The organism is Arthrobacter pasteuri (assembly GCF_054510955.1).
Window position 1 is genome coordinate 1,083,506 of sequence record NZ_JBTNDO010000001.1, and the last position, 56,961, is coordinate 1,140,466.

The following is a 56,961-nucleotide window of genomic DNA, read 5'->3' on the forward strand; positions in this document are numbered from 1 at the left end:
CGAGTTCATCGTGGCCTGCGACTTCGTCGGAGCCTGGGGCCAGCCCGAGCTCTGGGACCTGGCCGCCGTGCGGGAAGTCGTCACAGCGTCGTAGAACCAGAAGGAGGTGCCATGGGCAGGAAGCCGACCGGTTCCCGCAGCACCCCTGCCCTGGCCGCGCTCACCGCGGCCGGCGTCGCCTTCACGGCCCGCCCCTACCAGCACGACGACGGCGTGTCCTCCTACGGGCTGGAAGCCGCCTCTGCACTGGGTGTCGACCCGGGCCGGGTCTTCAAGACGCTGATGACGAGCGTCGACGGGGCCCTCGTGGCCGCCGTCGTCCCCGTCAGCGGGTCGCTCGACCTCAAGGCCCTCGCCTCCGCGCTCGGCAGGCGGAAGGCCGTGATGGCCGACCCGGCCCTCGCCCAGCGTCGGACCGGATACGTCCTCGGCGGGATCTCCCCTCTCGGACAGCGGCAGCCATCACCCGTCGTCATCGACGCGTCCGTCCTCGACCATCCCACGGTCTTCGTGTCCGGGGGCCAGCGGGGGCTGGACATCGAGCTGTCACCCGCAGACCTCATCGCCGCTGCGCACGCGCTCACAGCACCCATCGCCGGGACCTGATCCCCGAGGAAGCGCTCGCCCGACGACACCGGCCGGGCCGGACCGAGGCGCGCCCCCGCCCGGATACCGGTCTCGGGACGACGCCTCACCGGACCCTGACTCGGGCCCGCCTAAGCGCTGATCCGGACGGCCCCACCCGACACCGTCATGCCCCCGGTCGGAGGAATATCGACTGTGATGACGGACGGGCGCCGGACGTCGGAACCCTGGTGCACGGTGAGCGTCGCCGGCGGTGCGACGTCTCCCCGTGCGCGGAGGTAGGCGCCGAGTGAGGCGGCGGCCGAACCCGTGGCAGGATCCTCCCGGACGCCGCCGGGCGGGAACGGGTTCCGGGCCTCGAAGACGTCCGGGCCGAGCCGGTGCACGACGGCGACCGTCGCACCCCACCCCTGCGCCATCATCAGTCCCTTGAGGCCGTCGTAGTCGTAGTCGAGCCGGCGCAGGACGGTGGCGTCGCGGACCGGCACGATCGGGTGGGTGTTGCCGGCGAAGGACAGCTGGAGGGGCAGGTCGGCCGACAAGTCCTCCACGGTGAGGCGGAGGTGCTGCAGGAGCTCGTCCCGGACGTCGTCGTCGATCCCCTCCACGCGCGGCTCCACGGTCACGAGGGAGGCGACGAAGCGACCACCCACCCGCGTGGTCCTCAGGTCGAGCGGGCCCACCGGCGTCGACAGGAGAATGTCCCCGGGCCCTCGCGGTCGGCGAGCGCGACCCCGGTCGCGATCGTCGCATGGCCGCAGATCGGGACCTCGGCCTCGGGGGCGAAGTAGCGGACCGTGGCCCTGCCCGGCGAGCGACGCGAGAGAAAAGCGCTCTCCGCATAGCCGAGCTCGGCCGCGATCCCCTGCATCTGACCGGCCGAGAGGCCATCGGCGTCGAGCACCACTCCGGCGGGATTGCCGCCGTCGGGCCGGTCGGTAAAGGCTGCGTAGCGGAGGATCTCCATGAAGCGATGCTAGCGCCCGCCGGCCGGCGTCCTCAGCTCTCGACCGCCGTGGGATCACCGGCGGAGGTGTTGGTCTTCCGGTTGATGAGCCACGTGATGAGCCAGAGGACGACGCCGATCGCCATCAGGCTGCCGGCGATCTGGTACTGGACGACGTCGCGACCCACCCACGGGCCGGCGAGGAACGCGCACAGGAGTGCCGCCACGAGGGGAAGCGGGCCGGGGGACGTGAAGAACACCTTGCGGTTGACGTCCCTCTTGCGACGCAGCACCACGCAGGCCACATTGACCACGGTGAAGACGCACAGGAGCAGGAAGGCCGTGGTGCCGGAGAGGTTGGCGACGATGTTGCTGTCGGGATCGCTGGTCACGTACAGGATCAGGCCCAGGGCGAGGATGGTCGAGAACGCGATACCGGCCCAGGGAGTACGGCGGCCCGGCAGCACCTTGGCGAGCGGGCGGGGCAGGACGTCCTGGCGCGCCATGCCGTAGATCAGGCGGCTGGCCATCAGCATGTTGATCAGGGCGGTGTTGGCGACGGCGAAGACGGCGAGGAAGGGGAAGATCCTGTCGATCGGGAAATCGGGCGACCCCTTGTGCACGACCTCGAGCAAGGCGGCGCCCTCGGCCTCCCGGATGCCCTCCAGTTCGGTGGGGCTCAGCACCGTGACGACGGAGACCGCGACCAGCATGTAGAGGATGACGGCGATCCCGAGCCCGGTCAGCATGGTGCGGGGGAAGATGCGCTCGGGGTTCTGGACCTCCTCGACCATGTTCACCGAGTCCTCGAAGCCGACCATCGCGAAGAAGGCGATGGAGGTCGCGGCGGTCACCGCGAGGAACATGCCCTTGTCCTGGTAGTCGGTGAACACGAAGATCTCGCCCACGTTGCCGGTGCCCTGCGCCATGGCGAGGAAGCCGACGCCGATCACGATGCACAGCGCCGTCATCTCGACGATCGTCAGCACCACGTTGAACTTGACGCTCTCGCCCACGCCGCGCAGGTTGATGACGGCGAGCAGCAGCATGAAGCCCAGGGCGACGGCGGTGATCACGCCCTGGCCGGGCATGCCCATCCAGCCGTTGACCTCGAGGCCGCCGAAGAAGTTCTGCGCCAGCACGTTCGCCGAGGTGGCGGCGCTGGTGATGCCCGAGCAGACGACGGCGAACGCCACCAGGAACGTGACGAAGTGGATGCCGAAGGCCTTGTGGGTGTAGAGGGCGGCACCGGCCGCCTGCGGATACTGCGTGACGAGCTCCAGGTAGGAGAACGCGGTCATCGTGGCGACGATGAAGGCGAGCAGGAAGGGCAGCCAGACCAGACCTCCGACGGTACCCGCCATGGTTCCGGTGACGGCGTAGACACCCGCTCCGAGGATGTCGCCGACGATGAACAGGAGGAGCAGTTTCGGCCCGAGGACCCGTTTCAGCTCCGGCTCCCCCCGTGCCGTGGTCGCGTCGGACACGTGCTCGGCAGAAGTACTCATGCTCGGCCTTCCCTCGGTTTTCCACCTCACTCTGGTACTGATCAGCCTCCTTAGCAAGGGGTGCGCCGGAGAGTGCCCTACCTGCCGATGATTTTCGGCGCTAGCATCCGTCCAAGAAGTACCAGGGGCCCATCGGGGCCGTTCCAGAACAGGAGTACCGCCATGGCTACCAGCGTCTTCATCAACCTTCCCGTCAGCGACCTCGCCCGGTCCAAGGACTTCTACACCAGCTTCGGCTGGACCCTCGACCCGAACTTCTCGAACGACGACGCCGGGGCCATCGTGATCAGCGACACCATCTACGTGATGATCCTGACGCACAGCCACTGGGCGCAGTTCACGGACAAGCCGGTCGCCGATGCCACGGCCACCTCCGCCGTCATCAACGCCATCAGCGTCGAGGAGCCCGCGCAGATCGACTCCCTCGTCGATCAGGCCATCGCCGCAGGGGCGGTCGAGGGCAAGGCACAGGACCTCGGCTTCATGCGCTCCCGCTCCTTCGCCGACCCGGACGGCCACAGCTGGGAGATCATGTGGATGGATCCCATCGCACAGACCGGAGACTGGGACGCCGTCCAGGCCAAGTACGGGGAACAGCAGCCTGCATGAAGTCCGATCCCCTGCCACTGAGGCCCGGGCGATCGATCCGCACGCCACGTGCGTCCGCGCCCGCCACGAGCACGGACGCGCTGTGGAGGCTGGTCCATGCGGAGCGTGCTGCCCTCGCCCGGGACCTTGCAACCCTCTCGCCGGCGGAATGGCGACACTCCACCCTGTGCGAGGGGTGGACGGTCGAGGAGGTGACGGCTCATCTTTCGGCCGGAGCGTCGATCGGGAGGTTGCAGTGGATCCGAAGCATGCTCCTCGCCGGCTTCCGCCCCTCCCTGCACAACCAGCGGAGGATGGTCGAGCACCGCGGAGCGTCCCCGGACGAGACGCTCGATCGGTTCCGGGCGGCGGTCGGCCTGTCCACGGCGCCGTCATCGGACCTGCCGGCCTACCTCGGCGAGGTGGTGGTGCACGCCCAGGACATCCGGCAGCCACTCGGCATCGCGACGCGGCCACGTATCGACGCCCTGCTGCCGGTGGCCCGCTTCTTCGTCGCCAGGAATTTCACGGTAGCGAGCCGCCGCAACGCGTCCGGACTGCGGCTGGAGGCGGACGATGCTCCGTTCGCCGTCGGCGACGGGCCGGACGTGCGCGGGAGCCTGCTCGCCCTCGTGATGTGCCTTGCCGGGCGTCCTGCCTATCTCGATGAACTCGAAGGGCCGGGAGTGCCGGTGCTGCAGGGGCGGATCGCCGGCGGGGACTGAGCCCGTCCTGTGGCCGTCGGCCGTACCTTCGTGCACGTGTTCAGCCGCCGAAAGCGCGTGTCGTCCTGCGACACGCCGGTTATCAGGGGCAGTGGCGCCGGAAACCCGTGCACGACGGCGCAGACACCACGCCCGGGGTCGCTGCGGCAGGAAGCACGGGTGCTGCAGGAACTGCCGCTGATCAGCGCCCGACACGCACCAGGAGCCGGTTCCACGGGGTAACCGGCTCCTGTTCTGTGCTTGTCCTAGTTCAGGGTGACGTAGTCATCGAGCCAGTCCTGCACGACGGGGATGTCCACGCGCTGGTACCCGCCGAGGTACCGGCAATTCCCGGTGTACGTGTAGCTCGTGACGGCCACGAGGTAGTCGTTCAGGAACACCGGGCCGCCCGAGTCACCAAAGCAGGTTCCGCCGCCGCCCCTGGTGTCGTTGGGGTTCCCCTGCAGCTGCAGGATCTGCGGCGTCAGCTTCTGGCCCGGCGACGAGGTGGTGCGGCGGATGAGCGGGTAGGACATGGGCTGGGGCTTCTGCGGCCCGGACTCCGGCTTGCGGACCTCCGTGCCATATCCGACGAGCTCGAAGATGGTGCTGTTGAGTGCGGGCGACCTGAACTGGTCGAGGTAGTCGAGCGGCGCAATGGTCGCCGGCTCGATGCCCGTGACCGGCTCGTCCAGGACGATGATGCCGACGTCGTTCCAGTTGGCGAGGTCCGTGAAGTCCGAGTACTGGTCGTGGGTGTAGGCGGTGCCGGACAGGTAGCCGGCGGCCGTGATTTCCTCGTCCGTGTAGCCGACGGAGGGATCTGCGGCGACCGGGAGCGGCGACGGTGGCGCCTCGGCCACCACGGAGTCGAATGTGACCGCCGTGCTGCCCAGGGTCCCTTCGGTGCAGTGCGCGGCGGTGATCAGGACCGTCGGCTCGATCAGGGTGGCGGAGCAGCGGAACCTGCCGGCGGCGTCGTAGAAGACGATCAGCCCGACATTGGGGTGTTCCTCGCCGTCCGGCTCGCCTCCGGTGATGGCGGAGGCGGGGGATGCTCCGACGGCGGTGAGGGCGATGGCCATCGATGCCAGCAGGGCGGAACTGCGGAGAAAACGTCTCATCATTGCGACCTTTCCAGGGGTGTGGTGGGTCGAGAGTACAGCCACAACTTCACCAGGGCCACGATTCCGCCTGAACCCGGTAAGGGCAATCTCCACGAACCGCCGCGCACCGATGGACTGGAATAGGCTTGCGGGATGGATTCCGCGCACGCCCTGTCCGAAAACCGCATTCGGGCGGAGCTCCGGTCCGCTCGCCGGGCGGCGACGCCGGACGCCGAGTGGGAGTCCTTCGAGGCGCGCTTCGACGCCGAGTTCCCCCGACTGCAGTCGCTCTTCCACCGCATCTACGGTCCCGACGCGGACACGGAACTGCTGCAGGTGGTGCTCGACGCCGCCGCGTCCTGGCAGGACCGTCCCGCGGACCTGAAGGCTCTCGACGCATCCCGGGCGATGGCCCCCGACTGGTTCTCCTCGAACCGGATGCTCGGCGGCGTCTGCTACGTGGACCTGTACGCGGGGAACCTGGCAGGACTGCGGGATCGCATCCCCTACTTCCGCGACCTCGGCCTGACGTACCTGCACCTAATGCCCCTGTTCCTGGCACCGGAGGAGAACTCCGACGGCGGGTACGCCGTCTCGAGCTACCGCGACGTCGACCCCTCACTCGGCACCATGGACGAACTCGCGGACCTCGCCCGGGAGCTGCGCGGCAACGGCATCGCCCTCGTGGTCGACTTCATCTTCAACCACACCTCGAACGAGCACGACTGGGCCCGCAAAGCCGTCGCCGGTGACCCCGAGTACCGGGACTTTTACTGGATCTACCCCGACCGGGACATGCCCGACGCCTACGAGCGGACCGTCCGGGAGATCTTCCCCGACGACCACCCGGGCTCGTTCGTGCAGCTCGAGGACGGGCGGTGGATCTGGGCGACCTTCCACTCGTTCCAGTGGGACCTCAACTACCGGAACCCGGCCGTGTTCCGGGCCATGGCCGGGGAGATGCTGTACCTCGCGAACCAGGGCGTCGACGTCGTGCGGATGGACGCCGTCGCCTTCATCTGGAAGCAGCTGGGCACCACCTGCGAGAGCCTGCCCGAAGCGCACCTGCTGCTGCAGGCCTTCAACGCCGTGTGCCGGCTCGCGGCTCCGTCGCTGCTGTTCAAGTCCGAGGCGATCGTGCACCCGGACGAAGTGGTGCAGTACATCGACCCGGGCGAGTGCCAGCTGAGCTACAACCCGCTGCAGATGGCGCTGATCTGGAATTCGCTCGCCACGCGGGAGGTGTCCCTGCTCGCCCAGGCCCTCGAACGCCGGCACGACATCCCCGACGGCACCGCCTGGGTCAACTACGTGCGCAGCCACGACGACATCGGCTGGACGTTCTCCGACGAGGACGCCGCCGAACTCGGCATCAACGGGCACGACCACCGCCGCTTCCTCAACGCCTTCTTCGTCGACCGGTTCCCCGACAGCTTCGCCCGCGGCGTCCCCTTCCAGGACAACCCCCGCACCGGTGACTGCCGCATCTCCGGCACCACGGCGTCCCTCGCCGGACTGGAGGCGGGCGACGGCGCCGCCGTCGCCCGGATCCTGCTCGCCCACTCGATCATCCTCAGCACCGGCGGTATCCCCCTGCTCTACCTCGGCGACGAGGTGGGCCAGCTCAACGACTACGGTTACCTCGACGATCCGGCCAAGGCCGAGGACAGCCGGTGGGTCGGCCGGCCCAGCTACCCCGCAGACCGCTACGCCACCCGGCAGGACACCGCGACGGACGCCGGAGCCATCTTCACGCGGCTCCGCCACCTCATCGACGTCCGGAAGAACACGCCGGAACTCGCCGGCGGACGGCTCGTGCCGTTCACCACGCACAACGCCCACGTCCTCGGCTACCAGCGCCCCGGCCTGCTCGACGCGCTTCAGGAACCAGAGTCGACCGTCGTCGTCTTGGCGAACTTCGCGGAGACCCCGCAGCACATCAGCGCCGAGACACTCTCCGGCCTGCCGGAGACGGCCCTGGAACTGCTCACCGGCGAGCCCACGCACCTGCGCACGGGCCTGACCCTCGAGCCGCACGGCGTGCGGTGGTTGAGGGCCTGAGGGCCGTCCGATACAGCCCGGGGCAGCCCGTGCGCTACGCCTGCCGGCGCGAGAACTCCCCGGCAGCCCGGACCTGCTCCGGTGTGGGCCGGACCCCGGTGTAGAGCACGAACTGCTCCTCCGCCTGCAGCGCGACCACCTCGGCACCTGTGATGACCGGCTTGCCCGCCTTCCGGGCGGCGAGGATCAGCGGCGTCTCGGACGGGGAGGCGACGACGTCGAACACCACCCGGGCGGCGTCGACGGCGGACTGCGGGAACGCGAGGGCATCCGCGTCCGCTCCTGCCATGCCAAGAGGGGTGACGTTGAGGATCAGGTCCGCCGTCGACTCCCCCACCTCCCGCTGCCAGTCGAAGCCGTAGAGCTCGGCGAGCGCCCGGCCGGTCCGCTCGTTGCGGGCCACGACCGTCACCCGGTTGAAGCCGGAGTCGCGCAGTGCAGCGACGACGGCCTTGGCCATGCCTCCGGATCCCTGCACGAGGACCGAGTGCGTCGTCGGCACGGCGTGCTCGCGCAGGAGCCGCTCCACCGCGAGGTAGTCCGTGTTGTAGGCGGTGAGGACGCCGTCATCGTTCACGATCGTGTTGACGGAGTCGATGGCCTTCGCCGAAGGGTCCAGGGCGTCCACGAGCTCGATGACGTCCTCCTTGAACGGCATCGAGACGGCGCAGCCCCGGATCCCGAGCCCGCGCAGGCCGGCGATGGCGGCCGGCAGGTCCGTGGTGGTGAACGCCTTGTAGATGTAGTTCAGCCCCAGCTCCTCGTAGAGGTAGTTGTGGAAGCGCGTCCCGATGTTGCTGGGCCGCGCGGCCAGGGAGATGCAGAGGGTCATGTCTTTGTTCAGGATGGGCACCCGCCCATTCTTCCAGCCGGACGGTCCAGCGGGCCACCACGCCCGCCCTGCACCCGCCCGCCAGGTACTAGCATTGGAACGAGTCTCTTCCGCGACGGCGCGATGCCGAGGCGCCCCCATCCCGCACCGTTCCAGGAGCAAGCCCTTGAAGATCGACTTTGCGCAGTCAGCCCAATCAACGCTCGGCGTCGAGTGGGAACTGGCCCTCGTGGACCGCTACAACGGCGAACTCGCCTCCGTGGCCGACGAGGTCCTGCGGGGCGTCAGTGCGAACCACCCGGAACTGCAGGACGACGACGAGCACCCGCACATCAAGCAGGAACTCCTGCTCAACACCGTCGAGCTCGTGACGGGGATCTGCACCACCGTCGAGGAAGCCAAGGAAGACCTGTCGCGCTCCCTCGCCGCCGTCCGCGAAGTCACCGACCCGATGGGCGTGGAGCTCTTCTGCGCCGGCTCACACCCCTTCAGTGCCCCCCGCGCGCAGCAGGTCACGGACAAGGAGCGGTACGCGAAGCTCATCGACCGCACGCAGTGGTGGGGCCGCCAGATGGTCATCTACGGGGTGCACGTGCACGTGGGACTCGATTCCCGCGACAAGGCACTGCCCGTGGTGGACGGCCTCACCAACTACTTCCCGCATTTCCAGGCGCTCTCGGCGTCGTCGCCGTTCTGGGGCGGCGAGGACACGGGCTACGCGTCGCAGCGCGCACTGATGTTCCAGCAGCTGCCCACGGCCGGCCTGCCGTTCCACTTCGACGACTGGAGCGGCTACGAGTCCTACGTCCAGGACATGTTCACCACGGGAGTGATCGACGCCGTCAGCGAGATCCGGTGGGACATCCGCCCGGTCGGCAATCTCGGCACCGTCGAGATGCGGGTGTGCGACGGACTCTCCACCCTCCGGGACGTCGGCGCCGTCGCGGCCCTGACCCAGTGCCTCGTCCACGAGTTCTCGGAGACCCTGGACGCCGGAGGCAGCATCCCGACCATGCAGCCGTGGCACATCCAGGAGAACAAGTGGAGGGCTGCCCGCTACGGGCTCGACGCCATCATCATCCTGGACGCCGAGGGCAACGAGAAGCTCGTCACCGAGCACCTCGTCGAGGTCCTCGACCGGCTCGAACCGATCGCCGCGAAGCTCGGCTGTAGCAGCGAGCTCGCGGACGTGGAGGGCATCCTGCAGCGCGGCGCCGGGTACCAGCGCCAGCGGCGCGTCGCGGAGGAGAACGACGGCGACCTCCGTGCCGTCGTGCTCGACATGGTGCAGCAGCTGCGCGAATAGGCGCCGGGGCGGGTCGGGGCGGGCCCGGTTCGCGCCCGGCCGCGCGATGACGCCCGGTCGGCGTACGGGTCAGCGTGACGGGGTCAGCGTGACCGGGTCAGCGTGACGGGGTCAGCGTGACCGGGCCGGCGTGACCGGGTCAGCGTGAGCCGCCGGTGAAGCGGTCGTCCGTCGTCGGGTTATCGGCCGGTGCGTCCTCGAGACCGAGGTTCGCGGCGAGTGTCTTCGGGGACGGATTGTCTGCCGGGACGACCTGGTTGGAGATGAGGTCGACCTCGTCCGCAGCGGTCAGCGGCCCGTCCTGGATCTGGCCGACGTCGGTCGGATCGATCCCCTCCGTGCTGCCGAGATCCTTCAGGTGATGTTCTTCAGTCGGCTGGTCCATGCTCCGAGCGTAGGCGCCGCCGCTCCTCCCCCGCAGCGGAGGCGCCGGCACTGCAGCCTGTTGCGGCTCCCGTCCGCGCGGTGTACCGCAGGAGTCCCGACGGCGGGACGTCCTTGGAGCCGGTGCTCAGCGGTTCGCCAGTACCAGCGCGTACCCGAAGGGCTCCAGCGTGACGTCGCCGACCACGGAATCCGCGATCAGGTCCCGCCCCTGCACGTCGACGCGGACGGACTCGGCACCGTGGTTGATGACGGCAAGCAGCCGTCCGCGCCGGATGGCTTCGACCATCGGCGGGAGTCCCTCGAGCACCGGCCGCACGTCCGCCGCCGCGAACAGGTGCCCGAGCACCTGCCGGGCACCGTCGCCGTCGGGGACGGTGGCGAGGTAGTAGGCGGCGCCTCTCCCGGAGCGGCGCGAGGTGAGCGCGGGCTTGCCGTGCTGTCGGCCTCCGTCGAACACCGCCAGGACCTCGGCGTCGACGGCGTGTGCCTCTTCGGCGAGCAGGGACCCCGCGAAGGCGAACCCGTCACCCGCTACCCGGGCGTGCTGCTGGCCCGGACCCGGCGAGCCCGGCGCGACCAGGGCACCGAAGTCCTCGACGACGATCCCCAGCAGGTCCCGCACCTGCGTGCCGAAGCCGCCGGGACGGAAGCTGTCGTTCCCGTCCACGACGTCGCTGAAGGCGGTGGCGAGCAGGTGCCCGCCCCCCTCGACGAACGCCGTGAGGTTCCCCGCTGCCGCCTCGGTGAGCAGGTAGAGGTGCGGGGCGACGACGACGTCGTACCGGGTTAGGTCGGCGGTGGGTGGCAGGATGTCCAGCTGGACATGGAGACGGTGTGCGGCGTCGTACCAGCCTCGCACCAGGGACAGGTAGTCGAGCGAGGTGGGGTGATCGGGGTTCTCGATGGCCCACCAGTTCTCCCAGTCGAGCAGGAGGGCTACCCTGGCGGAGCCGTCGTCGGCCGCGAGGTCCGGCAGGCGGCCGAGCTCGGCGCCGAGTGCCACCACCTCACGCCATGTGCGTGTCTGCGTCCCGGCGTGGGGCAGCATCCCGGAGTGGAACTTCTCGGCCCCCGCCCGGGACTGCCGCCATTGGAAGAACAGGACGCCGTCGGCTCCGCGCGCCACGGCCTGCATGCTCTGCGCCGCGAGCTGCCCGGGCGCCTTCGGGGCGTTGGAGGGGCGCCAGTTGACCGCGTTGGAGGCCTGCTCCATGAGCAGCCAGGGCGTCCCCGGCTTGAGGGACCGCATCAGGTCGCCGTGGAAGGCTCCTTCACGGAACCCCTCCGGATCATTGGGGTCCGGGTAGAGGTCGTCGCTGATGACATCCAGTTCCGGCGCCCATTGGGCGTAGTTCACGGGCTTGAACGCTCCCATGAAGTTCGTGGTGATCGGCTGCGTGGCGCCGGCCGCGCGGATGATGTCCCGCTCCATCCGGTAGCACTCGAGGAGCATGTCGGAGGTGAACCGGCGGTAGTCGAGCAGCTGCCCGGGGTTGTGGCTGTAGGGGGCGTGCCGGGGCGGGAAGACCTCGGCGAAGGATCCGTACCGCTGGGACCAGAACATGGTGCCCCACGCCTCGTTGAGCGCGTCGACCGAGCCGTACCGCTTCTCCAGCCAGCCGCGGAAGGCATCCCGGGCGGCATCCGAATAGTCCACGTTCAGGTGGCAGCCGTACTCGTTGTTCACATGCCAGAGGACGACGGCGGGGTGGTCGGCGTAGCGCTCGGCGATCCTCGTGACGAGGTCGGCGGCGAGTCTGCGGTAGGCGGGCGAGGACGGCGCGTAGTGCTGGCGGCTGCCGTGCCAGTAGGGCGTCCCGTTCTCGTCCGCGGCCAGCATCTCCGGGTAGGCGACGGTCGCCCATGGCGGGGGTGACGCCGTCGCGGTCGCCAGGTCCGCCGCGATCCCGCCGTCGTGCAGGAGGCCGATGATGCGGTCCAGCCAGTCGAAGTCGAACTCGTGCTCCGAGGGCTGGATGCGCGCCCAGGAGAAGATGCCGATGCTCACCATCGTGACGCCGGCCTCCTGCATGCGTGCTATGTCCTCGGGCCAGACCTCTTCGGGCCATTGCTCGGGATTGTAGTCGCCGCCGTAGTGCACTCGGACTCCAGGGGTTGTCGGTTCTTGGGACAGGGTTTCAGGTGCGGCGTTTCAGGTGCGGCGTTTCAGGTGCGGCGCTCGCGCACCGAGGTCGCCAGTGCCGCGAACACCAGGCACCCGACGGCCGGGACCACGAGTGGCGGCAGCTGCCAGGAGGCGATCGCCGCGAGGGCGACCGCCGCGACGAGCCAGAGGACCCCGGCCGGATCGCGGCGGACGTCGCGGACCCATTCCAGCCCGGCGGCCCGCCAGGACCCCGCGGCATGCCAGCGCGCCGTCGTTCCGGCGAGGCTCACCAGCACGGACGCGAGCAGGGCGACACCCAGCCCGAGGACGGCCTGCCAGCCCGGCAGGAGCCGGGAACCGGCGACGACGATGTCCAGCAGGAGGAGGGACACGGCGACGGCGACACCCAGTCCCACGAGCCACCCGGTCCTCAGAGCCGCCGTGAAGTCCGCGGCGAACTGCCGGAGCGGAGAGTCCTCGGCCCGCAGGAAGCGGTGGAGGTGGGCGGATCCTGCCGCGAACGCCGCGGGGATCGTGACGATCCCGAGACCGGCGATGCAGCACAGCACCCCCACCCAGAGGACCTCGCCGAAGAGGGCGAACTTCGCGGTCGCCCCGGGCCAGCGCAGGCTGCTGCCATCGGCGGCGGCTTCGCGCCCCCGAACCGCCTCGCGCTGGCGCCGGCTCATCCCTTGAGGCCCTGCGTTGCGACGCCGTCGACGAGGAAGCGCTGGAAGAGGATGAAGAACAGCATGACGGGCAGGAGGGCGAGCACGGAGATCGCGATCGTCGCACCGTAGTCCGAGGTGCTCGTCTGGTCGTTGAAGATGCGCAGCGCGAGCGGCAACGGGTACTTCTCCGGCGAGTTCAGGTACAGCAGCGGGCCCAGGAAATCGTTCCAGCTCCAGATGAAGGCGAAGATCGACGACGTGATGAGTGCGGGCTTGATCAGCGGCAGCGTGATGGAGAAGAAGATCCGGCCGTGGCCGCAGCCGTCGATCCGGGCGGCCTCGTCCAGCTCGCGCGGCAGGTTGCGGATGAACTGCACCATGAGGAACACGAAGAATGCTTCCGTGGCGAGGAACTTGCCGGCCAGCAGCGGCCAGAAGGTGTCGATCAGCCCCAGGTTCCGGAAGATGATGTACTGCGGGATGATCAGCACGTGGAACGGCAGGAGCAGGGTGCCGATCATGGCGGCGAACAGGATCTTGCTGCCGCGGAAATTGATCCGTGAGAAGGCGTACGCGGCCATCGACGACGAGATGACCGTGCCGATGACCGCGCCGACACCGAGCAGCAGGGAGTTGAGGAAGAACTTCCAGGTCGGGATGCCGGCGATGCCCTGCATCACCTTGACGAAGTTGTCGAAGGTGGGGTTCTCGGGGAAGAAGCCCTGGTTGCTGCCGAACTCGGAGTTGGGCTTCAGCGAGGCCGAGACCATCCACAGCAGCGGGTACAGCACGATCGCGGTCAGGGCGACGATGCTGATGATCCAGATGGCGGTCGGGATGTGGCGCCGCAAGGGGCGGCGCCGGGGCGCGTTCAGCGAGGGACCGTCGGGGTTCACGGGTACCGGAACGGCAGGGTTCGATTCGATGGTGGTCACTTGGAGTCTCCTGCGTAGTGGACCCAGCTCCTGGAGGTGCGGAACAGGATGAAGGCGAGGACGCCGACGGCGAGCAGCAGGACCCAGGCCATGGCGGACGCGTAGCCCATCTGGTTGTTGGCGAAGGCCCGTGTGTAGAGGTAGACCGTGTAGAAGTTCGTCGCACCGCCGGGGCCACCGGTTCCTGAACCGATGATGTACGCCGAGGCGAACACCTGGAAGGCATTGATCATCTCGAGCAGCAGGTTGAAGAAGATCACCGGCGAGAGCATCGGCACGGTCACGCTGAGGAACTTGCGCCAGGCGCGGGCACCGTCCACCGACGCCGCCTCGTACAGTTCCGCGGGGACCCCTTTGAGCCCGGCCAGGAAGATGACCATGGGGGCGCCGAACTGCCAGATGGCGAGGAGGATCATCATCGGCATGATGAGCGACGGGTTGCCGATCCACCCTCCGAGGTTGATACCGAAGAGGTTGAGCGTGCCGTCGACGGGCCCGTCGGTGGAGAACATGGCCCGCCACACGATGGCGATGCTGACGCTTGCCCCGATGAGGCTGGGGGCGTAGAACGCCGAGCGGAAGAAGCCGGTGCCGCGCGCCTTGTAGTTCAGGAGCATCGCCACACCGAGCGCTGCCGCGAGCTTGATGGGCGTGCCGACGAGGACGTAGATCAGGGTGATCCTCACCGAGCTCCAGAACTTCTCGTCCCCGGCCATGCGGGTGAGGTTCTCGAGCCCGGTCCACTCGGGAGCGGTGAAGAGGTTGTAGTCGGTGAACGCGAGGTAGAGCGACGCCACCATGGGGCCGAGGGTGAGGCCGATGAAGCCGAGCAGCCACGGGGAGAGGAAGACGTAACCCGCCACGGTGTCGCGGCTGCGGGAACGGCGGGGCCGGGGCGTGCCCGTCCGGCGGCGGGCCGCCGGACGGGCACCGGATTCGGCGGTGCGGGCTGTTGCCGGCGCGTGCGCCGAGTCCGTTGTCATGATGGAACTCCTCTGCCTAGCTACCGAGAGTGACGGAGGCTTCGTCGAAGAACTGCTTCGCCGCATCCTCCGGGGTCACGGCACCCAGGCCGATGGACTTGCCGAGGTCCCAGAAGGTCTGCTCGATGGCGCCGAAGCCGGCGACGGGTGCAGCCGGAGCGTCACCCATGCGGTCGGAGATGGAATCGAGGTAGTCCTTGACGGCCTTGTCCGGTCCTTCGAGGTTCGCACCCTCGAGCTGCGTCTCCGAGGCGGGGATGCCCAGTGTCGCACCGAAGGTCTCGCCGACCTCGGGGCTGTTGATGAGGAAGTCGACGAAGGCCGCCGCTGCCTCGGGGTGCTCGGTCGAGGAGGATGCAGCCTGCATCAGACCTACCTTGCGGTAGAGGTCCTTCTCATCCGGGTTGTCGGTGGGAGGGGCGACGATGGTGATCTCCTCGGCACCGGAGTCACCCAGGTAGCCGCCGAGGAAGTTGCTCCAGCTCATCTCGCTGGTGGTCAGGTTCCCACCGAAGCCGGAGACCGGGTTGATCTCCTCGAGCTTGCTCTGCGGAACCGTGACCTTGTCGCGGTTCGCCTGGCCCTCGGTCCAGTGCGCGGCGAGCTCCTCCTGCGTGAAGTTGAGCTCCCCTTGCTCGGTGAACAGCTCGCGGCCGTCCTGGCGCAGCTTCAGCTCGAGGTCCTGGATGCGCTGCGTGGTGTCGGTTCCTCCGTACACCTTGCCGCCCGTGGCCTCGGTCACGGATGCCATGTACGCGTCGTAGTCGTCCCAGCTCGTGCCGCCCTCGTAGGGTTCGACGCCGGCCTCGGCGAGCAGCGCCGGGTTCTGGAACACGGACCACGCGCTGTATCCGGTGGGGATGGCGAACGTGCCGTCCTCGAGCTTGCCGGTGGACAGCAGGCTCTCGTCGATGGCGTCGGTGGTGATGCCGTTGCCGAAGTAGTCCTCGAGGTTCAGCAGCAGGCCGTTGTCGCCGTACTGGCGGAGGTAGGTGTAGTCGAACTGCATGACGTCCGGCAGCCCACCGCCTGCAGCCTCGGTCTGGCGCTTCTCCCAGTACGAGGGGTAGTCGGTGAACGTGTCGTTGATCGTGATGTTCGGGAACTTCTCCTCGAACGCCGCGATGGCCTTGTCGTAGCGGGCGGCGCGATCGTCGTTGCCCCAGAACGTGTAGTTGAGGGTGATCTCTTCCTCGGTGTCCAGCGCTGCGGGTTCGCCACCGCCGCCGCCGCAACCGGTCAGGGCCAGGCCGGTGACGGCCAAGGCTGCAACGCCTGTCAGGGTGCGCCGTGAGAGTGTGCGGAACATCTTTGTCCTCCTGGAAAACTTCTTCGTCAGCCATCGTGGGACGCCTTGGGAAAGCGTTATCCCACAGCGTAGGTTGAATCGTATCAATGGTCAACAGCGTGATCCCGGCGACCTTGTCCGCGCTCTATCTTCGCCTATCGAAGCCGTGAAAGGATGCACCCCATGCCCCACTTCGATCTCCCCCTGTCCGAGCTGCGCAGCTACCTGCCCGAACGCGACGAACCCGCCGACTACGACGCCTTCTGGGACAAGACCCTCGCCGAGCAGCGCGGCCACGCCGCACCCCCGACCTTCGAGGAGGTCGACGCAGGGTACACGCAGCTGGTCACGGAGGACGTGACGTTCGCGGGCTACGACGGCCAGCCCGTGAAGGGCTGGCTGCTCACGCCCCGCCACCTTCCCGGCCCCCTGCCGACCGTCGTCACGTTCATCGGCTACGGCGGCGGGCGCGGCCTGCTCGGCGAGTGGACGGGCCTGCCCAGTGCCGGCTTCGCGCACTTCGTGATGGACCTCCGCGGACAGGGCTCGGGACACCGGACGGGCGACACGGCCGACGGGCCCCTGGCGGGTCCGCATCTGGGCGGCTTCATGACGCTCGGCGTCGAGCACCCCGAGACCTACTACTACCGCCGGCTCTTCGTCGATGCCGTCCACGCCGTCGAAGCCGCCCAGTCGCACCCCGCCGTCGATGCGTCCCGCGTGGTGATCTCCGGAGGCAGCCAGGGCGGTGGAATTACCCTCGCTGCGGCAGCCCTCACGCAGCGCGTGAACGACACCCCGCCCGTCGGCGCCATCGTGGACGTCCCGTTCCTCTCGCACATGCGGCGCGCCACCGAGATCGTCGACACCGCTCCCTACTCCGAGATCGCGAAGTACCTCGGGACGCGGCGGCACGACGTCGACCGTGTCTTCCGCACCCTCAGCTACTTCGACGGCGTCAACTTCGCGACGCGCAGCACCATTCCCGCGATGTTCTCGGTGGGTCTGCTCGACGACGTCTGCCCGCCGTCGTGCGTGTTCGCCGCGCACAACCACTACGCCGGGCCCAAACGCATGAAGGTGTACCCGTACAACGGGCACGAGCAGGGAGGCGCCTTCCAGGACGTCGAGCACCTCGCGTTCGTGCGGGAGCTCACCGGCTCCTGAGGCAGCGGCGACGTGCGACGCGGGCACCCGGCTGCGGGTCGGCGCAAGGGGCCGGTCCGGGTCAGCGCCCCTGGACGGCGCGGTCCTGGAACCAGCCAATCAGCTCGCGCAGGGCGGCGACGGACTCCTGCGGGTCGTTCCCGCCCTCGATGTCGGAGAAGGTCCTGCGGTACCCGGGGATGTCATCCACAGGCACCCCGGAGGCCGGCTCGTACGCCATGGTCCAGTCCGGGAACTGCCGTTCGTCGATGGTCTCCTGGAGAAGGATGTGGACGTCCAGGTGGCGTGGGTCGGCGGCGATGATGGACATGCGCTCACGCAGGACGTCGGCGGGGCCCTCGATGACCTGGAGGAATCGTCCGCTGCGGTAGAGCAGCATCCCCGTCAGGTGAGCACGGGCGTTGCTCTCCCGGCTGAGGGCCAGCAGGGCGTTGAGCTCCTCGTCCCTGAACGGGTGCGCCGAGGTGCTCGAGTAGACGATCGACAGCAGGTCGTTGGGGGTTCGGCTCACACGCTCCAATCTACCGGCCACGGGCGGGCCGAGCCCAGCGGCACGTCCTGGGCAGGCGGAGGCCTGCGGCACTCCGGACCGGCGCCGGAACTCCTCGATCGCGGGCGCCTTCCGCTCCCGGCCGACGCCGGCGATGCAGCGCGTACAAGCGCTGGAAACGGGTCCGGCAGGACCGCATGGTCGTACCGCACGCGATCCTGCCGGAGTCTCTGGCCGACGCCGCTACTGGAGCGTCGAGAGGATCACCGAACCCTGGTATCCGAGTTCGGTGCGGGCCTCCTCGGAGACCGTGCCGGGCCTGGTCCGCTGCAGCTGGTCGAGGAATGTCCCGAGGGCCCTGGCCGCGTTGCCCGCCTGGTCCCGTTCGACGGCGCGCTGTGCCTGATCCAGGGACGCTCGCAGCTGCTGCGCCGCAGATCCGGAGACGTCACCCGTCGAGATGAGCTGCTCGAACTGCCGCTGCAGGGCCGGAAGTGCGCCGGGCAGGAAGGCGTCGGGCACCGGCACGGCTGTGAGATCCGTGTCCGAGGCGAGGTAGAAGCTCGTGTATGCCGGCTGGTTGTAGGCCGTGTTCTGGCGGGCGATCTCGGCACGGTACTGGGGATCGTGCATCAGGGTGTACAGCTTCCGGTCCGTGACCTCGGTGCTCGTGAAGATCCGGATGGCGGAGCTGTCCGTGGTCCGCACCAGCAGCTCCTCGCGCCAGTCGCCGGTCACGTCGGCCACGAGCGAGGGGTTGCCCTTGGTGCCGTTGTTCGTGCGTGTACCGGTCGCCGTCAGCAGGCGTCCGCGTCTGGCGTCGTCGATGGTGGGAGTCTGGTCGCCGGCGCCGTTGACGAGTTGCGTGGTGCCGTCGGCAGCCCAGCGAATGCTCATGTTGGTTCCCGGGCCATTGCCGGGCAGGAGTTGGCCGGACGCCGAGCGCAGGCCCACGGCCCAGTTCTCGATGCCTCGCACCGAGGGATCGATGTCGCCGATCATGCCGCGCCCGGTGTCCTTGCCGGTGTAGCCGCCGAACAGGACCTCACCGTCGGACGCGTTCCGCATCGCCCAGCCGTAGGGTGCGCCCGTCGCTCCCTCATGGACGGAGAAGATCTCCTGGCCGGGGCGGTCCGGATCGATGTCCGTCACATGCATGGCGTCTCCGTGCCCCAGCTTCGCCTCCGTGCCGGGAGCGGCGCCGGCGGCGGGAAGCGTGTCGAAGGAGCTGTAGAGCAGAGAGCCGTCGTCATCGATGGTGGCGCTGCCGTAGACGATCTCCTGCCGTCCGTCGCCGTCGACGTCGGCTGCGCTCAGGGAGTGGAAGCCCTGGCCGGCCAGGGTGCCGAACTCCTCGCTGCTGCCCGTTCCGCTGTGCGGACCGTCGTTGAAGGGATTGGACATGGGCACGTGGCCGGAGTCCACCTGCCAGTCCTGCGTCAACCGCTCGCCGTCCCAGCTGTAGGCGACGATGTCAGCGCGCGTGTAGTAGCCGCGGGCGAAGACGGCGGAGGGATGCTCGCCGTCGAGGTAGGCGACGCCGGCGAGGAAGCGGTCCACCCGGTTGCCCGGCTCGATGCGCGCCATGGCGTAGTCGCCCCACAGCAGGCCGTCGTCCCCGCGGCCGGGCTCGTAGGGAACGGTCTCGAGCTCGGCACCGGTGGCACCCTCGAACACGCTCAGGTACTCGGGGCCGTCGACGATGAATCCCTCGAAGGCGCGGAGGGTGTTCCTCGCACTCCGGGACGGTGCATAGACGTCCATGAAATAGTCCGCCATCGCGCGGGCGTCGGCGTCGGACAGCGGGTAGTCGTACCGCTGCGCGATACCGAAGGCATCCTCCAGCGTCGCCGGCCAGTTCCCGGCGACGACCTCGGGGTGGTCCTGCCAGCCCTTGAACATCGTGACGACGTGGTCGTAGTAGCCCGCGGCACTCAGCCGGTAGTCGTCCCCCTGGGTGACTCCTGCGGCCAGGTCCGCCTCCGGCAGCGTCACGTAGCTCTCGGAGGTGACCTCGCCCGTGGGCCCGTAGGTGGTGGTCTTCGTGCCGGGGGCGGTCTTGAGCATCATCTCAGATCGGCCGTCGCCGTCGAAGTCCGACACCATGAACTGCGTGTAGTGGGCTCCGGAGCGGATATTGACGCCGAGGTCGACCCGGCTCAGCAGCCTCCCGTCGGCCGTGTAGGTGTCAATGTAGGTGTTGCCCGTGTATCCCACCTGGGATACGTCCTTCGCATTGGAGGGGTACCACTTGACGAAGTACTCGTACGAGCCGTCCCCGTCCACGTCCCCGACACTCATGTCGTTCGCCGAGTAGGTGTACGCCTCACCGGTCGGCGTCACGCCGTCGGCCGGCTTCGACAGTGCGAGGTCGGTGTAGGCCTGCGTCCAGGGGGTGACCTCGGCACTTGCCTCGACCTCCACGCCGTCAACGACGGCGCCGATGCTGTATCGCGCGCTCGCGGCGGCACCTGCATCGGTCACGGCCGTGTCGAGGTAGTTGGTGCTGTCCGTGACCGTGGCGATGGCCTCGCCGTTCCGGTACACCGTGAAGTCCGTCCCCGTGAGGCCGTCCGCCGTCGCGCCCGTCGCCTCCGTCGCCTTGAGCCGCCAGGAGAGGAAGACACCCTCAGGGGTGGCGGCGCCGACGAGTCCCCGGTCCAGGTACTCGAGCTGCACTCCCCCGATCGGAGCCGCGTTGCCGGGGCCGGGCCCCTGTGCCAGAGCGGGGACCGAGAGCCCACTGGGGGTGAGGAGAGTCCCTGTGGCGAGCGCCAGGCACGCCAAGACCGGTGTTTTCTTTGCCGAACTCATCATTGAATCCCTTGTTTGGAAAACGCTTTCCTCGTCACGCTACGATCAGGCTGCTGATTTCGTCAAGGGAGGGCGAAGAAAAAGGGAGCAGCCGCAGCTGCTCCCTTTCCCTGTGCTCGTGCTCGTGCTTGTGCGATCAGCCGCGCTCCGCGTGGTGGCCGGGCGCATGCTGTGCGATCAGGTCGCGGACCGGACCGTACAGCGGGTGTTCCGCGGGCAGGCCCGTGATCGACGTCGTCGCCTCGCCGGGCTCCTGGGTGGCCAGGATCTCGGCGAGGGCGGCGACCTCGGGATCGTCGGGAGCCGAGAAGGACAGCGCGGCCCGCATCGCCTCGAGCAGTGCCGCGGGGTGCACGCCGGTCTCGGCCAGCTCGGCGGCAGGCCCGACGAAACGCTCCTTGCGGCTCAGCTTCCGTAGCGGCGCCCTGCCGACGCGCACCACCGTGTCCGGAAGGTGCTGGTTCATGAAGCGCCGCAGGATCTTCTGCACATAGGCTTCCTGCTCCGCTTCGTCGAACCCGTGCTTGGCGACGAGCAACTGCTTCGTCTCGTCGAGCACGGCCCGCACCTTCGCGGCGATGGCGTCGTCCGCCATGGCGTCCGCGATCTTCTCGACCCCGGCCGCATAGCCGAAATAGGCTGCCGATGCATGGCCGGTGTTCACCGTGAACAGCTTCCGTTCGATGTACGGCTCGAGGTCGTCGACGTAAGTCGCCCCGGGAATCTCGGGCGCGTTCCCGTTGAAGGGGGTGCGGTCGATGACCCACTCGAAGAAGGTCTCCACGGTGACGTCGAGGCCCTGGCCCGCCGCCTGGTTGGGGACGATGCGGTCCACGGCGGTGTTGGCGAAGATGGCCCTGGAGGCGAGGTCCAGAGCGGCGCCGTCGTACGTCTGCTCGACTTCGCGGCGCAGGATGTCCGTCGCGTTGATGGCGTTCTCGCATGCCATCACCTGCAGTGGCGGCAGGTCCTCGCTCCGGCGGGCGATCGCTTGGGCGATCACCGGCGCGAGGAACTTCAGGACGTTCGGGCCCACCGCCGTGGTGACTATGTCGGCCGTCGCGATCTCACCGACGACGTCGTCCTCCTGGGACCGCGAGTTCAGGGCACGGTAGTTGTCGACCGTCTTGACCGCCGGGTCCTCGCCGACCTCGTGGACGTCGTAGCTCGGCGTCGAGGCGAGCTGGTCGATCAGGGCGTCCGCGACGTCGGCGAAGACCACCTCGTACCCGGCTTCGTGGAGCAGGAGACCCACGAAGCCGCGCCCGATGTTGCCGGCACCGAAATGTACTGCCTTCACTAGGCATTGACCTTTCCGAAGAGGGCGAGGACCTCGTCCACCGTCGTGGCCTCGTCGAGCTTGGCCACCTGCTCCTTGTCCGAGAAGACGCGGGCGATCGCGGACAGGATGGACAGGTGCTCGTTGTTGACGCCTGCGACGCCGACCACGAACTTCACCTGCTTGCCGTTCCAGTCGATGCCCTCTGGGTAGCGGACGATCGACACGGCGGAGCGGCGGATCAGGTCCTTGGCCGCGTTGGTGCCGTGCGGGATCGCGAGGAAGTTGCCCATGTAGGTGGGGACGGACTTCTCGCGCTCGTGCATCGCCGCGACGTAGCTGGAATCCACGGCACCCCGGTCGACCAGCAGGCGGCCGGCCTCGTTGATGGCGTCCTCCTGCGTCGTCGCCCGGCCGCGCAGGACCACGCTCTCCTCGGCGAGGACGTCATGGGAGGCGGTTCCGGCATCGGCGTCGGCTGCTACGCCGGCGGGCATCGGGGCCTTCGGGTCGACCCCGCCTTCGGCGGCAGCACTGGCACGCACCAGCTCGACGATCTCGTCGTAGCGGGGGCTGTTCATGAAGTTGTCGACGGAGACGTGCGTCGCGCTCCGCGTCAGGGGCTCGGCGCGGGCGGCGAGGTCCTGGTGCGTCACGACGACGTCGTAGTCGTCCTTCAGGCTGGCGATGGCCAGGTTCGAGACCTTGACGTCGGGGAAGCCGGCCGCCTTGATCTTGTTGCGCAGCACCGATGCGCCCATCGCCGAGGAGCCCATGCCGGCGTCGCAGGCGAACACGATGTTGCGGATGGGCCCGTCCGTGCCTGCCGAGGAGCGGAAGTTGCCGGCGACGGAGCTCTTCTTGCCCTTGAGGCCTTCCATCTTCGTGGCGGCGGCAGCAATGTCGCCGTCGTCCTGGTTCTTGCCGGTCTTGAGGATGACCGAGGCGACGAGGAAGGACACCGCCGTGGCGAGCAGGACGGCGAGGGCTACGCCGACGTAGCTTTCACGGGACGTCTGGGCGAGGACGGCGATGATGGATCCGGGGGCGGCAGGCGCCACCAGGCCGGAGTTCGTGATGCTCAGGGTCGCGATACCCGTCATGCCGCCGGCGATCGCTGCCACGATCAGCAGCGGGCGCATCAGCACGTACGGGAAGTAGATCTCGTGGATACCGCCCACGAAGTGGATGATGGCAGCACCGGACGCGGAGGCCTTTGCTGCGCCGCGACCGAAGAACATGTAGGCGAGCAGGATGCCGAGACCCGGACCCGGGTTGGCTTCGAGCAGGAACAGGATGGACTTGCCCTGCTCCAGCGACTGCTGGACGCCCAGTGGGGTGAGCACGCCGTGGTTGATGGCGTTGTTGAGGAACAGTACCTTCGCAGGCTCGATGAAGATGCTGGTGAGCGGCAGCAGACCGTTGTCGACCAGGAACTGGACGACGTTGCCCGCGCCGGTGCTGAAGGCCTGGACCAGCGGCGAGATGCCGTAGAACCCGAGGAGCGCCAGGAGGGCACCCCAGATGCCCGCGGAGAAGTTGTTGACGAGCATCTCGAAGCCGGGACGGATCTTGCCGTCCCACAGGGCGTCGATCTTCTTCATGGTCCAGCCACCCAGCGGGCCCATGATCATGGCTCCGATGAACATCGGGATGCCGGCGCCGACGATCACGCCCATGGTGGCGATCGAACCCACGACGCCGCCGCGCACGTCGTAGACCATCCGGCCGCCGGTGTAGGCGATCAGGAGGGGCAGCAGGTAGGTGATCATCGGTCCTACGAGCCCGACGTTCGCCACGCCGTCGGTCTCGCCGTATCCGCCCAGTTGCGGAACGGGCAGCCAGCCCTTCTCGATGAAGAGGGCCGTGACGATACCCCAGGCGATGAACGCACCGATGTTGGGCATGATCATCCCGGACAGGAACGTCCCGAATTTCTGCACGCGGACCCGGGCGCTGGTGCCGGACCTCGCTTCTAGTTGTGTTGCCACTTTTTTCCTTACCGTTGTCCCCGCAGCTCTGCGGGGAGGGATGGATTGTGAGGGAGAAGCGTCAGCTTGCCGACCGGCTGGAGATGCGCTGGAGCCATTCGAGGAAGAGCTTCAGTTCCGAACTGGAGAGCTGATCGGGGTGCGAGGCCTGCAGCGCGGCGTTGAGCGCTATGGCCGCCACGACCACCGAGGGCGTTCCCTCCGTGTCCGTGGTGGGATCGGCCTCGGAATCCGTGGCCACGGCCGAGATCACCGCCTCCCGGGTCATGGCGGACAACTCGAAGTTGCGCTTCGCCGCCGGTTCCGCGATCAGCATGAGCGTGACGCCGATGTTGGCGGCGAGCATGCTGCGCGCGGCTTCGTGCGGCGACACCACGAGACGGGCTGCGGCGGCCGCCCGCCCCAGCACCTCCTCGAGGAATGCCTCCGCGCTGGCCACCATCGATGGCCGGCGCTCGGGCTGGATGTTGCCGAACATCACCAGGTAGAGGTGCGGGTGGTCGAGGCCGAACTGCACATGGTTGTCCCAGTGCATCCGGAGGTCCTCGATGGGTTGTCCCGACGTCGGAAGGCCTCTCTCGGCGTCGAGGTACTCGGAGAAACCCTCGGCGACGACGGCGTCGAACAGGCCCTCCTTGTCACCGAAGTGGTGGTACAGGGTCGGAGCGGTGACCCGGGCGGCCTGGGTGATCTGGCGGGTCGATACGGGCTCCCCGTTGGACTCGGCGAGCAGTGCCGCGGCGGCCCTGAGGAGCCGAACCTTAGGCGCTGGTTCGCCTACTTTTTTCATGCCTGCTACCGTAGCACCTATAGCAGTGTTATATGAACTGGGTCACAGAAGTTTTTGCTTCAGGCGGCACAATGGTGCTAGACCGAGACCACACGGCAAGGAAACGAGGACGTTCAATGGAGAATTTCGCAGGGGTCGGAGTGAGCCCCGGACGCGTGATCGGCCCTATCCGCCATATGCCGAGATCGGTCAGCGAACCTCCCCCGGGTGAACGCCACGCCTTCGATACTCCTGAGGAGGCCGTCGCCGCCCTGAAGGCCGCCTCGAAGGCCGTCCAGGAGGAGCTCAAGCGCAGGGCGGGAATCGCCAAGGGTGACGCGCAGGCCGTCCTGCAGGCGACATCACTGATGGCGGCGGACCCCATGCTGCTGAAGTCCGCGACCAAGCTCATCAACAACGGCACCTCCCCCGCCCGCGCGGTCTGGGAGGCGGGCGCGTCCGTCGCCGAGATGCTCCACAACCTGGGCGGCTACATGGCGGAGCGCACCGCCGACGTCCTCGATGTGCGGTCCCGGATCGTCGCCGAACTCCGGGGGCTGCCCGCGCCGGGCATCCCGTCGTCGGACACGCCCTTCATCCTCGTCGCCGAGGACCTCGCCCCTGCCGACACGGCCACCCTGGACCCCACGCAGGTCCTCGCGCTCGTCACCTCTGGCGGCGGTCCGCAGTCGCACACGGCCATCATCGCCCGCTCACTCGGACTCCCCGCCGTCGTGGCCGCGTCCGGCGTCGACGACATCGCCGACGGCACGGTCGTCTTCGTGGATGGAACGGCCGGCACCCTCTCACTGGACCCCGGGGCGGAGGAGGAAGCTGCAGCCGAGGCCTACCGGACCGCCGCCGCGGCCCTCACGGTCTTCGACGGCGTCGGCGTGACCGCCGACGGGCACGAGGTTCCCCTGCTGGCCAACGTGGGTGGAGCGAAGGACGCCGTGAAGGCTGCCGAGGCGAAGGCGCAGGGTGTGGGCCTGCTCCGTACCGAGTTCTGCTTCCTCGAGCGGGACACGGAGCCGACGGCGGAGGAGCAGATCGAGGCGTACAAGGGCGTCTTCGACGCCTTCCCCGGCAAGAAGGTCGTGGTCCGCACGCTGGATGCCGGCGCCGACAAGCCACTCCCCTTCCTCACGGATTCCACGGAACCGAACCCGGCACTGGGTGTCCGCGGCTACCGCACCGACCTCACGTCCCCCGGGGTCCTCGAGCGCCAGCTCAGCGCCATCGCCGAGGCCGCCTCCCAGGCCACCGCGGACGTGTGGGTCATGGCGCCCATGATCTCCACGGCCGAGGAGGCCGCGGACTTCGCCAAGCTCTGCAGCAACGCGGGCCTGCAGACGCCCGGCGTCATGGTCGAGGTCCCGTCGGCCGCCCTGATGGCCGAGGCCATCCTCGGCGCGGTGTCCTTCGCGAGCCTCGGCACGAACGACCTCACGCAGTACACGATGGCCGCGGACCGTCAGCTCGGCTCCCTCGCCGCCCTCAACAACTCCTGGCAGCCCGCGGTCCTCCGTATGGTCAAGCTGACCGTGGAGGGCAGCGCCGCCGAAGGGCATGCGAAGCCCGTGGGTGTGTGCGGCGAGGCTGCAGCGGATCCCGCCCTCGCCGTCGTCCTCGTGGGACTCGGCGTCTCGACACTGTCCATGACCCCGCGGGCCCTCGCAGGCGTCGGCGCGGTCCTCAACAGCGTGAGTCTCGCCGAGGCGCAGCGGATCGCCGGCATCGCGGTAGCCGCACCGACGGCGGCGGAGGCTCGCTCGCGCGCCCGCGCCGAGCTGCCCGTCCTGGAACCGCTCGGGCTGTAGCGGACCGGAGCCGGGCCGGCGCGCTCCTGGCCGCCGGCCACGGGCCGTACCCTGCCCGGCAGCCCGTCGCGACGAGGGCGCGGCGTCCGAGCACGGGGCCGCCGGAACAGGCCCCGGCCTAGGGCCGGTCCACCCCTGCGGCTCCTCCGGCCGTCCGTGCCTGCCGGGCCGCCCTGGCGAACCCGGCGTCCGGCACCGGTCCGTCCGCTGTGAGGAGCGACCAGCCCCAGTCGAGGACGGCGCCGGCCCCCAGGTGCACCTCGTGGTGGAAGAACGGCGCCGCGCACAGCATGGGGGTGCCCGTGCTGCGGACGAACCACGGGGTGGGGCTTCCCGGGTTCTCGGCCGCCGGGACCATGAGCACCGATGCCGTCCGGGACCGGAGCCCCAGCCAGGGCCGCCTGCCCCCCATGGCCTCTGTCTCGGGAAGGGAACCGGTGCCGTCGGCCGATCCCGCGATGACCGCCGCTCCGTCGAACGACGCCGGGAGGCGCAGGAAGAACCCGCCGTAGCCCGCGTCCGGGCGGCCCGCCGTCGTCGGGCTGCCGAACGCGAGCGGACCCCCGCTGGTGTTGGCCCACCTGCTCCGCACGGAGGTGAGGATCCACTCGGAACCGGCGACGGTCAGGCTCTCCGCGTGCCAGCTCCGCTCCTCCGCCAGGAAGCTGCTCCCGTCCGCTGCGCACCAGTCGATGTGCTGGACCACCCCGTCCCGCTCGCGCGCCGTCCTGCGCACCCGCTGCGAGCCGTTGTTCGGCAGCTGCACGTAGCCCTGCCCGTCCCTGTAGGTGGGGCCGCCCCACAGGTTGACCGGGTGGGCCTGCCCGGCGACGGCGATGTTCGAGACGGCGATGCCGAGGCCCCAGTGCCAGGGGTGGTCCGCGGGCCGGTAGTCGCTGACGGGGAGCCCGCCGGGTGTCGGCACCGGATGCAGGAAGGGCCGGGGCGAATGCTGGGCCGGTTCTCCCGCGCCGTCGTGCAGGAGGCCGGCATCGCGCCCTTCCGCCGCCAGGGTCACCGGGTCGGTCATGACGGGCGGGCGGACAGGACCCCGGGCCGGCCCTCGATCACCTGCCCGGACAGGGTTCCGCGCAGCGCGGGGTCCGCCAGGTCCTCCCGCGTGACCCACCGGCCCTCCCGCGCGGAGGCATACATGCCGGTGACGATCTCCAGGGCGCGGGCCGGATGCGCCACGATGTCCGGCATGCCGTGCCCGGCGGTGAGCGACGCGTAGATTCCGGCGAAGAGGGCGTCGTGCCCGCTCGGCACCTCCTGCGCGGGCAGCGCCCAGGATGCCGCCGTCTCGTCGTCGACGTGGGGCGCCGGGGTGATGGTCCAGTGTGCGTGGCCGTGGCCGTACAGGTGCTCGAGCTCGATCGTCGCGTTCTCCGTGTCGATGCGGAGGAGGCTGGACTGCCGCGGCGCGAGGACCGTGGACACCACCGATGCGACGGCACCGGAGGCGAAGACGAGGGACGCGTGCGAGAGGTCCTCGGTTTCGACGTCGCGGTCGAGGCGCCACATCGTCGCGTGCACCGCGGACCACTCCCCCAGCAGGTACGCGAGCAGGTCCACCTGGTGGCTGCCATGGCTCAGCGTGGTACCCCCACCCTCCGTGGCCCAGGTCCCCCTCCACGGGACGGCGAAGTACTCGGCCGTCCGGTACCACTGCGTCTGGCAGAGCGCGGAGAGCGGGCGCCCGAGGACGCCCGAGTCCAGTAGCCCCTTCACATGGGCGGCCGCGGTTCCCGAGCGCTGCTGGAATACGACGGCGAGGCCCCGGTCCGCTGCGCGGCCGGCGTCGGCCATGGCATCGAGCTGGGCGAGGCTGAGTGCGGCGGGTTTCTCGACGACGACATGGGCACCTGCCGCGAAGGCGGCTGCCGCCTGCTCGGCATGGCCTCCCGGAGGCGTGCAGACGTGGAGGACGTCGATGCTCTCCCTCCTGAGGAGTTCCTCCAGCGACGGGTAGCGGGACGGCAGTCCGTATGCCTCGGCGAAGGCCGCGAGGTGGCTTTCGGACGGATCAGCGGCGGCGACCAGTTCCACGCCCGGCAGGAGGTGCAGGGCTTCGGCATGGAGGTGCGCCACTGCGCCGGTGCCCAGGATCGCGGCCCGCAGGGGCATCCGGACGGCAACGGCGGGTTCGGTGGCCGGACTCGACTGGGGCACGGATCCTCCAACAGGAACAGGATTGCGGTTCCGGAAACACTAACAGAGAAAGCGCTTACCGTGCGGGGTGCGGCAGCCCCGGTGCCATTCTGCGCCGTGCGAGAATGGCCCTTTCCGGAATTTCCCCGGGTGTCGCCAGAGCGGCCGATACCCACACCGTCAGGAGAGCAATGTCGGCACCGGCAAGCAAGAGTCCCGCGACGCTGCACGACGTCGCCAGGGAGGCCGGAGTCTCCCTGGCGACGGCGTCGCGCTCCCTGAACGGCAGTGCACGCAAGGTGAACGAGGACTACCGGCAGCGCGTCATCGAGGCGGCCCAGCGGCTCGGATACACGACCAATCTGTTCGCGCAGGCCGTGGCCAAGGGCAGCACCACCACCGTGGCCCTGCTCGTGGCCGACATCGCCGACCCCTACTTCTCCAGCATCGCGGCCGGTGTCATCGATGCGGCGAGCGAGGAACGGCTCGTGGTGACCATCGCCGTCACGGGCCGCGACGCGCAGCGCGAACTGGACACCGTGCGGGCACTGCGCGGACAGCGTCCCCGCGTGATGATCCTCGCCGGCTCCAGGACCACGGGGTCGGCGTTCGAGGTCCAGCTGCGGAGCGAGCTGTCCTCCTTCGAGGACACCGGCGGGAAGGTCGCCTTCATCAGCCAGGACGCAGCCCCCTTCGCGACGGTGCTCCTCGACAACCGGGGCGGGGCCCGGAACCTCGCGGTCGCGCTGGCGGAGCTAGGGTACCGGGACTTCGCCGTCATCGCCGGACCGGCCGAAATCCGGACCGCCCAGGAACGTCTCGACGGTTTCTCGGCGGGACTGGCCGAGCACGGCATCTCCCTGCCGGCCGAGCGCATCGTCCACTCGGACTTCACCCGCGACGGCGGCTATCGCGGCACCCAGGAACTCCTGGCGTCAGGAGCACGGGTGGACCTGGTGTTCGCGGTCAACGACGTCATGGCCGTCGGCGTCGTGTCGGCACTGCGCGACGCCGGGATCGCGCCGGGAGAGGGAATCGGCGTCGCAGGCTTCGACGACATCCCGACGGTGCGGGACATCACGCCCGCCCTCACCACCGTCCGCATCCCCCTCGAGGACGTGGGCCGGCGCGCTCTTCAGCTCGCTACCGGATCGGCGTACAGCGCTTCGGATGCCGGCGACGGTCCGGGGCCCATCCCGACCGAGACGATCATCCGGGGCAGCACACCCCGGCGGTAGGCCCGGGGTCAGAGGGGCCGGATCGGGTCGGGGTCGACGTCCGGGGCCGCCAGCTTCACGACGTCGTCGAGGGGCAACTCGGCGACCTCGGCGACGGCCCTGATGTCCTCGCCGTGGCTGATGGCCTCCGCGACGGCCTCCTTCAACACCAGCTCAGCGCGGTCGAGCTCGAACTCGACATCCTCCTTGTCCGCTGCGGCAACGCGGATCTTCTGCAAATCGTTCTTCGTCATGGCGCTGCGGGTACCTTCCACATCGTGGATCAACGGCGGGACGGCGCCACCCCTCCGGACCTTACTGTCCGCGGACGCGGCGACGGTGACATCGTCGCGCCAATCCTATCCAGAGACCCGGCTGCAGGGTATGAAATCCTGGTCCGGACGCCTCACCACGCCAGGAACCGCCTGATCCCGCCCCTGCGGGAAGGCCACCGCAACATTCATTCCCGCACCAGCATCCGGTGCGCTTCCACACGGCGAGGATGGGACCAGCGGATCGTCGGCAACGCACGATCGTGGTCTAGCAGAAGGCCCGCAGCGCCGGGATCAAGCCTGGCCCAAACTTCGAGGCTACTGATGGATCCATACCCTCCCCCCCCCCCCCCCAACGAGTTGGGTGCGACGCTCGGTCGCATCCGCGGACTGGTACTGACGCAGGAGACGGCGCAGCATGCCGTGGACCTCCTTGCCCAGGTCGCGCAGGAGACGACACCGAACGCGTCGGGCGCCGGCGTCTCGCTCATCCATGAAGCACAGCGGACGAGTGTCGGGGCGACCGACGCCCTCGTGCGCACAGCCGATGACCTCCAGTACGGCCTGGGCGAGGGCCCGTGCCTGACGGCATGGTCCACCCGGTCGCCCGTGACCATCGAGGACACGTCCACCGACCAGCGGTTCCCGGGGTCGAAGGGGCGCTCTGTGATCAGCTTCCCTCTCGTGGAGGAACAGCGGGCGCTCATCAACGCGGCCGTCGTCGAATCCGGCTTCACGATCGGCGAGGTGTGGCTGCACTACTTCTCCCTGAGCGGCGAGGTCGACGAATACGAGGTCGAGGCCTACCTGGCGGGCCTCATGCCCCTGCCCTCCCTCGAGTGCGACCTGCTCGCCCTCGCGGTGAACGAGCTCATCGATGGACTTCCGCCGAGGCGGCGCGCTCCCTTCAGCGACGAACTCGTCCGCGCCCATGCGGGATCAGGAGACGCGGAGCAGTCCCGGCCCTGACCCGCGACTGCAGGGACATCCCCAGCTCCGTCCCATCGTGTCGGAGCTGCGGCGTACCCTCGTCGCATGGCAGAACGACCGGGATGGCACGGCATCCCACCCAGCGCCGACAGGTACCGTCCACCGCTCGAGCTCGAGGCACCGGAGAGCGGCATCACCGAGCCCCTCAGGTCGCCCGCGCTCTGGGTCGACCTCGACTACCCCGACGGCTCCACGCGGACGCAGAAGGGCTTCGCCATGGCCTGGACGGCGACAGCGGTCCTCGCGCAGTGGATCGAATACTCCCGGGCCCGCGAGGCGTGGGTGGACGCGGCGCGCTGCCGCCGCCGCGAGCTGAAGCCTCAGACCCGCGCTGCCTGACGGCTCCCTGCCGGCCGGGCTTCCTCCTGACGCCACTTCCGGCACTGCTCCGGCACTGCTCCCGGCGCCGCTCCCGGCACTGCCCCGTTACCGATCCGCGCACGCGGCCGGCTCCTGCCGCACCGGCTCCCTCGTAGAGTGGTCGCATGGACACGCCGCGCTCCCCCGCCCGGGTAGGGCCGCGTGGCTAGGGCGGCCGGCTGGCACGGACTCCCACCCACGACGCACCGGTTCGTACCCCCGCTCCAGCTGGAAGCGCCTACCGGCCCCATCACCGAGTCCATCTCCCCTGCCCCGGCGCTCTGGGTGGACCTCGAGTACCCGAACGGCTCACGGCAGACCGTGCGTGGATTCGCGATGGCGTGGACCGGCTCCGCCGTCCTCGCCCAGTGGGTCGAGTTCTCGATCGCTCGGGAAGCATGGGTCCGCCCCGACCAGTGCACGCGCCGCGACATCCCCCGCCGCACCGACGGCACCTGACCTTCCTCCTGGCTTATTGCCCCTCCCTGCTTCTTCCCCTACACTCTCGGTAAGCGCTTTCCGCGCTGCCGGAGCCAAGAGGAGCATCAATGTCGACGAGGACAATCGGAATCATCATGAACGGCGTCTCAGGACGGATGGGATACAGGCAGCACCTGGTCCGCTCCATCCTCGCCATCCGGGACCAGGGAGGAGTCCTCCTCTCCGACGGCAGCCGGGTCCAGGTGGAGCCGATACTGGTGGGCCGCAACGAGGCGAAGCTCGCCGAACTCGCCGCGAAGCACGGCATCGAGCACTACTCGACCGACCTGGACAGTGTCCTGGCGGACCCGACCTGGGAGATCTACGCGGACTTCCTCGTGACCAAAGCCCGGTCCGCGGCTATCCGGAAGGCCATCGCGGCCGGCAAGGCGATCTACACTGAGAAGCCCACGGCCGAGACGGCCGCGGATGCCCTCGAGCTCGCGAATCTCGCCGAAGCGACGGGCATCAAGAACGGCGTGGTGCACGACAAGCTGTACCTGCCGGGCATGCAGAAGCTCAAGCGCCTCGTGGACTCCGGATTCTTCGGCCGCATCCTCTCGGTGCGCGGCGAGTTCGGGTACTGGGTCTTCGAGGGCGGTTGGCAGGACGCCCAGCGCCCCAGCTGGAACTACCGCGCGGAGGACGGCGGCGGCATCGTCGTCGACATGTTCCCGCACTGGAGCTACGTCCTGGAGAACCTCTTCGGCAAGGTCGAGTCCGTCTACGCCCGCGCCGTCACGCACATCGACGAGCGCGTCGACGAACACGGCCGCCCCTACCGCGCCACCGCCGACGACGCCGCCTACGCCGTCTTCGAGCTGGAGGGCGGTATCGTCGCCCAGCTCAACTCGAGCTGGACCGTCCGGGTGAACCGCGACGAGCTCGTGCAGTTCCAGGTGGACGGCACGCACGGCTCGGCCGTCGTCGGACTGTTCGGCTGCAAGATCCAGCCGCGCAACGCCACGCCGAAGCCGGTCTGGAACCCGGACCTCGAGGACACGCACGACTACGACGCCGACTGGATCGACGTCCCCACCAACGAGGTGTTCGAGAACGGCTTCAAGACCCAGTGGGAGGAGTTCCTGCGCCACGTCCTGGAGGACGGGCCGCACCCGTACGACTTCCTCGCCGGTGCCCGCGGGATGTACCTCGCGGAACAGGGACTCGAGAGTTCCCGCTCCGGACGCCGCCTGGAACTGCAGGACGTGCGCACCGCCGTGCTCCCCCTCGAGGAAGCGATCACGCTGGCATGATCACCCTCGTCGATGCGGCGGGAGGCACCTCCGCCGTCGAACTCCGTCCCGCGCCGTCGTTCTCGAAGCCGACCGCACCCCTGTCCAGCCGGACCGTCTACGCGGCGGCACACGTGGTCCCCCGCACGACGGCGGAGAACGTGCCCGGCGCTCCCGCGGACCTCGACTGGGATGCGACCCTCGCGTTCCGGCACCACCTGTGGTCCTGGGGGCTCGGCGTCGCGGACGCGATGGACACCGCCCAGCGGAACATGGGGCTCGACCCCGCCGCGACCCGCGAACTCATCGCGCGCAGTGCAGCCGAGGCCCGTTCCGTCGGTGGCGCCCTCGTGGCCGGCGTGAACACCGACCACGTCGAGGACCGGGTGATCTCCCTCGACGCGGTGATCGACGCCTACAAGGACCAGCTCCACTTCACCGAGGACGCAGGCGCATCCGTGGTCCTGATGGCGAGCCGGCACCTCGCCCGCGCCGCGCGGACCGCCGAGGACTACCAGCGGGTGTACTCCGAGGTGCTCGCTGCGGCCGGTGCGCCCGTGATCCTGCACTGGCTCGGCAGCGCCTTCGACCCCGAGCTCGGGACCTACTTCGGCTCGGCGGACACGGACACGGCGTCCTCGACCCTGCTCAAGATCATCGCCAACTCCCCCGACAAGGTGGCGGGCGTCAAGATGAGCCTGCTCGATGCGGACTCCGAGCGGGCGGTCCGCGCACAGCTCAACGCTCCCGCGCGCATGTTCACCGGGGACGACTTCAACTACGTCTCCCTCATGGGCGGGGATTCATCGGGCTACTCCGATGCGCTCCTCGGCGCCTTCGCCGCGATCGGTCCGCACGCGTCGGCGGCCGTCCAGGCGCTCGACGCCGGCGACCGGGACGCGTACGCGCAGATCCTCGGACCCACCGAAGCGCTCTCGCGCCAGATCTTCGCGGCGCCGACGTTCTACTACAAGACCGGCGTGGCATTCCTCAGCTGGCTCAACGGGCACCAGCCCGGCGTCGGGATGGTCGGCGGGCTGCACGCGGCCCGCAGCCTGCCGCACCTGTCGGAGATCGTCCGTCTCGCCAACCACTGCGGGGCGCTCGAACAACCGGAGCTGGCCCGTGAACGCTGGCACGCACTGCTCCGCGTGAGCGGGGTGGCGGCATGACGCCGAACGAGCGCCTGTCGATCAACCAGGCCACCATCAAGTACGCCCCCCTTCGGGAAGCGCTGCGGGTGACCGCCGATGCCGGCATCACCAGCATCGGCCTGTGGCGGGATTCCGTGCAGGCGGCCTCGCTGCCCGAGGCCGCACGGCTCCTCGCGGATTCGGGACTGCGGTTCTCCAGCCTCTGCCGCGGCGGCTTCTTCACGGTGCCGGAGGGCCGGGCGCGCCGCGCCGCGATGGACGACAACCGCCGGGCGATCGAGGAGACCGCCCAGCTCGCGGCTGCCGGTGCTGCCGGCTCCGCCGCGGTCCTCGTCCTGGTCGCCGGCGGTATCCCGCAGGGATCGAAGGATCTCGCGGGAGCCCGCGCCATGGTGCAGGACGCCCTCGGGGAGCTGGCGTCCGACGCCCAGTCCGCAGGGGTGACCCTCGCCCTCGAACCGCTGCATCCGATGTACGCCTCCGACCGGGCCGTCATCTCCACGCTGAAGCAGGCCCTCGACCTCGCCTTGCCCTTCTCCTCCTCGGCGGTCGGAGTGGTCGTCGACACCTTCCACGTCTGGTGGGATCCGGAGCTGTTCGAGCAGGTCGCGCGGGCAGGTGCGGAGGGCCGGATCGCGAGTTACCAGGTCTGCGACTGGAAGACCCCCCTCGCCGCGGACGTCCTGCTGTCCCGCCACTATCCCGGCGACGGCGTCATCGACTTCGCTGCGATCACCCGTGCCGTGAAGGCGGCCGGATATGCCGGCGATATCGAAGTGGAGCTCTTCAACCAGGACATCTGGGACACCCCGCCGGCGGACGCCGTCGCGCGGACCATCGAGGGCTTCGAGGCGAACGTCGCGCTGCACCTAGGCTCCCTGAGCGGCGACGCCCGGCCGTAGCATCGGCTGTAGCATCGGCCCATGGAATCTACCGAGGTGATCCGGCGGTACTGGTCGTCGGTGTGGAGCAGGGACTGGAAGGCCGTCGGTCAGGTACTGGCCGCGGACGTGGAGGTGTTCTGGCCCGTCACGCGCGAGGTCATCCGCGGCCGGGACAATATGGTGGCCGTGAATTCCGAGCGTCCGAACGGCTGGAGCATCGACGTCCTGAACGTCTACGACGCCGGCGAGGTGGTGGTGTCCGAGGTCCAGGTGCCGCAGGAGGACGTCGGCATCTTCCGCGTCGTGTCGATCTGGACCGTGGCCGACGGCGTCATCAGCTCGGGCCGCGAGTACTGGACCCTGTACGGCGGGGATGAGGGCAGGGACTGGCGCCGCAGGTATGCGGACGTCGGCGACCTGCCCTCCTGAGGACCCGGCAGCAGCCGTTCGACCCGCCTGCGTTCCGACCTCGGCCGGGGCCCGGAACCTTCGCGCGGCACGCCGGGCGTGCCCGGTACTGGCCATACCCCCGGGGCACACCATATGCTAAGCATGCTGATGAATCAGCGCACGTATCCCACCAGCCAAGGAGGGCAAGATGAGCACGAAGGTCGAAGAAACCGTTGTAGTGAATCTTCCAGTGACGACCGTGTACAACCAGTGGACGCAGTTCGAGGAATTCCCGCACTTCATGGGCGGCATCAAGCAGATCACCCAGCTCAGCGACGACCGCCTCGAGTGGGTCGCGGAGATCGGCGGGATCCGCCGCCAGTGGGAAGCGCGAATCCTCGAGCAGGTACCGGACCGGAAGGTCTCCTGGGCGGCCACGGAGGGTGCGACCAACGCGGGCACCGTCTCCTTCGAGGACCTCGGCGGGACGACCCGCGTCAACCTGGTGCTGGAATACGAGCCCGAGGGACTCGTCGAGAAGATCGGCGACAAATTGAACGTGGTGGAGAACCAGGCAAAGGCCGATCTCCAGAAGTTCAAGGCATTCATCGAGTCGGAGAGCTACTCCACCGGCGCCTGGCGCGGCACCGTGGCCGGGCAGCCCGGGACCCCCACCGTCGCTGACGCGGAGCAGTCACGCGGCGACAGCGGCAAGGCCGGCGTGTCCGGCAAGGTTGCCGCAGGAGTAGGTGTCGCGGCGGCTGCCGCCGTCGCAGGAGTAGCCGCGGCAGCAGCGAGCAAGGGGAAGGAAGAGGAGACCGAGACCGAGATCTCCACCGTTCCGGCCACCGGAACCACCCCCCTCGCACCCGAGACCTCGCTCCCGGCGACCACCCCCGTCGGAAGTGACACGGACATCGACGCCGTTCCCGCCGTGGACGGGATCCCGGGCACGGGCGTCCCCTCGGACAGCCAGGGCCTCGAGGACGACACGCTGATCGACCCCGACCCGATCAACCGCCGGGGCACGCTCTAGTTCCAGTAGTTCCGCGGATGGGCCGGACTCCTTTCGGGGTCCGGCCCTTGCGCGTCCCGGGCCCCGACCTCCGCGGGATCGAGGCCGCATAGCCTTCCACCGCTGTTATTCCGCGTGGACGGGCTCCCCGGTGACGCGGTGGTCCGCGTGGTTCATGCCCTCGAGGATGAGCCGGGCGAGGTGCCCGTCGATGATGCTGTAGACCACGTTCCGAGCCTCCTTGCGGGTGGACACGAGGCCCGAGAGCCGCAGTTTGGCCAGGTGCTGGCTCACGGCCGTCCGGTTGGCTCCGGTGGACGCGACGAGGGTTCCGACGTCGGCCGGCCCCTGTGTGAGGAGCCACAGGATGTGGAGCCGTGTCGGGTCCGCGAGCATGCGGAAGGTGGCTGCGCCCGCCTCCAGCCGCTGGTGGTCCGGCGCGACCTGGTGGACCAGGCTCGGACCGGCTGCACGGCCGTTCGGCCCTGCGGCGCCCTGCTGCGGTGGATCACTCTCGCTGATGCTGTCCTCCCCCGCTCGCTACCGACTCCGGTCCACGCTACCGGCTCAGGGTGCCGCCGGTAGCGGCGGGCGCCTCGGCCGCCGCCGGCCAGGACACCAGGGCCGCGACGGTCCAGACGACGGCGATCGCGGCAAGGACGAAGGCCGCCGCCGGCAGGCCCGCCGCAGCACCGACCCAGCCGGCCACCGGGTAGGTCAGCATGAAGCAGGCGTGGGACAGGGAGAACTGCGCGGTGAAGACGTAGCTCCTCGTGGCATCGGTGGCGACGCGGCGCAGCAGGCGCGAGGACGGCATGCTGATCATCGACGTCCCGATGCCGAAGAGCACCCACAGACCGAGGAAGCTCCACCAGGGTGCTCCGTATCCCGCCACCAGGGCGGCTCCCAGGAGTCCGGGAGGAAGGAGCGCGGCACCCACCAGCATGAAGGTGCGGTCCGGTACCCGCTCGAGGATCCGTGGTGCGAGGAACGCGACGAGCATCGATCCCGCGCCGTACACGGCCAGGGCCAGCGCCACGTCGGTGTTGGTACCAGCGAAGAGGTCCCGCGCGTAGACGACGGTGTTGACCAGGACCATCGCGGTCGCTGCGGCGACCACCAGGTTCAGGGCCATCAGTCCGCGCAGGCTCGGGTTCCGGAGGAAGATGCGGGAGCCGAGCGTGGTGCGGTGCAGCAGCGACCCCTGGTTCCCGGCCGCCGGTATCCGGGGCAGGCGGGTGATGAGGACCAGGACGGCGGAGGCGAGGAACCCCAGCATCGTGCCCAGGAAGAGGTTCGAGAAGGACAGCACGGACAGCAGGGCCGCTGCGAGCAGCGGGCTGACGAGGGATTCGACGTCGTACGCCAGGCGGGACAGCGACAGGGCCTTCGTGTAGTCCTTCTCCTCGGGCAGCACGACCGGGATCAGGGCCTGGAACGCAGGCGTGAAGGTCGCCGAGGCCGACTGCAGGAGGAACACGAGGACGTAGACCTGCCACACCTGGTCCACGAAGGGAAGGCCCAGGGCGATGACGGCGCGTACCAGGTCCGCTCCGACCAGCACGCCCTTGCGGGGCAGGCGTTCCACCAGCGCCGCCATCACGGGGGCGACGAAGACGTAGGCGATCATCTTGATCGTCAGCGCGGTGCCGAGCACCGCTCCGGCGCGGTCGCCCGCCAGGTCGAAGGCCAGGAGGCCGAGCGCCACGGTGAGCAGTCCCGTGCCGAGCAGTGCCATCACCTGCGCGGTGAAGAGGTTGCGGTACGCGGTGTGGCGGAAGACGGAGAACATGGCCGGCCGTTCCAGTAGGGAGCAGTTCCACCAGTATAGGTGCATGACTGCGCACCTATTGACTGGACGGCCGACGGCGCCGAGCTCTCAGGCCTCCGGGAGGACGATGCTGGTGACCGGCAGGGACGGGTTCGTCCCGAAGGCGATGCCGCTCGGACGGCCGCCGTCCAGCACGATCTGCGCCCCGAGGGCGGCGACCATCGCCCCGTTGTCGGTGCAGAGCGACGGCGCCGGGACGGTCAGGGTGATTCCTGCGGCGGCGCACCGCTCCGCCGTGAGCTCGCGGAGTCTCCTGTTGGCTGCGACTCCACCGCCCAGCAGGAGGTTGGTGATGCCATGCTCCCGGCAGGCGAGGACGGCCTTGGACGTGATGATGTCCACGACGGCCTCCTGGAAGGACGCGGCGATGTCCGCGACGGGGACTTCCAGCCCTGCTGCCTCGTACTGCTCCACGGACCGGGCGACGGCGGTCTTGAGGCCGCTGAAGGACCAGTCGTAGCGATGCGGGCCCGGCTCCTCGGCCGTCCCCACGTACTTCGGCTGCGACAGGCCGCGAGGGAACCTGATGGCCTTCGGGTTCCCCTCCCGTGCCAGCCGATCGACGGCGGGGCCACCGGGATAGCCGAGGCCCAGGATGCGCGCCGTCTTGTCGTACGCCTCGCCTGCGGCGTCGTCGATCGTGGATCCCAGCAGTTCGACGTCACTCGCGATGTTCCCCACGCGCAGGATCTCGGTGTGTCCGCCGGAGACCAGGAGCGCGCCGAGGTCGGGCGGCAGGCCTCCGGCGAAGGTGCCGCCGACCATCCCGACGCCGACGTGGGCCACGAGGTGGTTGATGGCGTACAGCGGTTTGCCGGTGGCGACGGCGAGCGCCTTCGCCGCGGACACGCCGACCATGAGGGCACCCGAGAGGCCCGGCCCGGCCGTGACGGCGATGGCATCGATCTCGTCGAGGGTGACCCCCGCGTCGTCGAGCGCGGCCCGCAGGGTCGGCACGAACGCCTCGAGGTGCGCCCGGGAAGCGATCTCGGGGATGACGCCGCCGAACCGCACGTGCTCGTCCATCGAGGACGACACCGTATTGGTCAGCAACTGCGTGCCCCGGACGATGCCGACGCCGGTCTCGTCGCAGGAGGACTCGATGCCCAGGATCAGGGGACCGGGGGCATCCCCCGGAGTGGCCTGCTTCCCTGCGTGCTCGGTTCTCACTGCGCCTCTCCTTCGGCGGCCGGCAGGACGAGCCTCATGACCCAGGCGTCGATGCCGTCCCGGTAGTAGTTCCGCCGGGTGTGGATCTTCTGGAAACCGAACCGCGTGTACAGCTGCTGGGCGCGGGGATTGTCGGCGCGCACCTCCAGCATCACGTTGTCGGCGCCGCGCCGCCGGGCTTCGGCGAGCAGTTCGGTGAGCATCGTCCGTCCGATGCCCTGGCCCTCGAAGCGCGGCAGCACGCCGATGGTCTGGATGTCGGCCGTCGTGTCGATGACCATCAGGCCCGCGTATGCCACCGGGTCACCGTCGACCTCGGCCACGATGTAGCGGCGGGTGTCCGGCTGGAAGAACTCGGTGTAGAACATTTCGAGCGGCCAGGCGTCGGTCGGGAACAGTTCGTTCTCCAGCCGCCCGATGGTCTCGATGTCCTCGAAGGCCATATCCCGCACCGTGAACCCCGGGCCGTCGGGGCTCATACCGTCGCGGCTCATGCCGTCGGAGCTCATGCCGTCGCCCGCTTCCGTGGTCCGGGGACCTGGGCGTCGGATTCGCGCAGGTACAGCGGGGAGGTGTCCTGCAGCGCCTCCCCCGCGAGGAGTCGCAGCCGGGCCACGCGGCCGAGCGAGGCGGCGTCGGGATCCGCGAGGTCCCCGACCCCGTCGACGTCGTCCGGATACAGGGTCGCAGCCCGGCCCACGAGCGGCAGGCCCTTCGGCAGGCCGGCCGCCGGACCGACGTGGGGACCGTCGAGGAGTTCGGGCAGCTCCCGGTGTACGCCCGATCCGGGCCGCACCTCGTCGGCCGACGGCGAGCGGTACGCGGCCCAGTAGACCTCGCCCCGACGCGCGTCCGTTCCGACGAGGAAGTCGCTCCCTGCCGGGAGGGTGCCGCTCGCAGTGGCATCGAAGGCCAGTGCGTCGAGGCTCATGACGCCGTGAAGTGGTACGCCCCAGACGAAGGCGAGGGTCCGCGCGGTCACGAGCCCGGCCCGCAGTCCCGTGAAGGGGCCGGGGCCGACGCCCGCGACGACGGCATCGAGGTCCGCGCCGGCCACTCCTGCATCGGCCAGGATGCGTTGCACCGCCGGGGCGAGGACCTCGGCGTGGGAACGCGTGTCGGCGCTGCCGAACCGGGCGACGACGTCGTCGTCGCGCAGGAGCGCGACCGTGGCCGCGGCGGAGGTGTCGAGGGCGAGGAGAAGCACCCATCCAGCCTAGTCGAGCGGGAGTGCCGGCTGCCGTCCGCTCCAGCGCGGCCCGAAGCCCGAGAGGGTGACGGTGCGCACTTCGTCCTCGCCGTCGTCGTCGAAGTCCGTCACCGGACCGTCGGACGCCTCCTCGGTGCTTCCCAGCGGCCGCACGATGTCGACCCGCAGCCAGCTGTCGCTCAGGTGCTCCACCCGGCCGGCTCCCCATTCGATGACGGTGACGTTGGCGTCAATGGTGGCTTCGAGGTCGAGATCGTCGACGGCAGCCGCGCTGTCCAGCCGGTACGCGTCCACGTGGACGAGGCCCGGTCCGTCGCCCGTCGACGCGTGCTGGCGGGCGAGCACGAAGGTCGGCGAGATGATGCGGTCCCCGACGGACAGTCCCCGCCCCAGTCCCTGCGTGAAGGTCGTCTTGCCCGCGCCCAGCTCCCCCGACAGGACCAGGAGATCCGCCGGACGGAGGTGCGGGGCGAGCGCGGCGGCGAGCCCCTGCAGCTCGGCGGCGGAACCGACGGCGTACGTCCGTGACCACTCAGGCATCGCCATCACGGCCCGCCTCCTGTGCGCGGTCGATGTAGACGCGCTCGACGCGGCCGCTGATCCGGGTGACCACCTCGTAGTTGATGGTCTGCGCGGCGGCAGCCCAGTCCTCCACGGGGGGAGAGCCGCTTCCGCCGAACAGGACGGCACGCTTGCCCAGCGGGCTGTCCGGCGAGTCGACCAGGCCCGTGGTGCCGAAGTCGATGACGAGCTGGTCCATGGCGATGCGGCCGACCACGGGGTAGATCCGGTTGCCCACCAGGACGGGCGCGCCGGTCGCGATGCGCGGGACACCGTCGGCGTAGCCGACGGGGATGAGCCCGAGCGTTGTCGGCTTCTGCGTGCGGTACGCGTACCCGTAGGAGACGCCCTGGCCCGCGGGCACCTCCTTGCAGTTGGAGACGGTGGTGCTGAGCGTCATGACGGGCTGGAGTCCGAGATCGGCGGACCCCTGGTCGGAGAAGGGCGAGAGGCCGTAGATGCCGAGGCCCACGCGGACGAGGTCGAAATGGCAGTCCGGCCGCGAGAACGTGGCAGGGGTGTTGGCCAGATGGCGGACCTCGACGTCGATCCCCGCGTTCTCGGCGGCGGCGACGGCCTCGCGGAACGCCTGCACCTGCAGGTCGGTCTCCGGCCGCGCGGGTTCGTCGGCGACGGCGAGGTGGGAGAAGATCCCGACGACGCGGATCAGCCCCTCCTCCTGGTACTGCGCGGCCCTGCTGAGCAGGGCGTCCCACTTGTCCGGCGGACAGCCGTTGCGGCCCAGCCCGGTGTCGATCTTCAGGTGCACGATCGCGGGCCGCTCCAGTTCGCGGGCCGCCGCGGTGACGTGCTCCAGTTCCCACCCGGAGATCCCGAGGTCCAGCCCGTGCTCGACGCCGGCGATGAAGTCGGTCCCGGAGGTGTGCAGCCACGCGAGGATCGGTGCTTCGATGCCCGCCCTGCGCAGCCGGACGCCCTCGCTGACATGGGCGACCCCGAGCCAGGCCGCGCCCGCCTCGAGGGCCGCCCGCGCCACCGGAACAGCGCCGTGGCCGTACGCATCGGCCTTGACGACGGCCATGACGCGGGCCGGATGGGCGACCTCGCGGAGGTGGCGGATGTTGTGCCGCAGGGCGTCGAGGTCGATTTCTGCGGCACGTTCGGTGGAAGTCACTCAGCCCATTCTGCCAGTTCTCGATGGGGCGTCCCGGTAAACGCAGCCGTTCCGGAACGCCCGGATCCGGGTTGCGCGGCGGCAGCAGGGCAGGGAAGATCGACGACGTGTCCGAATCCCCGCCGAGCGGCTCCCCGTGCGTCCTCCCGGGTGACGACGGGCGGCCGTGCGGGCGCCCCTCCGCGGATACGCCCTTCGCGCTCTGTCCCGCCCACGTGGAGCTGGTCGTCGAGTGGGCCGGGTCGGAGTGGGGCACCACCGACCTGCTGCCGGCGCCCTGCCGCGCCTGCGGGTCGCGGCTCGGCGTGCGGTATCCGTCCGGCTGGGCGTGCGCGGCCTGCGAGTGGCGCGTCGGTGATGTCCTCGACGACGGACTGCCGCCCCCGCGCGTCGACGTGCTCTACTACATCCGCTTCCGGGACCGCGTCAAGATCGGGACGACGGCGGACCCGCGCCGGCGGCTGGCTCGGATCTGGCATGACGAGGTACTCGCATTCGAGCGCGGCGACCGGCTCGTCGAGCACCGCCGCCACGAGCAGTTCGCGGCCTGGCGCCTCGACCGCTCCGAGTGGTTCACGCTCGCACCCGAGGTGGAGGACCATATCGGCCGCCTCGCGGCGGGGGTGGACGATCCGTGGGCGCGCTACGCGCGCTGGCTGGGGGAAGCGGCCGGCATGCGCGGGTAGCCTGCCTCTCCGGCGGGTCCCCGTCACAGGGTGCCGGGCATCTCCCCTCGCCATCTGGGCGTGCGCGACGGCGACGCGTCGGAATGCCGGGCAATGGTCGCCGTCGCCCGGCGGACCGCCTCGACGGGCACGTCGGAGACCAGGTCCTCCAGGAAGGCGTACCGGCGCAGCCACTGCTTCCGGACGCCGTCGCGCCCCGCGCTGACCCGGCGCCACCAGTCGGCGATGTCACCCCAGCCGGGCGCGGCCAGTGAACCGCCCACGTGCTGCACGGACAGCGAGGCACAGAGGTTCGCGAAGCTGAGGCGGTCGGCGAGCCGGAAGCCCGCCAGGTCGCCCATGACGAATGCCGCGCCGAAGCAGTCGCCCGCCCCGGTCGGGTCGTAGGCGGAGACGGGCAGGGCGGGCACCCATTCCTCCTCGCCCGTCAGCGAATCGATGGCCATCGCACCCTGCTGGCCGACCGTCACGACGGCCACGGGCACGCGGTCGGCGAGGGAATAGAGGGCCGCCCAGGGGTCCTCCGTCCGGGTGTACGCCATCGCCTCACCGGCATTGGGCATGAACGCGTAGAAGTGCTCGAGCGAGGTGAGTGTCTCCGGCGCCCACTCCCCCGCCGGGTCCCAGCCGACGTCGCCGAACAGTTTGGTGCCACCGGCCGCGACCGACAGTGCCCACGGTTCCATCTCCTGTTCCAGCCCGACGATGGCGGCCCGGCACGACGGCGGTGTTCCGATCAGTTCCGTGGCGCGCAGGGGTGACGGGTGTCCGTGCGTGATCATCGAACGGTCATGGTGCACGGACAGGGACACCGTGACCGGGGAATGCCACTGCCCGAAGACACGGGACCGTGAGAGGTCCACGTGCTCCTGGTCCTTCAGCACGTCCCAGTTGAACTGGCCGTATCCGTCGTCGCCGAAGGCCGCAGAGAGGGTGGTGCGCAATCCCAGCCTGCTCGCGGCGATGGCCTGGTTGGCGATGCCGCCGGGCCCCGACCCCATGCCGTCGGTCCACACCTCCGTACCCGGGGACGGAAGCTGCTCCAGGCCGGTGAAGATGATGTCGAAGAACACCTGCCCGGCGAGCAGGAGGTCGAATTCGGGTCCGTCCGGGCCGCGCAGAGCCGCCAGCGGATCGAAGCGGTGCTGTTGGGACATGTACGGCACAATACTTGCAGAACGCCGGATGCGGGCGGCGGCACCGGAACATGCGGAGCCCGACGACGGCAGCTCCCGCGAGGGAGAACAGTCCACGACGGAAGCAGGACGAACCGTGCCCACAGCAAGCGGAACCGGTGCCACCCTGGTCATCGTCGGCGGCGGAGGCTTCCGGGTGCCCCTCGTGTACCGCGCCCTCGCCGACGGGCCGTTCGCCGGGCTCGTGTCCGACGTCGTCCTGCTCGACGCGCAGCCGGAGCGGGCGCATGCCATCGCCCGGGTGCTCGATGCCATGCCGACGGCCGGTGGCGGTCCCGCGCCGTCGGTCCGGGTGGAGGAACGCCTCGAGGAGGCCCTGCCCGGCGCGGACATCGTCTTCGCCGCGGTACGCAGCGGTGGGACGGAGGGACGCATCCTCGACGAGCGCGTGGCCCTGTCCGCCGGGCTGCTCGGGCAGGAGACCGTGGGCGCGGGCGGCATCTCCTATGCCCTGCGCTCCATCCCGGACATGATGTATGTCGCCGCTTCCATGCGCGACCTCGCACCGGACGCATGGCTCATCAACTTCACGAACCCCGCCGGGATGGTCACCGAGGCGGTCTCGACGGTCCTCGGCTCCAGGGTGATCGGCATCTGCGACTCGGCGTCGGGACTCATCACCCGGGCCGCGCGGGCGGCGCAAATGGACCTGCGGGGCTCACTCGCCGGCGTCGACTACGTAGGGCTGAACCACCTGGGCTGGCTCCGGGGGCTCGACGACGGCGGCGGCGACCGGCTCCCCGGCCTGCTCGCCGATCCGCAGCGCCTGTCCGGCTTCGAGGAAGGACGCCTGTTCGGTCCCGACCTCCTCCGGGTCCTCGGCGCCCTGCCTAACGAGTACCTGTTCTACTACTACTTCCACCGTGAGGCCCTGCTGTCGATCCGCAGCGCGGACCGGACGCGCGGGGAGATCCTCCGGGATCAGCAGCGCGGCCTCTATCCGAGCCTCGCTGCGGCCGGCGATCCGTTCGCCGTGTGGGAGGCGGCCCGGCGGGAACGGGAGTCCGGCTACCTCGCCGAGGCCCGTGCCGCGGACGAGGAGCGGGACGAGGCGGACCTCGCCGGTGGCGGCTACGAGCGCGTGGCCCTCCAGGTCATGCGGGCGCTGCTCACGGGCACGCGCTCGGAACTGGTCCTGAACGTCCGCAACGGGTCCACCCTCCCCGGGCTGCCGGAGGACGCCATCGTCGAGGTTCCGTCCGTCGTGGACACCGGCGGCGCACGGCCCCTTCCCGCCGCCCCCCTGACCCCGCACCAGCTCGGCCTCATGTCCGCCGTGAAGGCCGTCGAGCAGCAGACGATCCGGGCGGCGGTGCACCGGGACCGCGACTCCGCGCTGCGAGCCCTGGCCGGGCACCCCCTGGTCGATTCGTTCCACGCGGCGACGAGGGTCCTCACGGGCTACGAGGAGGCGTTCCCCGCGCTGAAGGCGTCCTGGGCCGGCTGAGCCTGCCCGCGTCACCTCTGCGCCCCTCAGGCGTCGCCGTGCACCTGACGCCGGACCGCCTCGACGCCGAACGGCAGCAGGGCCGTGTCCGTGGTGGCAGCGATCCAGGAGAAGCCCGCACCGGCGAGCAGTACGGCCCGGCCGGGTGTTCCGGCATAGGCGCCGGCCCGGATCCCGGCGGTGCTGCACGCACGGACGATCCTGCGGAGCGGTGCGCTGTCGCCGGTGGATGCCAGGAGGTCCTCGACGTCCAGTCCCAGGGCGAGCGACAGATCGAACGGACCGACGAAGATCATGTCAACCCCGGGCACGGAGGCGATCTCCTCGACGGCGTCGAGCGCTGCGGCGGTCTCGACCATCACCGCGCACAGCGGGACGTCGTGACGTCCGCCGTCGGACCCTGGACCGTACGCCGGCCGGCTGCCCTGCAGCGGACCCCAGCTGCGGGCACCGTGCGGCGGGTAGCGGCTCGCCGCGACAGCCGCTGCGGCGTCGGTCACGCTGCTGACCAGGGGGACGACGACGCCGTCAGCGCCCGCGTCGAGCGCCCTGCCGATCAGCGCGGCGTCGTTGGCCGCCACCCGCACGAGCATCGGGGCCGCGTCCGCCGACCGGTGACCGAGGGTGTCCCGGAGCGAGCGGTCGTCGAAGTGGCCGTGCTGCGCGTCGAGGCCCACCCAGCCGAGACCCGACCGCGCGAGTTCGTTGGTCAGGCGGGGTTCGCCTAGCGTGGCCCAGGCGCCGAGCAGCCGATCAGGGGACGGTGTGCCGGAAGTCATGCCCCCATTGTGTCCGACCCCGGGCAACGTGGCGCGAGGACGCCGGAGGGCGGGCCAGTGGTCCGGAGGGCGGGCCGGGACCGCTCTCCGGACCCGGGCATCAGGCGTCGAGCGCCCGTGCCCACAGGTTGATGTCCGAATCGACGGCGAACTCGTCGATGGCGCGCAGTTCCTCGGACGTGAAGTCGAGGTTCCGCACCGCCGCCAGGCTGTCCTCCAGCTGCCGCACGCTGGACGCGCCGATGAGCGCCGACGTGATGGGCGTGCCCTTGGCCTGGGGACGCAGGATCCAGGCGATCGCCATCTGGGCAAGGCTCTGTCCGCGCTGTTCCGCGATCCCGTTGAGTCCGCGCACGCGGCGGAGGTTGTCCTCCGACAGGTGGTCCTCCGACAGCGACTTGGAGGCGGCCGCCCGGGAATCCGCGGGCACGCCGTCGAGGTAGCGGCTCGTCAGCAGCCCCTGCGCGAGCGGGGAGAACGCGATCGATCCGGCGCCGACGGCCTCGAGGGCCTCGGGAAGGTTCGGGGTCCCGTTCTCCACCCAGCGGTTCAGCATCGAGTAGGAGGGCTGGTGGATGAGCAGCGGGGTGCCCAGATCCTTCAGGATCGCCGCGGCTTCCAGGGTGCGCTCCGGAGAGCAGGACGAGATGCCCGCGTACAGGGCACGGCCGGACCGGACGGCCGTGTCCAGGGCACCCATCGTCTCCTCGAGCGGGGTCCCGGGATCCGGGCGGTGGCTGTAGAAGATGTCGACGTAGTCGAGGCCCATCCGCTCGAGCGACTGGTCCAGGCTCGCCAGCAGGTACTTCCGCGAGCCGAAGTCGCCGTACGGGCCGGGCCACATGTCGTAGCCGGCCTTGCTGGAGATGACGAGTTCGTCGCGGAACGGCCGGAAGTCGTCCTTCAGGTGCCGCCCGAAATTGGTCTCGGCACTTCCATAGGGCGGCCCGTAGTTGTTGGCCAGGTCGAAGTGGGTGACGCCGAGGTCGAACGCCCGGCGCAGGATGGCCCGCTGCGTGTCGAAGGGCTTGTCGTCCCCGAAGTTGTGCCACAGGCCGAGGGACACGGCGGGCAGGTGCAGGCCGCTCTTTCCCACGCGGCGGTAGGGCATCTTCTCATAACGGTCTTCAGCGGGGTGGTAGGTCATCCCTTCATCCTAAGGTCGAGGACGAGCGACGCGTGGGGCGGGACCTGCACACCGTCGTCGAGCAGTCCGACGCCCTCGACCGTGGACAGCAGGACGTCCGCGTTCGCCCCGCCCACGGGTACGGTGACCGTCGAGTCGCCGAGGTTCAGGACGATGGCGGTGCTGCCGCGGTGCAGGACGATCCAGCGGTGCTCCTCGTCGAAGTCCACCGAGATGCTGCCGAAGTCGGCGTCATGCAGTTCGGGGCGGGTGCGGCGCAGGCGGATCAGGTCACGGTAAGTGGCGAGCAGTTCGGCGTGGTGCCCCTGCTCCGCCTCCGCCCAGTCCAGCTTCGCCGAGGCGAAGGTCGCGGGGTCCTGGGGGTTGGGGACGTCCTCGGGCTTCCAGCCCATGCGCTCAAACTCCTTCAAGCGCCCCTCGGCGGTGGCCCTGCCGAGTTCCGGCTCCGGGTGGGAGGTGAAGAACGGCCACGGCGTGGATGCGCCGTACTCCTCACCCATGAACAGCATCGGGGTGAAGGGGCCGAGGATGGTCAGGACGGCGGCCTGCGCGAGCTGCGCCGGGTTCAGCGTGGCGCTGATGCGGTCGCCGGCGGCGCGATTCCCGATCTGGTCGTGGTTCTGGGCGGCGACGACGAGCTGGAGGGGCGAGACGCGGGCCGGATCGATCTCGCGGCCGTGGTGGCGTTCCCGGAACGACGAGTAGGTCCCGTTGTGGAAGAAGCCCTTCTCCAGGACCTTCGCCAGGGCGCCGACCGAGTTGAAGTCGAGGTAGTACCCCTCGGTCTCCCCCGTGAGGTTGACGTGCACGGCGTGGTGGAAGTCGTCGCTCCACTGGCCCGCGAGGCCGTACCCTCCCACGTCGCGGCCCTGGATGAGCCGCGGGTTGTTGAGGTCCGACTCCGCGATCAGGAACAGCGGCTTGCCCAGTTCGGCAGCGCATTCGTCTGTGCGCTCGGCGAATTCCTCGAGGATGTGGACGGCGCGTTCGTCGTGCAGGGCGTGGACGGCGTCGAGGCGCAGGCCGTCCACGTGGTAGTCCGTGAACCACATGAGCAGGTTCTCGAGGACGTAGTCGCGCACCTCGTCCGACTGCGGTCCGTCGAGGTTCAGGGAGTCGCCCCACGTGTTCGACATCCCCTCCGTGAGGTACGGGCCGAAGAGGCCGAGGTAGTTCCCGCTCGGGCCCAGGTGGTTGTGGACGACGTCCTGGATGACGCCGAGGCCCTTCTGGTGGGCGGCGTCCACGAAGCGCTGGTAGGCGGCAGGCCCGCCGTAGGTCTCCTGGACGGCGTACCAGAGGACGCCGTCGTAACCCCAGTTGTGGGTGCCGTTGAAGGCGTTGACGGGCAGCAGCTCGACGTACTGCACGCCGAGGTCAACGAGGTGGTCCAGCTTGCCGATCGCGGCGTCGAGCGTCCCCTCCGGCGTGAAGGTGCCGAGGTGCATCTCGTAGATGACGCCGCCGTTGAGGCCGGGCGACTGCCAGGACTCGTCCTGCCAGTCGTGGGCGGACGCGTCGAAGGTGCGCGAGAGCTCGTGGACGCCGTCGGGCTGGCGGCGCGAGCGCGGATCGGGAACGGGTGTGTCGGAGCCGTTGACGAGGTAGCCGTAGGAGACGTCGTCGGTGGCCGTCGGGCCCTCCGTCGGGTGCCACCAGCCGCCCTCGCCCTGGGTCATGGGGTACTCGGTGCCGTCGGCGAAGAGGGTGAGGGACTCGGCGCGGGGCGCCCAGACGTCGAACGGTGAGCTCATGATGCGTCCTCCTGGACCAGTAGGGCTACGGGGAAGGTGGAGAAGATGTCGGCCGCGCGCACGGTGCCGCCGCGGACGGCGGCACCGGTGAGGGCGCAGGTGTAGCTGCCGGCTGGGAGCTCGATGGTCGTGCCACCCCATCCGCCGCGCTGCGCGAGTCCGTGGGGCAGGCGGGTGAGAAGCGCAACCGCTCCCCCGCGATCGAAGCCGAAGACGTGGTCCGCGGCTTCCCCGGACGCCGGGACGGCGGTGTAGCCGGTGAACAGTTCGGGGCGGTCCCGACGCAGTTTCAGTGCGCGGGTCACCACGAGCAGCTTCGCGTGCGCGTCGGCCCCGAGCTGGGGCAGTGCCCCGAAGTTGAGGTCGGTGAGCACCTGCCGGCGTGCGTCGTAGTCCACCTCGCGGCGGTTGTCCGGATCCACGAGGGAGGTGTCCCAGAACTCCGTGCCCTGGTACACGTCCGGGACGCCGGGCATGCTCAGCTGGAGCAGTTTCAGGCCGATGGAGTTCGACCATCCCGCCTGCTGGATGCGCTCGACGAAGGCCGTCAGAAGCGTGGACACGGCCTCGTCGTCGAACGCGGCGTCGACGGCGGCGTGCATTCCGCGCTCGAAGTCCTCGTCCGGCGCGGTCCAGTGGGTGCTGAGGTCGGCCTCACGCGAGGCCTTCTCCGCGTAGGCGTGGGCCCGTTCCCTGCTGAGCGGCCAGGCTCCGAGGATCGACTGCCAGAGCAGGGGCGCGAAGGTCGGATCCCCGATGGGTGCGAGCTCCTCGAGCTGCGCCAGGAGGCCGGTCCATTCGCCGGGGACCTCGGAGAGGACCGAGATCCGGGCGCGGGTGTCCTCGCTGCGCTTGGTGTCGTGCGTGCTGAGCGTGGTCATGGCCAGCGGGCTGTCCGTCTCACGCTCGAGCAGCCGCCGGTGGAGTTCCAGCGGATCCAGCGAGAAGATCGCAGGGTCGGCACCGACCTCGTTGAGCGAGACGAGCCGGGAGTAGCGGTAGAACGCCGTGTCCTCGACACCCTTGGCCATGACCATCCCCGAGGTCTGCTGGAACCGCCGTGCGAGTTCCGTCAGCTCGTGCGTACCGCCGGTCCCGTCCAGGAAGGGGTTGAGGAGCGGATGCAGCACGGTGATGGTGTCCGCGAGGTCGGGACGGCGCACCTGGGCATCCCGCACCGCCTCGGCGAGGTGGTCTGCGCCTCCCGGGAGGTAGCTGCGGTAGACGGGGAAGCAGGTCAGCAGTTCGGCGATCGCATCGGCCGCGGCCTCCGGGTCCAGCCCCGCGTCGGCGGGGACGAGCCGTGCCAGCCGCAGCACCTCGGAGCGGAGGATGCCGTCGGCGATGCCGCGCTTGGTCCCGTGGATCATCTTATGGAAGGGATCCACGGGCACGGACTGCGTGAGGACGTGCTCCCCGGCAGGATCGGTGAAGAGCCGGTCGATGTCGGCGAGCGCGTCGTAGCCGGTGGTGCCCTCGGTGGCCCAGTCCTCCGGGAGCTTCTCCCCCGGCTCGAGGATCTTCTCCACCAGGACGTAGGCGCCGCCGGTCAGGGTGAAGAGGTCGTCGAGGTAGCCCTTGGGGTCGGCGAGTCCGTCCGGGTGGTCGATGCGCAGGCCGTCCACGAGTCCCTCGTCGAACCACCGCTTCACCTCGCTGTGGCTCTCCTCGAACACCCACGGCACCTCGACGCGCAGGCCCGCAAGCGTGTTGACCCCGAAGAAGCGCCGGTAGTTCAGCTCGGTGTCGGCGCGGCGCCAGTTCACGAGTTCGTAGTGCTGGCGCGCGTGGACCTCGGCGCCCGTGTCACCGGGATGGGCTGTGCCCTCGGCGATCGGGTAGCGGTTGTCGTAGTAGTGCAGTTCGCCGTCGACGACGGTGAGCTGGTCGAGCTCGTCGTCGCCGTCGCCCAGGACCGGGACACGGATGCGCCCGTTCCCGGCGTCCCAGTCGACGTCGAAGGCCTCCGCCATGCGTGAGCCGCGGCCCTCCTTGAGGAGCTCCCACCACCACGCGTTGTCGGCCGGTGTCTCGATGCCCATGTGGTTCGGGACGATGTCCACCAGCACCCCCATGCCCGCGGCCCGGGCGGCCTTGCTGAGTGCGGCAAGGCCGCCGGGACCGCCGCGGTCGGGGTCGACGGCGGTGGGGTCCGTCACGTCGTAGCCGTGGCCGGACCCCTTCTCCGCGGTCAGGACCGGCGACAGGTACACCCAGTCCACTCCCAGGTCGTGCAGGTACGGCACCAGGGCCGCGGCCCGATGCAGGTCGAATTCGCTCCGGATCTGCAGCCGGTAGGTCGATTTCGGTGTCAACACGTGGAAGTCCTCCTGGGACGGTGGATGGGATGTACCTGTCGGGTGGTGCTAGGGGGTACCGGTCTTGGCGGTGACCTCGTTGGCGAGGATCGCCAGGGACGCCGCGACCGAGTGGTCGAGGTCCTCGACCTCCGCGTGTGCGCGCAGGACCACCATGGACTTCCCCTCGATGGAGATGACTGCCCCGGCGGGAATCGCCTCGGTGTCGGCGTACTTGCCGGCTGTGTCGATCACCTCGTCCCAGGAGGTCCCGTACTCGTCCGAGGGGATCGTGAAGTCCACGGCCTCGTCATGGGCGTTGAAGTACAGGAGGAAGTTGGCGTCGACGATGCGCTGTCCGCGCGCATCGCGGCCCTGGATTCCCTGCCCGTTCAGGAACACGCCGATCGAGCGGCCGAAGCCGCTGTTCCAGTCCTCGGGCGCCATGAGCTCGCCGGACGTGTCCAGCCACACGATGTCCGGCAGCGCCTCGCCCTCGCCGCGGCGCACGGGGCGCCCGTCGAAGAACCGGCGACGGCGGAACGTCGGGTGCTCGGACCGCAGGCGGTTGACGGCCGCGGTGAATTCGAGCAGCGGCTGGTCCATCTTGTCCCAGTGCACCCAGCTCAGTTCGGAGTCCTGGCAGTAGGTGTTGTTGTTGCCCTCCTGCGTCCGGCCCAGTTCGTCACCGTGGAGCAGCATCGGAACGCCCTGCGAGAGCAGGAGCGTCGCGATGAAGTTGCGCTGCTGCCGCACGCGGATGGCGAGCACCTCGGGATCGTCCGTCGGTCCCTCGATGCCGCCGTTCCAGGAGCGGTTATGCGATTCGCCGTCGTTGTTGTCCTCGCCGTTGGCTTCGTTGTGCTTCTCGTTGTAGGACACGAGGTCGCGCAGCGTGAAGCCGTCGTGGGCGGTGACGAAGTTGATGGACGCGACGGGGCGGCGCATCGAGTGCTCGTAGAGGTCGGCCGAGCCGGTCAGGCGCGAGGCGAACTCGCCGATGCTCGAGGGCTCTCCGCGCCAGAAGTCGCGGACCGTGTCGCGGTACTTGCCGTTCCATTCCGTCCACTGCGGCGGGAAGTTGCCCACCTGGTAGCCGCCGGGACCGACGTCCCAGGGCTCGGCGATGAGCTTGACCTGCGAGACGATCGGGTCCTGCTGCACGAGTTCGAAGAAGGCCGAGAGCCGGTCCACCTCGTAGAACTCGCGGGCGAGGGCAGAGGCGAGGTCGAAGCGGAAGCCGTCGACGTGCATCTCCGTGACCCAGTAGCGCAGCGAATCCATGAGCAGCTGCAGGGAGTGCGGGTTGCCGACATTGAGCGAGTTACCCGTACCCGTGGTGTCCATGTAGTACTGCTTGTCGTCCTCCACCAGGCGGTAGTAGGACGCATTGTCGATGCCGCGCATGGAGATCGTCGGGCCCATGTGGTTGCCCTCGGCTGTGTGGTTGTAGACCACGTCCAGGATGACCTCGATGCCGGCGAGGTGGAGTTCGCGCACCATGGCCTTGAACTCCTGGACCTGCTCGCCCTGGTCACCGGTGGAGGTGTACTTGTTGTGCGGCGCGAAGAAGCCGATGGTGTTGTAGCCCCAGTAGTTCGAGAGGCCCTTCTCCTGCAGCGTGCTGTCGTTGACGAACTGGTGCACGGGCATGAGCTCGATCGCCGTGACGCCGAGCTTCTGCAGGTGCGCGATCACGGAGGGGTGCGCGATGCCGGCGTAGGTGCCGCGCTGGTCCTCCGGCACATCCGGGTGCAGCTGGGTGAGGCCCTTGACGTGGGCCTCGTAGATGACGGACTGGTGGTAGGGCGTCCGCGGCATGCGGTCGCCGTCCCAGTTGAAGAAGGGGTTGACGACGACGCCAAGCATCATGTGCGGAGCGGAGTCCTCGTTGTTGACCGAGTGCTCGTCGCCGAAGTTGTAGCCGAACAGCGCCTGGTTCCAGTCGAGGTCCCCGGACACGGCTTTCGCGTACGGGTCCAGGAGGAGCTTGTTCGGGTTGCAGCGGTGTCCTTCGGCCGGGTTGTTGGGGCCGTGGACCCGGTAGCCGTACTTCTGTCCGGGGGTGACGTGCGGCAGGTAGCCGTGCCACACATAGCCGTCGACCTCCTTCAGTTCGACGCAGGTCTCCGTGCCGTCGTCGTCGAAGAGGCAGAGGACGACCAGGTCCGCCACCTCGCTGTACAGCGCGAAGTTCGTCCCCGTGCCGTCATAGGTCGCTCCCAGGGGATACGCGTCGCCGGGCCATAGTTCCATGAGTTCTCCTTGATGTCTTCTGCCGTGGATGCCTCGGGGGCTGCCACGGTGATACTCGCAGTCGCCGGGGTCCTCGGACCCCGTTTCCCTGCTTCATACATAGCGCATTCATCTGTCGGTGCGGTTAACTGCGTTCCTCACATCGCTAGGCGACGCTCCTCGAGGAGATCCGCGACGACCGCGCCGATGTCGGCGGGCAGGTCCGAGACGACCACCGGGCCGCGGAGTGCGGCGCGCCGGCCGGCGCTACCGTGGATCAGCGCCCCGGCCGCGGCGACTGCTGCCCACAGATCCTCCTGCGCGACGCCGATACGGCCTGCCGCGCCGTCGTCCTCCGCGAGGGTCGCTGCGAGCGCGCCGACGATCCCGGAGAGCGTATCCCCGGAACCGGCCGTGGCGAGCCAGGGCGTCGCGTCGGCCTGCACGAACAACGCCCCGGACGGCGCGGCGACGACCGTGGTGAACCCCTTGAGCAGCACCGTGGCGCCAGTCGTCTCGGCGGCCCGCAGCGCGAAGTGCGCGGGTTCGGCCTCGATCTCGGACCGCTCGGCATCGAGGCCGCGCTCGGCCAGCAGCTGGCACAGTTCCCCCGCATGGGGTGTCAGGATGACCTGGGGACCCACGCGCTCGGGTACGGCGCCGAGCGCTCCTGCATCGACGATCGTGGGCAGGCCCGAGGCGATGGCATCGACGGCGCGTTTGCGCTGGTCGTCGTCGTCCACGGCGCCGGGCCCGACGAGCCATGCCTGGGACCGGGCATCCGCGATGGAACCGCCGGAGGCCACGGCCTCCGGGTTCCGCTGGTGGATCAGGGCGGCGACGGGCTCCGGCCCGAGGTAGCGCACCATGCCGACCCCGGTCGCGAGGGCTGCGCCGACGGCCAGGGCGGCAGCTCCCGGGTAGCGGGCCGATCCGGCGGCCACGCCGAGGACGCCGCGCGAGTACTTGTGGTCCTGGGCACGGGGCGGGCGCAGCAGGGCGGCGGCGTCGGCGGCCAGCAGGGTCCGGGCCACGGGGACGAAGGAGGAGAAGTCGAGGCCGATGTCGACCACGTTCAGCTCGCCGGCCGCCACGGCGCCCTCCCCGATCAGGAGGCCGGGCTTCGCCGCTCCGAAGGTGACGGTCGCGTCGGCGGCGAGCACGGGCCCGTCCACCAGCCCGGAGTCCGTGCCGATGCCGCTGGGCAGGTCGCAGGCGACCACGATCGTGGAGCGCGTTCCACGCGGGCCGGCCGCGGCGTCGAAGGCCCCGACGAAGTCCGCGGCCGTTCCCCGGAGCCCTCCGCTGGCACCGGTCCCGAGGATCCCGTCGATCAGGACGTCGGCGGCCGCGGCATGGGCGGCGAGCTCGGACGGGTCGGCGTCGTCGAGCCGGACGGTCGTCCCGCCCGCGCGGACGAAGGCCTCGAGCGAGGCCGCGTGTACGCGGTCGGAGGTGAGGATCGCCGTCGCCGAGACGCCCCGGCGCAGGAGCCGCTCCCCCGCGTACAGGGCGTCGGCTCCGTTGTTGCCGCTCCCGGTGAGCACGACGGCGGTGGCTCCGTAAATGCCGCGCCCGTCGGCGCGCAGCAGGCCGAGGACGACGCCGAACAGCCCGTGGGCAGCCTTCTGCATCAGGGTATTCCCCTGGCCGGCGTCGATGAGTGGTGCCTCCGCAGAGCGGACGTCACCACCGGAAAAGGCTGAAAGCATATGATCGAGCTTAGCGTTAAGCGGGCCGATGATCAGTACGGTTACTATTTCTTGCCGGACGGGATGCGGCCTTCCGCGACGACCATGGCTGTGGCAAGGCCCCCGTCGTGGCTAATGGAGAGGTGCCAGGTCTCGACGCCCCGGGCCCGAGCGGCGTCGGCCACGGTCCCGTCGATGACCACGGACGGCGCACCGGCCTCGTCGACCGCGATGGTGCAGTGCTGCCAGTTCATGCCCGACGGCGCACCGAGGGCCTTCGCGATGGCTTCCTTGGCGGCGAAGCGGGCAGCCAGGGACCGGGTGTTGAGCCCGCGTTCGGACGGCACGAAGAGCCGCTCGACGAGGGCGGGGGTCCGCTCCAGCTGCTGCCGGAAGCGTTCGATGTCCACGACGTCGACTCCGATGCCGACGATCATGCGGCGCACCGACGGAGTGCCGCCGCGGAGAACCGCGGCGGCACCGGGACCGGACTATTCAACGGTGACCGACTTCGCCAGGTTGCGCGGCTGGTCGACGTCGTAGCCCTTGGCGCTGGCCAGGGCGAGCGCGAAGATCTGCAGCGGGACCGTGGTGAGCAGCGGTGCGAGGAGCGTCGGGGACGCCGGCACGTAGAAGACATGCTCGGAGTAGGCCTCGACCGAGGTGTCGCCCTGCTCCGCGATGACGATCGTGACGGCACCGCGCGCGCGGATCTCCTGGACGTTGGAGACCACCTTGGCGTGCAGGGAATCCCGTGCGCGCGGGGACGGCATGACGACCACGACGGGCTGGCCCTCCTCGATGAGCGCGATCGGACCGTGCTTGAGTTCTCCGGCGGCGAAGCCCTCGGCATGGATGTAGGCGAGCTCCTTGAGCTTGAGTGCGCCCTCCATGGCCACGGGGAAGCCGACGTGGCGGCCGAGGAAGAGCACCGACTTCGCGTTCGCCATGTCCGCGCCGAGCTGCTTGATCTTGTCGGCGTCGTCGAGGATGGCCTGGATCTTGGCGGGGATCTCCGAGAGGTCCGCGAGCACGTCCGCGATCTCGTCACGGAACTTGTTGCCGCGCAGCTGGGCGAGGTACAGGCCCAGCAGGTAGGCCGCGGTGATCTGCGCGAGGAACGCCTTGGTCGAGGCGACGGCGATCTCGGGGCCGGCGTGCGTGTAGAGCACGGCGTCCGATTCGCGGGGGATCGTGGAGCCGTTGGTGTTGCAGATGGCGACGACCTTGGCGCCCTGCTCGCGGGCGTAGCGGACGGCCATGAGCGTGTCCATGGTCTCTCCGGACTGCGAGATGGCGACCACCAAGGTCTTCTCGTTCACGATCGGGTCGCGGTA

54 protein-coding genes (2 of these 54 only partly in view) are annotated in these 56,961 nt (G+C 69.6%); 19 read left to right on the forward strand and 35 right to left on the reverse strand.

Features of this window, described 5'->3' with window-relative positions:
• On the forward strand, positions 1–94 hold the final stretch of the coding sequence (locus ACX80H_RS04990) for a hypothetical protein (RefSeq protein WP_459311487.1). It extends 296 nt beyond the left edge of the window; only the last 94 of its 390 coding nucleotides appear in the window; the start codon falls outside the window, past its left edge; it ends in the stop codon at positions 92–94.
• A gap of 17 nt (positions 95–111) precedes the next feature.
• Positions 112–606, forward strand: a complete 495-nt coding sequence (gene ybaK, locus ACX80H_RS04995; protein ID WP_459311488.1) for a Cys-tRNA(Pro) deacylase — start codon at positions 112–114, stop codon at positions 604–606.
• Positions 607–716: 110 nt separating this feature from the next.
• Here the strand turns inward: ybaK and ACX80H_RS05000 are convergent, their stop codons facing one another.
• Genes ACX80H_RS05000 through ACX80H_RS05010 form a run of 3 tightly spaced genes read right to left on the reverse strand, consistent with a single transcriptional unit; the run spans position 717 to position 3,039 of the window.
• Positions 717–1,238 (reverse strand): PhzF family protein, encoded by a 522-nt coding sequence (locus ACX80H_RS05000; RefSeq protein WP_459311490.1) that lies wholly within the window; start codon positions 1,236–1,238, stop codon positions 717–719.
• Between the two features lie 11 nt (positions 1,239–1,249).
• Complete coding sequence (locus ACX80H_RS05005) at positions 1,250–1,552, reverse strand: PhzF family protein (RefSeq protein WP_459311492.1); 303 nt, start codon at positions 1,550–1,552, stop codon at positions 1,250–1,252.
• A gap of 32 nt (positions 1,553–1,584) precedes the next feature.
• On the reverse strand, positions 1,585–3,039 hold the full coding sequence (locus ACX80H_RS05010) for an APC family permease (RefSeq protein WP_459311494.1): 1,455 nt from the start codon (positions 3,037–3,039) through the stop codon (positions 1,585–1,587).
• A gap of 162 nt (positions 3,040–3,201) precedes the next feature.
• Between ACX80H_RS05010 and ACX80H_RS05015 the strand changes: the two genes are divergently transcribed.
• Both ACX80H_RS05015 and ACX80H_RS05020 read left to right on the forward strand, forming a co-directional pair.
• Positions 3,202–3,648 (forward strand): VOC family protein, encoded by a 447-nt coding sequence (locus ACX80H_RS05015; protein ID WP_459311496.1) that lies wholly within the window; start codon positions 3,202–3,204, stop codon positions 3,646–3,648.
• Complete coding sequence (locus ACX80H_RS05020; protein ID WP_459311497.1) at positions 3,645–4,352, forward strand: maleylpyruvate isomerase family mycothiol-dependent enzyme; 708 nt, start codon at positions 3,645–3,647, stop codon at positions 4,350–4,352. Before ACX80H_RS05015 ends, ACX80H_RS05020 begins: the two co-directional genes overlap by 4 nt.
• A gap of 245 nt (positions 4,353–4,597) precedes the next feature.
• On the opposite strand, the gene ACX80H_RS05025 is transcribed toward ACX80H_RS05020, so the two are convergent.
• Positions 4,598–5,458, reverse strand: coding sequence for a S1 family peptidase (locus tag ACX80H_RS05025; protein ID WP_459311498.1), 861 nt, complete (start codon positions 5,456–5,458; stop codon positions 4,598–4,600).
• Positions 5,459–5,590: 132 nt separating this feature from the next.
• Between ACX80H_RS05025 and ACX80H_RS05030 the strand changes: the two genes are divergently transcribed.
• On the forward strand, positions 5,591–7,498 hold the full coding sequence (locus ACX80H_RS05030; protein WP_459311499.1) for an amylosucrase: 1,908 nt from the start codon (positions 5,591–5,593) through the stop codon (positions 7,496–7,498).
• Positions 7,499–7,532: 34 nt separating this feature from the next.
• Here ACX80H_RS05030 and ACX80H_RS05035 read toward each other — a convergent pair whose 3' ends face one another.
• Positions 7,533–8,351 carry a shikimate 5-dehydrogenase gene (locus tag ACX80H_RS05035; protein WP_459311501.1) on the reverse strand — a complete coding sequence of 273 codons (819 nt, stop codon included), beginning with the start codon at positions 8,349–8,351 and terminating at the stop codon, positions 7,533–7,535.
• A 145-nt stretch (positions 8,352–8,496) separates the two neighbouring features.
• Between ACX80H_RS05035 and ACX80H_RS05040 the strand changes: the two genes are divergently transcribed.
• Positions 8,497–9,636, forward strand: a complete 1,140-nt coding sequence (locus ACX80H_RS05040) for a glutamate--cysteine ligase (protein ID WP_459311502.1) — start codon at positions 8,497–8,499, stop codon at positions 9,634–9,636.
• Between the two features lie 139 nt (positions 9,637–9,775).
• Here the strand turns inward: ACX80H_RS05040 and ACX80H_RS05045 are convergent, their stop codons facing one another.
• From ACX80H_RS05045 to ACX80H_RS05070, 6 genes are all read right to left on the reverse strand, one after another.
• A complete protein-coding gene (locus ACX80H_RS05045; protein WP_459311504.1) occupies positions 9,776–10,021 on the reverse strand; it encodes a hypothetical protein in 246 nt (81 codons plus the stop codon).
• A gap of 126 nt (positions 10,022–10,147) precedes the next feature.
• Positions 10,148–12,124 (reverse strand): beta-galactosidase, encoded by a 1,977-nt coding sequence (locus ACX80H_RS05050; RefSeq protein ID WP_459311505.1) that lies wholly within the window; start codon positions 12,122–12,124, stop codon positions 10,148–10,150.
• A 65-nt stretch (positions 12,125–12,189) separates the two neighbouring features.
• Positions 12,190–12,819, reverse strand: coding sequence for a hypothetical protein (locus tag ACX80H_RS05055; protein WP_459311506.1), 630 nt, complete (start codon positions 12,817–12,819; stop codon positions 12,190–12,192).
• Positions 12,816–13,736 carry a carbohydrate ABC transporter permease gene (locus ACX80H_RS05060; RefSeq protein ID WP_459311507.1) on the reverse strand — a complete coding sequence of 307 codons (921 nt, stop codon included), beginning with the start codon at positions 13,734–13,736 and terminating at the stop codon, positions 12,816–12,818. The genes ACX80H_RS05055 and ACX80H_RS05060 overlap by 4 nt, the downstream gene beginning before the upstream one ends.
• Positions 13,733–14,719 carry a carbohydrate ABC transporter permease gene (locus ACX80H_RS05065; protein ID WP_459311509.1) on the reverse strand — a complete coding sequence of 329 codons (987 nt, stop codon included), beginning with the start codon at positions 14,717–14,719 and terminating at the stop codon, positions 13,733–13,735. The genes ACX80H_RS05060 and ACX80H_RS05065 overlap by 4 nt, the downstream gene beginning before the upstream one ends.
• A 16-nt stretch (positions 14,720–14,735) precedes the next feature.
• Positions 14,736–16,028, reverse strand: coding sequence for an ABC transporter substrate-binding protein (locus ACX80H_RS05070; protein WP_459311511.1), 1,293 nt, complete (start codon positions 16,026–16,028; stop codon positions 14,736–14,738).
• Positions 16,029–16,190: 162 nt separating this feature from the next.
• Between ACX80H_RS05070 and ACX80H_RS05075 the strand changes: the two genes are divergently transcribed.
• On the forward strand, positions 16,191–17,174 hold the full coding sequence (locus tag ACX80H_RS05075; RefSeq protein WP_459311512.1) for an acetylxylan esterase: 984 nt from the start codon (positions 16,191–16,193) through the stop codon (positions 17,172–17,174).
• A 61-nt stretch (positions 17,175–17,235) separates the two neighbouring features.
• Here the strand turns inward: ACX80H_RS05075 and ACX80H_RS05080 are convergent, their stop codons facing one another.
• The 5 genes from ACX80H_RS05080 to ACX80H_RS05100 form a co-directional block, all read right to left on the reverse strand.
• Entirely contained in the window at positions 17,236–17,685 is a 450-nt protein-coding gene (locus tag ACX80H_RS05080; protein WP_459311514.1) for a BLUF domain-containing protein, read from the reverse strand.
• Positions 17,686–17,907: 222 nt separating this feature from the next.
• On the reverse strand, positions 17,908–20,478 hold the full coding sequence (locus ACX80H_RS05085; protein ID WP_459311515.1) for a rhamnogalacturonan lyase: 2,571 nt from the start codon (positions 20,476–20,478) through the stop codon (positions 17,908–17,910).
• 136 nt (positions 20,479–20,614) lie between these two features.
• Positions 20,615–21,778, reverse strand: a complete 1,164-nt coding sequence (locus ACX80H_RS05090; RefSeq protein WP_459311516.1) for a mannitol-1-phosphate 5-dehydrogenase — start codon at positions 21,776–21,778, stop codon at positions 20,615–20,617.
• Complete coding sequence (locus ACX80H_RS05095; RefSeq protein WP_459311517.1) at positions 21,778–23,748, reverse strand: PTS mannitol transporter subunit IICBA; 1,971 nt, start codon at positions 23,746–23,748, stop codon at positions 21,778–21,780. Before ACX80H_RS05095 ends, ACX80H_RS05090 begins: the two co-directional genes overlap by 1 nt.
• A 61-nt stretch (positions 23,749–23,809) precedes the next feature.
• Positions 23,810–24,538, reverse strand: coding sequence for a TetR/AcrR family transcriptional regulator (locus ACX80H_RS05100; RefSeq protein ID WP_459311519.1), 729 nt, complete (start codon positions 24,536–24,538; stop codon positions 23,810–23,812).
• 116 nt (positions 24,539–24,654) lie between these two features.
• Between ACX80H_RS05100 and ptsP the strand changes: the two genes are divergently transcribed.
• On the forward strand, positions 24,655–26,337 hold the full coding sequence (ptsP, locus tag ACX80H_RS05105) for a phosphoenolpyruvate--protein phosphotransferase (protein ID WP_459311521.1): 1,683 nt from the start codon (positions 24,655–24,657) through the stop codon (positions 26,335–26,337).
• Positions 26,338–26,455: 118 nt separating this feature from the next.
• Here the strand turns inward: ptsP and ACX80H_RS05110 are convergent, their stop codons facing one another.
• The gene (locus ACX80H_RS05110) at positions 26,456–27,355 is read right to left on the reverse strand and encodes a DUF6807 family protein (RefSeq protein WP_459311523.1); all 900 of its coding nucleotides are present in this window, start codon (positions 27,353–27,355) and stop codon (positions 26,456–26,458) included.
• Positions 27,356–27,363: 8 nt separating this feature from the next.
• A complete protein-coding gene (locus ACX80H_RS05115; protein WP_459311525.1) occupies positions 27,364–28,509 on the reverse strand; it encodes a Gfo/Idh/MocA family protein in 1,146 nt (381 codons plus the stop codon).
• Between the two features lie 170 nt (positions 28,510–28,679).
• Between ACX80H_RS05115 and ACX80H_RS05120 the strand changes: the two genes are divergently transcribed.
• On the forward strand, positions 28,680–29,726 hold the full coding sequence (locus ACX80H_RS05120; RefSeq protein ID WP_459311527.1) for a LacI family DNA-binding transcriptional regulator: 1,047 nt from the start codon (positions 28,680–28,682) through the stop codon (positions 29,724–29,726).
• 8 nt (positions 29,727–29,734) lie between these two features.
• On the opposite strand, the gene ACX80H_RS05125 is transcribed toward ACX80H_RS05120, so the two are convergent.
• Positions 29,735–29,959 (reverse strand): hypothetical protein, encoded by a 225-nt coding sequence (locus tag ACX80H_RS05125; protein ID WP_459311529.1) that lies wholly within the window; start codon positions 29,957–29,959, stop codon positions 29,735–29,737.
• Between the two features lie 441 nt (positions 29,960–30,400).
• Between ACX80H_RS05125 and ACX80H_RS05130 the strand changes: the two genes are divergently transcribed.
• From ACX80H_RS05130 to ACX80H_RS05165, 8 genes are all read left to right on the forward strand, one after another.
• A complete protein-coding gene (locus ACX80H_RS05130; protein ID WP_459311531.1) occupies positions 30,401–30,946 on the forward strand; it encodes a GAF domain-containing protein in 546 nt (181 codons plus the stop codon).
• Positions 30,947–31,012: 66 nt separating this feature from the next.
• A complete protein-coding gene (locus ACX80H_RS05135; RefSeq protein WP_459311533.1) occupies positions 31,013–31,306 on the forward strand; it encodes a hypothetical protein in 294 nt (97 codons plus the stop codon).
• Positions 31,307–31,489: 183 nt separating this feature from the next.
• Positions 31,490–31,786 (forward strand): hypothetical protein, encoded by a 297-nt coding sequence (locus tag ACX80H_RS05140; protein ID WP_459311534.1) that lies wholly within the window; start codon positions 31,490–31,492, stop codon positions 31,784–31,786.
• Positions 31,787–31,875: 89 nt separating this feature from the next.
• A complete protein-coding gene (locus ACX80H_RS05145; RefSeq protein ID WP_459311536.1) occupies positions 31,876–33,063 on the forward strand; it encodes a Gfo/Idh/MocA family protein in 1,188 nt (395 codons plus the stop codon).
• Positions 33,060–34,214: a dihydrodipicolinate synthase family protein gene (locus ACX80H_RS05150; protein ID WP_459311538.1), complete on the forward strand. Its 1,155-nt coding sequence runs from the start codon at positions 33,060–33,062 to the stop codon at positions 34,212–34,214. The genes ACX80H_RS05145 and ACX80H_RS05150 overlap by 4 nt, the downstream gene beginning before the upstream one ends.
• Positions 34,211–35,098 carry a sugar phosphate isomerase/epimerase family protein gene (locus ACX80H_RS05155; protein WP_459311539.1) on the forward strand — a complete coding sequence of 296 codons (888 nt, stop codon included), beginning with the start codon at positions 34,211–34,213 and terminating at the stop codon, positions 35,096–35,098. Before ACX80H_RS05150 ends, ACX80H_RS05155 begins: the two co-directional genes overlap by 4 nt.
• Positions 35,099–35,119: 21 nt before the next feature.
• Positions 35,120–35,509 carry a nuclear transport factor 2 family protein gene (locus tag ACX80H_RS05160; RefSeq protein ID WP_459311541.1) on the forward strand — a complete coding sequence of 130 codons (390 nt, stop codon included), beginning with the start codon at positions 35,120–35,122 and terminating at the stop codon, positions 35,507–35,509.
• A 169-nt stretch (positions 35,510–35,678) separates the two neighbouring features.
• The gene (locus ACX80H_RS05165) at positions 35,679–36,506 is read left to right on the forward strand and encodes an SRPBCC family protein (RefSeq protein ID WP_459311543.1); all 828 of its coding nucleotides are present in this window, start codon (positions 35,679–35,681) and stop codon (positions 36,504–36,506) included.
• 105 nt (positions 36,507–36,611) lie between these two features.
• Here the strand turns inward: ACX80H_RS05165 and ACX80H_RS05170 are convergent, their stop codons facing one another.
• The 7 genes from ACX80H_RS05170 to alr form a co-directional block, all read right to left on the reverse strand.
• Positions 36,612–36,941, reverse strand: a complete 330-nt coding sequence (locus ACX80H_RS05170; RefSeq protein ID WP_459313366.1) for an ArsR/SmtB family transcription factor — start codon at positions 36,939–36,941, stop codon at positions 36,612–36,614.
• Between the two features lie 103 nt (positions 36,942–37,044).
• Entirely contained in the window at positions 37,045–38,277 is a 1,233-nt protein-coding gene (locus ACX80H_RS05175) for an MFS transporter (protein WP_459311545.1), read from the reverse strand.
• A gap of 87 nt (positions 38,278–38,364) precedes the next feature.
• The gene (gene tsaD, locus ACX80H_RS05180) at positions 38,365–39,486 is read right to left on the reverse strand and encodes a tRNA (adenosine(37)-N6)-threonylcarbamoyltransferase complex transferase subunit TsaD (RefSeq protein WP_459311547.1); all 1,122 of its coding nucleotides are present in this window, start codon (positions 39,484–39,486) and stop codon (positions 38,365–38,367) included.
• Entirely contained in the window at positions 39,483–39,995 is a 513-nt protein-coding gene (gene rimI, locus ACX80H_RS05185; RefSeq protein ID WP_459311549.1) for a ribosomal protein S18-alanine N-acetyltransferase, read from the reverse strand. Before rimI ends, tsaD begins: the two co-directional genes overlap by 4 nt.
• Complete coding sequence (gene tsaB / locus ACX80H_RS05190) at positions 39,992–40,693, reverse strand: tRNA (adenosine(37)-N6)-threonylcarbamoyltransferase complex dimerization subunit type 1 TsaB (RefSeq protein ID WP_459311551.1); 702 nt, start codon at positions 40,691–40,693, stop codon at positions 39,992–39,994. Before tsaB ends, rimI begins: the two co-directional genes overlap by 4 nt.
• Before the next feature lie 9 nt (positions 40,694–40,702).
• Entirely contained in the window at positions 40,703–41,242 is a 540-nt protein-coding gene (tsaE, locus tag ACX80H_RS05195; protein WP_459313367.1) for a tRNA (adenosine(37)-N6)-threonylcarbamoyltransferase complex ATPase subunit type 1 TsaE, read from the reverse strand.
• Positions 41,229–42,392 carry an alanine racemase gene (gene alr, locus ACX80H_RS05200; protein WP_459311553.1) on the reverse strand — a complete coding sequence of 388 codons (1,164 nt, stop codon included), beginning with the start codon at positions 42,390–42,392 and terminating at the stop codon, positions 41,229–41,231. Before alr ends, tsaE begins: the two co-directional genes overlap by 14 nt.
• A gap of 107 nt (positions 42,393–42,499) precedes the next feature.
• Here alr and ACX80H_RS05205 point away from each other — a divergent pair, with 107 nt between their 5' ends.
• Entirely contained in the window at positions 42,500–43,078 is a 579-nt protein-coding gene (locus ACX80H_RS05205) for a GIY-YIG nuclease family protein (RefSeq protein WP_459311555.1), read from the forward strand.
• A gap of 23 nt (positions 43,079–43,101) precedes the next feature.
• On the opposite strand, the gene ACX80H_RS05210 is transcribed toward ACX80H_RS05205, so the two are convergent.
• Positions 43,102–44,235 carry a PfkB family carbohydrate kinase gene (locus ACX80H_RS05210; RefSeq protein WP_459311557.1) on the reverse strand — a complete coding sequence of 378 codons (1,134 nt, stop codon included), beginning with the start codon at positions 44,233–44,235 and terminating at the stop codon, positions 43,102–43,104.
• A 115-nt stretch (positions 44,236–44,350) separates the two neighbouring features.
• Here ACX80H_RS05210 and ACX80H_RS05215 point away from each other — a divergent pair, with 115 nt between their 5' ends.
• A complete protein-coding gene (locus ACX80H_RS05215) occupies positions 44,351–45,721 on the forward strand; it encodes a family 4 glycosyl hydrolase (protein ID WP_459311559.1) in 1,371 nt (456 codons plus the stop codon).
• Positions 45,722–45,747: 26 nt separating this feature from the next.
• Here the strand turns inward: ACX80H_RS05215 and ACX80H_RS05220 are convergent, their stop codons facing one another.
• The 8 genes from ACX80H_RS05220 to glmS form a co-directional block, all read right to left on the reverse strand.
• Complete coding sequence (locus ACX80H_RS05220) at positions 45,748–46,500, reverse strand: HpcH/HpaI aldolase family protein (protein ID WP_459311561.1); 753 nt, start codon at positions 46,498–46,500, stop codon at positions 45,748–45,750.
• Positions 46,501–46,600: 100 nt separating this feature from the next.
• Positions 46,601–47,647 (reverse strand): L-glyceraldehyde 3-phosphate reductase, encoded by a 1,047-nt coding sequence (gene mgrA / locus ACX80H_RS05225; RefSeq protein ID WP_459311562.1) that lies wholly within the window; start codon positions 47,645–47,647, stop codon positions 46,601–46,603.
• Positions 47,644–49,401 (reverse strand): malto-oligosyltrehalose trehalohydrolase, encoded by a 1,758-nt coding sequence (gene treZ, locus ACX80H_RS05230; RefSeq protein WP_459311564.1) that lies wholly within the window; start codon positions 49,399–49,401, stop codon positions 47,644–47,646. The genes mgrA and treZ overlap by 4 nt, the downstream gene beginning before the upstream one ends.
• A complete protein-coding gene (gene treY, locus ACX80H_RS05235; RefSeq protein ID WP_459311566.1) occupies positions 49,398–51,719 on the reverse strand; it encodes a malto-oligosyltrehalose synthase in 2,322 nt (773 codons plus the stop codon). The genes treZ and treY overlap by 4 nt, the downstream gene beginning before the upstream one ends.
• 48 nt (positions 51,720–51,767) lie before the next feature.
• Positions 51,768–53,954 (reverse strand): glycogen debranching protein GlgX, encoded by a 2,187-nt coding sequence (gene glgX, locus ACX80H_RS05240; protein ID WP_459311567.1) that lies wholly within the window; start codon positions 53,952–53,954, stop codon positions 51,768–51,770.
• Between the two features lie 137 nt (positions 53,955–54,091).
• The gene (locus ACX80H_RS05245; RefSeq protein ID WP_459311569.1) at positions 54,092–55,645 is read right to left on the reverse strand and encodes an NAD(P)H-hydrate dehydratase; all 1,554 of its coding nucleotides are present in this window, start codon (positions 55,643–55,645) and stop codon (positions 54,092–54,094) included.
• Between the two features lie 44 nt (positions 55,646–55,689).
• Positions 55,690–56,061, reverse strand: a complete 372-nt coding sequence (locus ACX80H_RS05250) for a holo-ACP synthase (RefSeq protein WP_459311571.1) — start codon at positions 56,059–56,061, stop codon at positions 55,690–55,692.
• Positions 56,062–56,115: 54 nt separating this feature from the next.
• A protein-coding gene (gene glmS / locus ACX80H_RS05255) for a glutamine--fructose-6-phosphate transaminase (isomerizing) (protein WP_459311573.1) crosses the window boundary here: on the reverse strand, positions 56,116–56,961 show its 3' portion. It continues 1,095 nt past the right edge of the window; 846 of the gene's 1,941 nt are visible here — the last part of the coding sequence; its start codon lies off the right edge, out of view — the gene reads right to left on this strand; its stop codon occupies positions 56,116–56,118.

Coding starts and splice junctions, on each gene's coding strand:
- ACX80H_RS05030 (WP_459311499.1), top strand. CDS start 5,591: ATGGATTCCGCGCACGCCCTGTCCGAAAACCGCATTCGGGCGGAGCTC.
- tsaE (WP_459313367.1), bottom strand. CDS start 41,242: ATGGCGATGCCTGAGTGGTCACGGACGTACGCCGTCGGTTCCGCCGCC.
- ACX80H_RS05245 (WP_459311569.1), bottom strand. CDS start 55,645: ATGCTTTCAGCCTTTTCCGGTGGTGACGTCCGCTCTGCGGAGGCACCA.
- ACX80H_RS05125 (WP_459311529.1), bottom strand. CDS start 29,959: ATGACGAAGAACGATTTGCAGAAGATCCGCGTTGCCGCAGCGGACAAG.
- rimI (WP_459311549.1), bottom strand. CDS start 39,995: ATGAGCTCCGACGGCATGAGCCGCGACGGTATGAGCCCCGACGGCCCG.
- ACX80H_RS05175 (WP_459311545.1), bottom strand. CDS start 38,277: ATGTTCTCCGTCTTCCGCCACACCGCGTACCGCAACCTCTTCACCGCG.
- ACX80H_RS05085 (WP_459311515.1), bottom strand. CDS start 20,478: ATGAGTTCGGCAAAGAAAACACCGGTCTTGGCGTGCCTGGCGCTCGCC.
- ACX80H_RS05020 (WP_459311497.1), top strand. CDS start 3,645: ATGAAGTCCGATCCCCTGCCACTGAGGCCCGGGCGATCGATCCGCACG.
- ACX80H_RS05250 (WP_459311571.1), bottom strand. CDS start 56,061: ATGATCGTCGGCATCGGAGTCGACGTCGTGGACATCGAACGCTTCCGG.
- ACX80H_RS05155 (WP_459311539.1), top strand. CDS start 34,211: ATGACGCCGAACGAGCGCCTGTCGATCAACCAGGCCACCATCAAGTAC.
- treZ (WP_459311564.1), bottom strand. CDS start 49,401: ATGAGCTCACCGTTCGACGTCTGGGCGCCCCGCGCCGAGTCCCTCACC.
- ACX80H_RS05120 (WP_459311527.1), top strand. CDS start 28,680: ATGTCGGCACCGGCAAGCAAGAGTCCCGCGACGCTGCACGACGTCGCC.
- ACX80H_RS05165 (WP_459311543.1), top strand. CDS start 35,679: ATGAGCACGAAGGTCGAAGAAACCGTTGTAGTGAATCTTCCAGTGACG.
- ACX80H_RS05055 (WP_459311506.1), bottom strand. CDS start 12,819: ATGAGCCGGCGCCAGCGCGAGGCGGTTCGGGGGCGCGAAGCCGCCGCC.
- ACX80H_RS05045 (WP_459311504.1), bottom strand. CDS start 10,021: ATGGACCAGCCGACTGAAGAACATCACCTGAAGGATCTCGGCAGCACG.
- ACX80H_RS05160 (WP_459311541.1), top strand. CDS start 35,120: ATGGAATCTACCGAGGTGATCCGGCGGTACTGGTCGTCGGTGTGGAGC.
- ACX80H_RS05025 (WP_459311498.1), bottom strand. CDS start 5,458: ATGATGAGACGTTTTCTCCGCAGTTCCGCCCTGCTGGCATCGATGGCC.
- ACX80H_RS05150 (WP_459311538.1), top strand. CDS start 33,060: ATGATCACCCTCGTCGATGCGGCGGGAGGCACCTCCGCCGTCGAACTC.
- ACX80H_RS05070 (WP_459311511.1), bottom strand. CDS start 16,028: ATGTTCCGCACACTCTCACGGCGCACCCTGACAGGCGTTGCAGCCTTG.
- mgrA (WP_459311562.1), bottom strand. CDS start 47,647: ATGACCTACCACCCCGCTGAAGACCGTTATGAGAAGATGCCCTACCGC.
- ACX80H_RS05015 (WP_459311496.1), top strand. CDS start 3,202: ATGGCTACCAGCGTCTTCATCAACCTTCCCGTCAGCGACCTCGCCCGG.
- ybaK (WP_459311488.1), top strand. CDS start 112: ATGGGCAGGAAGCCGACCGGTTCCCGCAGCACCCCTGCCCTGGCCGCG.
- ACX80H_RS05145 (WP_459311536.1), top strand. CDS start 31,876: ATGTCGACGAGGACAATCGGAATCATCATGAACGGCGTCTCAGGACGG.
- ACX80H_RS05210 (WP_459311557.1), bottom strand. CDS start 44,235: ATGTCCCAACAGCACCGCTTCGATCCGCTGGCGGCTCTGCGCGGCCCG.
- glgX (WP_459311567.1), bottom strand. CDS start 53,954: ATGGAACTATGGCCCGGCGACGCGTATCCCCTGGGAGCGACCTATGAC.
- ACX80H_RS05135 (WP_459311533.1), top strand. CDS start 31,013: ATGGCAGAACGACCGGGATGGCACGGCATCCCACCCAGCGCCGACAGG.
- ACX80H_RS05220 (WP_459311561.1), bottom strand. CDS start 46,500: ATGACTTCCGGCACACCGTCCCCTGATCGGCTGCTCGGCGCCTGGGCC.
- ACX80H_RS05100 (WP_459311519.1), bottom strand. CDS start 24,538: ATGAAAAAAGTAGGCGAACCAGCGCCTAAGGTTCGGCTCCTCAGGGCC.
- ACX80H_RS05005 (WP_459311492.1), bottom strand. CDS start 1,552: ATGGAGATCCTCCGCTACGCAGCCTTTACCGACCGGCCCGACGGCGGC.
- ACX80H_RS05065 (WP_459311509.1), bottom strand. CDS start 14,719: ATGACAACGGACTCGGCGCACGCGCCGGCAACAGCCCGCACCGCCGAA.
- ACX80H_RS05010 (WP_459311494.1), bottom strand. CDS start 3,039: ATGAGTACTTCTGCCGAGCACGTGTCCGACGCGACCACGGCACGGGGG.
- ptsP (WP_459311521.1), top strand. CDS start 24,655: ATGGAGAATTTCGCAGGGGTCGGAGTGAGCCCCGGACGCGTGATCGGC.
- ACX80H_RS05075 (WP_459311512.1), top strand. CDS start 16,191: ATGCCCCACTTCGATCTCCCCCTGTCCGAGCTGCGCAGCTACCTGCCC.